This window comes from Gemmatimonadaceae bacterium (assembly GCA_020852815.1).
Taxonomy (GTDB): Bacteria; Gemmatimonadota; Gemmatimonadetes; order Gemmatimonadales; family Gemmatimonadaceae; genus SCN-70-22.
In genome coordinates this window covers 57,317-114,987 of the sequence record JADZAN010000015.1, presented here as the reverse complement: position 1 = coordinate 114,987, position 57,671 = coordinate 57,317, and the positions used below count along the sequence as shown (strand labels likewise).

At 68.5% G+C, this 57,671-nt stretch carries 41 protein-coding genes (2 of these 41 running past the window's edge); 19 read left to right on the top strand and 22 right to left on the bottom strand.

The window, feature by feature from the left end; all coding sequences use genetic code 11:
* The 4 genes from IT359_08575 to IT359_08560 form a co-directional block, all read left to right on the top strand.
* Positions 1–839, top strand: the 3' end of a protein-coding gene (locus tag IT359_08575) for a DUF885 domain-containing protein (GenBank protein ID MCC6929027.1). Its footprint begins 1,000 nt before the window's first position; only the last 839 of its 1,839 coding nucleotides appear in the window; the start codon falls outside the window, past its left edge; the stop codon is at positions 837–839.
* A 164-nt stretch (positions 840–1,003) separates the two neighbouring features.
* The gene (locus IT359_08570) at positions 1,004–1,771 is read left to right on the top strand and encodes a c-type cytochrome (protein ID MCC6929026.1); all 768 of its coding nucleotides are present in this window, start codon (positions 1,004–1,006) and stop codon (positions 1,769–1,771) included.
* A gap of 159 nt (positions 1,772–1,930) precedes the next feature.
* Positions 1,931–2,818, top strand: a complete 888-nt coding sequence (locus IT359_08565; protein MCC6929025.1) for a sugar phosphate isomerase/epimerase — start codon at positions 1,931–1,933, stop codon at positions 2,816–2,818.
* 3 nt (positions 2,819–2,821) lie between these two features.
* Positions 2,822–3,721: a TIM barrel protein gene (locus IT359_08560; GenBank protein ID MCC6929024.1), complete on the top strand. Its 900-nt coding sequence runs from the start codon at positions 2,822–2,824 to the stop codon at positions 3,719–3,721.
* Positions 3,722–3,882: 161 nt separating this feature from the next.
* On the opposite strand, the gene IT359_08555 is transcribed toward IT359_08560, so the two are convergent.
* From IT359_08555 to IT359_08540, 4 genes are all read right to left on the bottom strand, one after another.
* Entirely contained in the window at positions 3,883–5,265 is a 1,383-nt protein-coding gene (locus IT359_08555) for a Gfo/Idh/MocA family oxidoreductase (GenBank protein ID MCC6929023.1), read from the bottom strand.
* Between the two features lie 256 nt (positions 5,266–5,521).
* Positions 5,522–6,859 (bottom strand): hypothetical protein, encoded by a 1,338-nt coding sequence (locus IT359_08550; protein ID MCC6929022.1) that lies wholly within the window; start codon positions 6,857–6,859, stop codon positions 5,522–5,524.
* Between the two features lie 17 nt (positions 6,860–6,876).
* Positions 6,877–7,734 carry a nucleotidyltransferase family protein gene (locus tag IT359_08545; protein ID MCC6929021.1) on the bottom strand — a complete coding sequence of 286 codons (858 nt, stop codon included), beginning with the start codon at positions 7,732–7,734 and terminating at the stop codon, positions 6,877–6,879.
* A 16-nt stretch (positions 7,735–7,750) separates the two neighbouring features.
* Entirely contained in the window at positions 7,751–9,523 is a 1,773-nt protein-coding gene (locus tag IT359_08540) for a Na+:solute symporter (protein MCC6929020.1), read from the bottom strand.
* Positions 9,524–9,706: 183 nt separating this feature from the next.
* Here IT359_08540 and IT359_08535 point away from each other — a divergent pair, with 183 nt between their 5' ends.
* Positions 9,707–11,818, top strand: coding sequence for a family 20 glycosylhydrolase (locus IT359_08535; protein MCC6929019.1), 2,112 nt, complete (start codon positions 9,707–9,709; stop codon positions 11,816–11,818).
* A gap of 49 nt (positions 11,819–11,867) precedes the next feature.
* Here the strand turns inward: IT359_08535 and IT359_08530 are convergent, their stop codons facing one another.
* Both IT359_08530 and IT359_08525 read right to left on the bottom strand, forming a co-directional pair.
* Entirely contained in the window at positions 11,868–14,519 is a 2,652-nt protein-coding gene (locus IT359_08530) for an ABC transporter permease (GenBank protein ID MCC6929018.1), read from the bottom strand.
* The gene (locus IT359_08525) at positions 14,516–14,851 is read right to left on the bottom strand and encodes a PadR family transcriptional regulator (GenBank protein ID MCC6929017.1); all 336 of its coding nucleotides are present in this window, start codon (positions 14,849–14,851) and stop codon (positions 14,516–14,518) included. The genes IT359_08530 and IT359_08525 overlap by 4 nt, the downstream gene beginning before the upstream one ends.
* Positions 14,852–15,188: 337 nt before the next feature.
* On the opposite strand from IT359_08525, the gene IT359_08520 reads away from it, so the two are divergent.
* Genes IT359_08520 through IT359_08510 form a run of 3 tightly spaced genes read left to right on the top strand, consistent with a single transcriptional unit; the run spans position 15,189 to position 21,156 of the window.
* Positions 15,189–16,634, top strand: a complete 1,446-nt coding sequence (locus tag IT359_08520) for a TolC family protein (protein MCC6929016.1) — start codon at positions 15,189–15,191, stop codon at positions 16,632–16,634.
* Positions 16,635–16,644: 10 nt separating this feature from the next.
* On the top strand, positions 16,645–17,937 hold the full coding sequence (locus IT359_08515) for an efflux RND transporter periplasmic adaptor subunit (GenBank protein MCC6929015.1): 1,293 nt from the start codon (positions 16,645–16,647) through the stop codon (positions 17,935–17,937).
* 33 nt (positions 17,938–17,970) lie between these two features.
* Positions 17,971–21,156 carry an efflux RND transporter permease subunit gene (locus tag IT359_08510; GenBank protein ID MCC6929014.1) on the top strand — a complete coding sequence of 1,062 codons (3,186 nt, stop codon included), beginning with the start codon at positions 17,971–17,973 and terminating at the stop codon, positions 21,154–21,156.
* A 116-nt stretch (positions 21,157–21,272) separates the two neighbouring features.
* Here IT359_08510 and IT359_08505 read toward each other — a convergent pair whose 3' ends face one another.
* On the bottom strand, positions 21,273–22,103 hold the full coding sequence (locus tag IT359_08505) for a TonB-dependent receptor (protein ID MCC6929013.1): 831 nt from the start codon (positions 22,101–22,103) through the stop codon (positions 21,273–21,275).
* Positions 22,104–22,499: 396 nt separating this feature from the next.
* Here IT359_08505 and IT359_08500 point away from each other — a divergent pair, with 396 nt between their 5' ends.
* Both IT359_08500 and IT359_08495 read left to right on the top strand, forming a co-directional pair.
* Entirely contained in the window at positions 22,500–22,706 is a 207-nt protein-coding gene (locus IT359_08500; GenBank protein MCC6929012.1) for an efflux RND transporter permease subunit, read from the top strand.
* 220 nt (positions 22,707–22,926) lie between these two features.
* Positions 22,927–24,759 carry a gamma-glutamyltransferase gene (locus IT359_08495; GenBank protein ID MCC6929011.1) on the top strand — a complete coding sequence of 611 codons (1,833 nt, stop codon included), beginning with the start codon at positions 22,927–22,929 and terminating at the stop codon, positions 24,757–24,759.
* 93 nt (positions 24,760–24,852) lie between these two features.
* Here IT359_08495 and IT359_08490 read toward each other — a convergent pair whose 3' ends face one another.
* Both IT359_08490 and IT359_08485 read right to left on the bottom strand, forming a co-directional pair.
* Positions 24,853–25,875, bottom strand: coding sequence for a tetratricopeptide repeat protein (locus IT359_08490; protein ID MCC6929010.1), 1,023 nt, complete (start codon positions 25,873–25,875; stop codon positions 24,853–24,855).
* Between the two features lie 58 nt (positions 25,876–25,933).
* Positions 25,934–26,887 (bottom strand): SDR family NAD(P)-dependent oxidoreductase, encoded by a 954-nt coding sequence (locus tag IT359_08485; protein ID MCC6929009.1) that lies wholly within the window; start codon positions 26,885–26,887, stop codon positions 25,934–25,936.
* Between the two features lie 508 nt (positions 26,888–27,395).
* Here IT359_08485 and IT359_08480 point away from each other — a divergent pair.
* The gene (locus IT359_08480; GenBank protein MCC6929008.1) at positions 27,396–27,968 is read left to right on the top strand and encodes a hypothetical protein; all 573 of its coding nucleotides are present in this window, start codon (positions 27,396–27,398) and stop codon (positions 27,966–27,968) included.
* 216 nt (positions 27,969–28,184) lie between these two features.
* Positions 28,185–28,520, top strand: a complete 336-nt coding sequence (locus IT359_08475) for an antibiotic biosynthesis monooxygenase (protein ID MCC6929007.1) — start codon at positions 28,185–28,187, stop codon at positions 28,518–28,520.
* Positions 28,521–28,544: 24 nt separating this feature from the next.
* Here the strand turns inward: IT359_08475 and IT359_08470 are convergent, their stop codons facing one another.
* The 4 genes from IT359_08470 to IT359_08455 are packed head-to-tail and all read right to left on the bottom strand — an operon-like array spanning position 28,545 to position 32,769.
* Complete coding sequence (locus IT359_08470) at positions 28,545–29,558, bottom strand: ferritin-like protein (GenBank protein MCC6929006.1); 1,014 nt, start codon at positions 29,556–29,558, stop codon at positions 28,545–28,547.
* An 8-nt stretch (positions 29,559–29,566) separates the two neighbouring features.
* Positions 29,567–31,372 (bottom strand): GMC family oxidoreductase, encoded by a 1,806-nt coding sequence (locus IT359_08465; protein MCC6929005.1) that lies wholly within the window; start codon positions 31,370–31,372, stop codon positions 29,567–29,569.
* The gene (locus IT359_08460) at positions 31,369–31,851 is read right to left on the bottom strand and encodes a hypothetical protein (GenBank protein ID MCC6929004.1); all 483 of its coding nucleotides are present in this window, start codon (positions 31,849–31,851) and stop codon (positions 31,369–31,371) included. The genes IT359_08465 and IT359_08460 overlap by 4 nt, the downstream gene beginning before the upstream one ends.
* A gap of 15 nt (positions 31,852–31,866) precedes the next feature.
* Entirely contained in the window at positions 31,867–32,769 is a 903-nt protein-coding gene (locus IT359_08455; GenBank protein MCC6929003.1) for a hypothetical protein, read from the bottom strand.
* A gap of 195 nt (positions 32,770–32,964) precedes the next feature.
* Between IT359_08455 and IT359_08450 the strand changes: the two genes are divergently transcribed.
* Positions 32,965–35,316 (top strand): protein kinase, encoded by a 2,352-nt coding sequence (locus IT359_08450; GenBank protein MCC6929002.1) that lies wholly within the window; start codon positions 32,965–32,967, stop codon positions 35,314–35,316.
* Positions 35,317–35,370: 54 nt separating this feature from the next.
* Complete coding sequence (locus IT359_08445; protein ID MCC6929001.1) at positions 35,371–37,047, top strand: HD domain-containing protein; 1,677 nt, start codon at positions 35,371–35,373, stop codon at positions 37,045–37,047.
* An 84-nt stretch (positions 37,048–37,131) separates the two neighbouring features.
* Here the strand turns inward: IT359_08445 and IT359_08440 are convergent, their stop codons facing one another.
* Together IT359_08440 and IT359_08435 are read right to left on the bottom strand one after the other, a co-directional pair.
* A complete protein-coding gene (locus IT359_08440; GenBank protein MCC6929000.1) occupies positions 37,132–40,395 on the bottom strand; it encodes a glycosyl hydrolase in 3,264 nt (1,087 codons plus the stop codon).
* Between the two features lie 279 nt (positions 40,396–40,674).
* The gene (locus IT359_08435; GenBank protein MCC6928999.1) at positions 40,675–43,830 is read right to left on the bottom strand and encodes a DNA/RNA non-specific endonuclease; all 3,156 of its coding nucleotides are present in this window, start codon (positions 43,828–43,830) and stop codon (positions 40,675–40,677) included.
* Positions 43,831–44,035: 205 nt separating this feature from the next.
* Between IT359_08435 and IT359_08430 the strand changes: the two genes are divergently transcribed.
* The 3 genes from IT359_08430 (at position 44,036) to IT359_08420 (ending at position 49,715) form a co-directional block, all read left to right on the top strand.
* The gene (locus IT359_08430) at positions 44,036–47,161 is read left to right on the top strand and encodes a hypothetical protein (protein ID MCC6928998.1); all 3,126 of its coding nucleotides are present in this window, start codon (positions 44,036–44,038) and stop codon (positions 47,159–47,161) included.
* 194 nt (positions 47,162–47,355) lie between these two features.
* Positions 47,356–49,098, top strand: coding sequence for a DNA-3-methyladenine glycosylase 2 family protein (locus IT359_08425; GenBank protein ID MCC6928997.1), 1,743 nt, complete (start codon positions 47,356–47,358; stop codon positions 49,096–49,098).
* Between the two features lie 92 nt (positions 49,099–49,190).
* Positions 49,191–49,715, top strand: coding sequence for a methylated-DNA--[protein]-cysteine S-methyltransferase (locus IT359_08420; GenBank protein MCC6928996.1), 525 nt, complete (start codon positions 49,191–49,193; stop codon positions 49,713–49,715).
* Positions 49,716–49,745: 30 nt separating this feature from the next.
* Here IT359_08420 and IT359_08415 read toward each other — a convergent pair whose 3' ends face one another.
* Together IT359_08415 and IT359_08410 are read right to left on the bottom strand one after the other, a co-directional pair.
* On the bottom strand, positions 49,746–50,516 hold the full coding sequence (locus IT359_08415) for a copper homeostasis protein CutC (protein ID MCC6928995.1): 771 nt from the start codon (positions 50,514–50,516) through the stop codon (positions 49,746–49,748).
* A gap of 13 nt (positions 50,517–50,529) precedes the next feature.
* Positions 50,530–51,192 (bottom strand): lysoplasmalogenase, encoded by a 663-nt coding sequence (locus IT359_08410; protein MCC6928994.1) that lies wholly within the window; start codon positions 51,190–51,192, stop codon positions 50,530–50,532.
* Positions 51,193–51,421: 229 nt separating this feature from the next.
* On the opposite strand from IT359_08410, the gene IT359_08405 reads away from it, so the two are divergent.
* Together IT359_08405 and IT359_08400 are read left to right on the top strand one after the other, a co-directional pair.
* Positions 51,422–51,676, top strand: coding sequence for a hypothetical protein (locus tag IT359_08405; GenBank protein MCC6928993.1), 255 nt, complete (start codon positions 51,422–51,424; stop codon positions 51,674–51,676).
* A 19-nt stretch (positions 51,677–51,695) separates the two neighbouring features.
* Positions 51,696–52,337, top strand: coding sequence for an Ig-like domain-containing protein (locus IT359_08400; GenBank protein MCC6928992.1), 642 nt, complete (start codon positions 51,696–51,698; stop codon positions 52,335–52,337).
* A gap of 169 nt (positions 52,338–52,506) precedes the next feature.
* Here IT359_08400 and IT359_08395 read toward each other — a convergent pair whose 3' ends face one another.
* From IT359_08395 to IT359_08375, 5 genes are all read right to left on the bottom strand, one after another.
* A complete protein-coding gene (locus tag IT359_08395) occupies positions 52,507–53,820 on the bottom strand; it encodes a DUF1501 domain-containing protein (GenBank protein MCC6928991.1) in 1,314 nt (437 codons plus the stop codon).
* A 73-nt stretch (positions 53,821–53,893) separates the two neighbouring features.
* Positions 53,894–55,549 (bottom strand): DUF1800 domain-containing protein, encoded by a 1,656-nt coding sequence (locus IT359_08390; protein ID MCC6928990.1) that lies wholly within the window; start codon positions 55,547–55,549, stop codon positions 53,894–53,896.
* A 219-nt stretch (positions 55,550–55,768) separates the two neighbouring features.
* The gene (gspG, locus tag IT359_08385; protein ID MCC6928989.1) at positions 55,769–56,230 is read right to left on the bottom strand and encodes a type II secretion system major pseudopilin GspG; all 462 of its coding nucleotides are present in this window, start codon (positions 56,228–56,230) and stop codon (positions 55,769–55,771) included.
* A gap of 8 nt (positions 56,231–56,238) precedes the next feature.
* On the bottom strand, positions 56,239–57,453 hold the full coding sequence (locus tag IT359_08380) for a type II secretion system F family protein (GenBank protein ID MCC6928988.1): 1,215 nt from the start codon (positions 57,451–57,453) through the stop codon (positions 56,239–56,241).
* Positions 57,450–57,671, bottom strand: the 3' end of a protein-coding gene (locus tag IT359_08375; protein MCC6928987.1) for a type II/IV secretion system protein. It continues 1,404 nt past the right edge of the window; 222 of the gene's 1,626 nt are visible here — the last part of the coding sequence; the start codon falls outside the window, past its right edge — the gene reads right to left on this strand; its stop codon occupies positions 57,450–57,452. Before IT359_08375 ends, IT359_08380 begins: the two co-directional genes overlap by 4 nt.

Below are 57,671 nucleotides of genomic sequence, written 5' to 3'. Positions count from 1 at the left end.
TGCGCGACCATCCCCGGCGCGGCGAGCTGGTCGACGCAGCGCGGCGCGTCGTCGACGAGTTGCAGCAGTTCGTGACGACGCGTGATCTGGTGCGCCTCCCGACCGCCGACCGCGTGATGGTCGAGCCCTCCAAGCCGTTCGACATCGGGCTGGCGTCGATGCACGCCTCGCCGCCGCTGGAGACGACGCCGGTCAGGTCGATCTATTACGTCACCGATGCCAACCCATCGTGGCCGGCCGAGCGGCAGGACAAATGGCTCGAGCGCTTCAACTATCCGTCGCTCACCATCACGTCGGCGCACGAGGCGATGCCGGGACACTTCGTCCATGCGATGTTCATGCGGCAGACGCCGGGCAAGATCCGTCGCATCTGGATCGGGTTGAACCCGTTCCCGCAGCCATCGAGTGGTCAGGACGGATGGGCGCACTACGCCGAGCACCTGGTGGTGGAGCAGGGGTTCCGCGCCGACGATCCTCGTTATGCAATGGCGCAGCTGTCGGAGTCGATGACGCGCATCTGCCGCCTGATCGTGAGCGTCAATGTGCACGCCAACGGGTGGAGCATCGAACGGGGGGCGCGGTTCTTCGAGGAGAATGCGCACGTTCCCGGTCCGGCGGCCATGCAGGAGGCGTCGCGCGTGGCCTACGACCCCACCAACGGGGGCTACTTCCTGGGAAAGCGGGCGCTGCTGACGTTGCGCGAGGACGTGCGGGAGAGCGAGGGACGTGACTTCAACCTGCGCGACTTTCACGAGCGCGTGATGAAGGACGGGATCGCGCCCTGGTGGGCGCACCGCCAGCTGCTGCTCCCGGGAGACACGCGCCCGGTGATTCGCTAGAAGGGGTGGCCGCCGCGTCGACGGCCGCACCCTCACGGGGCGTAGTGTCACTCGCCGCGCCCTCACTGGCCGCAGCGGCGCGCTGGTGGTAGAATGACGCCCCTCCCCCCACGGCGTACGGCCCGCCGTTCATTTCAAGCGGCCATCAGTCGAGGAGTTCGGCCATGTTGCGATTCGTTCGTCGTTCGTTCGCCGTGCTGTGCGTCGCCGTTCCGGTGGTGGCCGTACCGGCGGCTGCCGGGGCGCAACCGCAGGAAGGGTTCAAGAACCTGCAGGTCCTTCCCAAGGACATTCCGCGCCCCGAGCTGCTCAACGTCATGCGGCGATTCACCTCGTCGTTAGGGTTGCGCTGCAATGACTGTCACGTGGTGAAGAACCCCGGACAGATGCCGGAGCAGCTCGACGCGGCCTCGGACGACAAGGAGCTGAAGAAGATCACGCGACAGATGCTCCAGATGACGATGGACATCAACCAGAAGTACCTGTCGCAGTCCGGGCGCACCTTCACGGCGCGCACGCGCGTGGGGTGCGAGACGTGCCATCGCGGCGCCTCAAGGCCGCGCACGCTGGCCGCCGAGGTGCTGGGCGCGCTGGAAGCGAAGGACGCGGACAGCGCCATCGTGCGCTACAAGGAGCTGCGCGAGAAGACGTACGGAAAGGCGCAGTTTGACTTCTCGGAAGATGGGCTCCCGCGCCTGGCCGAGGAGATGTCGCGTGCCCGCCGCGTCGACGACGCAATCAAGCTCCTCAACCTGAACCTCGAGTACTTCCCCAAGTCGGTGGTGACCTGGTCGCAGCTCGCGATCGGGTTGGCGCAGAAGGGGGACACGGTGGCCGCGCTGGCGGCAATCGACAAGGGACTGCAGGCGTCGCCGGACAACCCGCAGCTCAAGCGGACGCAGGCAATGCTCAAGGGGCAGCGCCCGCAGTAGCGGCGGGCGGCGCCCGCAGCAGCAGCCATTTCGCTGGACCTTGGCGACGTCCCGGGGTACGATTGACCCGGGGCGTCGCCTTTGTCATCTGGCGCCCGACTCCACCCTTCCCGTGCCACGTTCCATGCCTCTTTCCGTGCCCCTTTCCGTGCCCCTTTCGTGACGTCCCGTCGAGAAGTCCTCAAGCGCATCACCGCGGCCTCTGCCCTTGGCCTCGCCGCGTCTCCCATGCTCAACGACCTCGTGGCCCAGGCGTCGCTTGCGGCTGACGGTCGGCGTGCGCTGGTCGATGGCCTCCTCCCATCGGTCGCGGTGAAGCGCTGCGGCGTGCAGCTCTACACCATTCGCGGCGAGATGGAGAAGGGGGTCGAGGCAGCGCTGGCCAAGGTCGCGGGAATCGGCTACAAGGAGGTCGAGTTCGCCGGCTACTTCGGGCGCACCCCCAGGCAGATCGCCCAACTGCTCAAGACCAACGGCCTCACCTCGCCCGCGGTTCACATGCCGGTGAGCGACATCCTCAAGGATCCCAACGCGGCGCTCGATGCGCTGCAGACCATTGGGCACACGTACGCGATCATGCCGTACCTGGACGTGCGCGAGCGTGACACCATCGCCAAGTACCACAAGCTGGCCGACCAGCTCAACGAGGCTGGCGCGCTGACCCGCAAACGCGGAATCCAGATGGCGTATCACAACCACGACTTCGAGTTCCAGCTCACCGACGGCAAGGTCCCGTACGACGAGTTGCTGGCGCGCTGCGACAAGCAGCTCGTGCAGTTCGAGATGGACCTGTTCTGGACCAACAAGGCAGGGAAGGACCCGCTCGCCTACTTCGCGAAGTACCCCGGGCGCTTCGCCTGCGTGCACGTGAAAGACATGAAGGCCGATGGGTCGATGACCGAGGTGGGGAGCGGCAAGATCCCGTTTGCCTCGTACTTCGCGAAGGCCAGCGAGGCGGGGATCAAGCACTACTTCGTGGAGCACGACAACCCGGCCGATCCGTGGGCGTCGATCACGACGTCGTACAAGGCGCTGGCGGCGCTCTAGCCCATGTCGCAGAGTCGACGCGATGCCCTCAGGACACTCGGCGGCGCGGCGATCGCCGGGAGCGCGCTCGCGGCAGGCCCGCTTGCCGCAACGCCGCTGGTCGCCATGACCACCGATCCATTTCACGCGTTGCAGCCGCTGGCCGGCGGCGGACGCCTCAAGCAGAGCGTTTGCCAGTGGTGCTACAGCAGCATGCCGCTGGACGACCTGTGTGCGGCGGCCAAGCGCATCGGGTTGCGCTCGGTGGAGCTGTTGAGCGAGAAGGACTGGCCAGTGGTAAAGCAGCACGGCCTGACGTGCGCCATGGCCAACGGCCCCAGCACGATTCCCGTGGGCTTCAACCGTCCCGGCGAACACGATCGGCTGGTGGCAGAGAGCGAGCGGCTCCTCCCGCTGGTTGCAGCTGCCGGCCTCCCCAGCATGATCGTCTTCTCGGGGAACCGCGGCGGGATGTCGGACGGTGAAGGGTTGGCCAACTGCGTGGCCGGACTCAAGCGCATCACGCCGATGGCCGAGCGGCTGGGGGTGACGGTGTGCATGGAGCTGCTCAACTCCAAGGTCGACCACAAGGATTACATGTGCGACCGCACGCCGTGGGGCGCCGAACTCGTCAGGCAGGTGGGGAGCCCGCGCTTCAAGCTCCTGTACGACATCTACCACATGCAGATCATGGAGGGCGATGTCATCCGCACCATCCGTGACAACTTTGGCGCCATCGGCCACTTCCACACGGCGGGGGTCCCCGGGCGCAACGAGATCGATGCGAGCCAGGAGCTCTACTACCCGGCCATCATGCAAGCCATCGCCGACCTTGGGTACACGGGCTTCATTGGCCAGGAGTTCATCCCGAAGCGCGACCCAATGACGTCGCTCGCCGAGGGCGTGCGGACGTGTGACGTCTGACTCGAGCGTACCAAGCACTTGGGAGAGCGGAGGCTGCGGAAGAGAACTAGATCAACTGCTTTACCACGGAGGCACGGAGGAACGGAGGAGTGCGTTTGGTGCGCTGAAGGTCGCGCTCGGCACTTCCCCCTCCGTGCCTCCGTGGTGAAAGGCAGTTCAAATCACAGCGATGCGCGCGCCTCGCGCCACTTTCCGCGCGTGAAGTCGGGGAACTTCATCGGCGCGCTTCCCTTGGCGACTGACATCTCGCTCAATGGGCCCGGTGCGGACCACGCGGCCGCGTCGTAGACGTCGAAGTCGGGCGTAAGCCCCTCGCGCATGCATTGCACCAGGCGATAGGCCATCACGTAGTCCATGCCGCCGTGCCCGCCGCTGCGCGCCTGCTCGCCCAGCTCGCGCCACAGCGGGTGCTCGTACCTTGCCTTGTAGGCGTCGATCGTCGTCCAGCGATCTTCCTCGCCCGTTCCCTCGATGTAGATGCGCGGCGGGTAGTCCTCGAAGATGCCGTTGGTCCCCTGGATCGAGTTGATGCGCGAGTAGGGGCGCGGCGAGGCGACGTCGTGCTCGAGGCGGATCGTGCGCCCCTTGGCCGTCTTGACCAGCGAGGTATTGAGGTCGCCCGTCTTGTACTGCTCCTGCCATGTTGGCGAGCTGGCGGGCACGTGGTCCTTGCGCCACTTGGAGAGCCCTAACTCCGGCGTGCTCATCGACACGAGGTAGTCGAACGCGTCGCCACGGTTGATGCCGAGCATGAAGGCGACGGGGCCGAGTCCGTGCGTGGGATACAGGTTGCTGTTGCGCAGCGTGTGATGGCGCCGGCGCCAGAGTCCCTCGTCGCGGTTCTCGAAGAGTATCGCGCGCAGGTCGTGGTTGTACGCGGCGCCGGCGTGCTTCAACTCGCCAAAGGCGCCGCTCTTCACCATCTGGAGCACGAGCAACTCGTTGTAGCCGTAGTTGCAGTTCTCCATCATGAGGCAGTGCCGCCGCGTGCGCTCCGACGTGTCGACGAGCTTCCAGCAATCCTCGAGCGAATAGGCGGCGGGGACCTCGGTGGCGGCGTGCTTCCCGGCTTCCATCGCCGTCAGCACCACGGGGACGTGGAATTCCCACGGGGTGGCCGTGTAGACGATGTCGATGTCGTCGCGCTTCACGAGGTCGCGGAAGGCATCGGGTCCATTGCTGAAGCGCGCCGGCTCGTAGTCGTGCCCCCCCTTTCGCATCTGCTGCACCGCCATGTCGATCTTCGCGGGGACGGTGTCGCACAGCGCGGTGATGCGCACGTTGGGAACGCCGAGCAACTCGTGCAGCACCGACCGCCCCCGCAGCCCCGTCCCGACAATGGCGATGCGCACCGTCTCGCGCTTCTCGAACGGAACGCCCACCATGCTCGAGGCGCCCGTTGTGCTCCCGGTGACGAGGTCGACGGTTCCGTCAGCTGCAGCACTCGCCCCCTGTGCGAAGGTGGCGTTGCTGCCAAGCACGAGGCCGGCGGAGGCGAGGGCCGCGCCCTTGAGGAGGTCGCGGCGGGTCGGATGATCAGACATATGGGAGAAGACGAGAAGACGAGAAGCCTGCCCCAGCGAAAGCTGGGGACGGGAAGACGAGGTCGCGCGGCTACGAGAAAAAGATCAACTGCTTTACCACGGAGGCACGGAGGAGGACGTCTGGCGCGCCGACTGTCGCGTTCACCTCTTCCCCCTCCGTGCCTCCGTGGTGAAAAGCATTTGTGAGTCACGAACGGCGCACCAAAGCCAGCCCCCGCACGCCTAACATCGTGCCCCCGCCCCCCCGGCGCACTCCTCAGAACTGCTGCGCCCCGGGCCCGGCCGGTGACGCGAAGAAAACGGCACGCTCGGCAGCTGACGGGAACTCCGCGGCGTAGTGCTCGCTCCACGATACCATGAAGTCGCGCGCGTCGCCCACGGGAACCAATGCCCACACACTCCCGCCAAAGCCGGCGCCGAATGCCGAGGCCGCGGTCGCGCCGAGCTGGCGCGCCAGACGCGCCAACGCCACCGTCTCGGGGATCTGGTTCCCCAGCCAGCGCTCCGCCGCCTCCTGCGAGCGGTCCACCACGGAGCCGAGTTCGTGGACGCTCCCGCGTGCGAGGATCGCCGCGGCCTGCGGGATGAGTTCGAAGCTCTCGAGGAGGAACTGCTCCAGTCGGTTGCCTAACGCCGACGCGGGAAGCTCCGCCGTTCCCGACGCCTGCGCGACCGCGCGCAGCCGATTGGGCGCGTCGGCGCCGCTGCGCGCGGCGTCGGCGAGCGTGGCGTCGCTGCGCCCAGTGGTCGCGTTCCACTGCGCGAGCAGGTGCCGCACCAGCCGCGCGGCGCGGTTGTACGACTCGCGCGCCCCGGCGGTCTTCTCGGCCAGGACGCCGCTCGCCCCCACCACAAAGGTGTGCGTGGGCGGGAGCGTGTAGGCCGCCTCGCGCCTAACGGGGGCGAACGAGTACTGGACGATATGTCCCGCCTCGGCGCACATGATCGCCGTGTGATCCTGGCTTCCGCCAAATGTCCCCACCCCCGCGTCCCCCTCGAGCGTGCGGAACGACTCCCCGTTCTCCACCGTCCCCAGGTACGACGCCAGCTCCTCACGCGAGAAGATCGCGTTGCGGAACTCCTCGCTCGAGCGCAGGTCGTTGCTCTTGGCCAGGGCCACGAAGACGGCGATCATCAACGCGCTCGACGAACTCATTCCCGCCGCGATGGGCAGGTCCGAGGCGAACGCGAGGTCCACGCCCAGCCGTGCCGACGGAAAGTTGCGGGCCAGGCGGCGCGCCACGGTGGCAACGTAGTTGGACCAATCGCCCGGCTCAGCGCGCGTTTCGGGGTCGAGCGCGGTCTGGCAGCTGCTCCCCGTGGCAACGTCCACCGCGCGAATGGTGGCATCGTGGCGCAGCGCAACGCGCACGGCAAAGCCACGTTCGACCGTGCACAGGAGCGAACGGCCGCCCGCATAGTCCGTGTGCTTGCCAAGCATCTCGATGCGCCCGGGCACCCAGACGGAGTGGCGCTGGTTGGTGGCGCCGATGGCGTCGAGCGCGGCGTCGCACTGCGTGAGCATCGCCGCCTTGGCCGATGCCTGGTGCGGCGACATCCCCACGCGCAGCAGCTGGTCGCGATCGTGAGACATGGCCGTAAGCTACACCGCTACAGCGCGACCGTCACGCCGTCGAGTCGCGCCGCGACCGCGGGAATATCGCGGCGGCTGGAGAGGTCGAGGACGCCGGCCGCCATCGGGACGACGGTGAATCGCTCCCCCAGCTCATGCATCGCAATGCGCACCGCATCCTGCAGCTCGAGCTCTCCGCGCGGCGACGGTTGCACCTGCGCGCACGCCTCGAAGATCGCCGGCGAGAAGGACCACAGGTTCATGCTGACGAGCGCGTGCTGCGACATGCGCGCATACGTCGCCTCGTCCGGCTTCTCCACGATCTCGGTGAGGGCGCCGGTGGCATCGGTGGCGACCAAGGCAAACCGGCGAATGCGCTCCTCGGGAATGTTGCTCTCGGCGACCAGCGCCTCGCGTTCGAATCCGACGAGCCCTGAGCCAGCGATGGCGGCTAGGGCGCGATACGCCTCCACCGGGTAGTAGTTGTCGGAGTTGAGGACGAGGAACGTCGCGTCTGCGGCAAACTCTCGCGCCGCGGCGACGGCGTCTGCGGTGCCGCGCGGCTCGTGCTGTATGGCGAAGTGCACGCGCACGCGCGACATGGCGAGCGCGCCGTAGTAGTCGCGCACCGCCTGGTGCTCGGGGCCGATGATGAGGCAGACGTCGGTGATGCCGGCGTCGGCGAGCGCGCTGATGACGTAGTCGAGGAAGGGGCGAGCGATCGGGATCATCCCCTTCACGCCGGCGTCGGCCACTGCGGCCTGTTGGGCGTCGAGCGTGGCGCCCGGGTCGGCCTGTCGCATGCGCGTGCCCAGGCCGCGCGCGAGGATCACGGCGCGCGTGGTGGCAAGCGGCGTGATGGCGAGCGGTGTGGTGGCGCGGGGCGGAGGCGTCATGCGACGTCGGCGCCGCTCAATCTTCCGATCCGGCCCAGAGGCGCGGCATCAGGCGGAGCAGGAAGTAACCCGACACGAGGAAGGCGCCCAGCCACATCATCCCCGTCGCGGTGCGTCCGTACAGGAAGCTCCCGGTGCCAAAGAGCGCCGAGTAGACAAAGGTGATGCCGAGCATCCACCCAACGAGCGACAGCGTAAGCGAGTCGGGCGAGCGCGTGTCGCCGCTGGCGTGACGGATATCCGTCCACCCCGGCCCCGCGGGGCGCACCAGCTTGTAGAACGAGATGAGGCGCGCGCGGTCGGTCTGCGGCGCAAGGAAGGTCACCGTCATCCACACCGCCGTCGATGCGACGATGGTGATCACCAGCGAGACCTCGCTGCCCAGCGCCACACCGTTCTTGCGGGCGATGAAGAAGCCGACCGAGATGACGAACGAACTCACCATCGCCGCCACCTCGCTCCACGCATTGATGCGCCACCAGAACCAGCGCAGGATGTAGAGCAGCCCGGTGCCCGCGCCGATCGACAGGATCAGGTCGAAGCTCTCCTTGGCCGAGCTGAGCCCAAAGGTCAGAAGCGCCGCGCAGATCATGAGCCCCGCGGTGACGAGGCGACCCACGAGGACGTAGTGCTTCTCCGTCTCGCCTGGGCGCAGGAAGCGGCGATAGAAGTCGTGGACGAGGTACGACGTCCCCCAGTTGAGGTGCGTCTCGATGGTGGAGCGATAGGCGGCGAGCATCCCGGCCACCATCGCGCCAAGAAAGCCGGCGGGGAGGAACTTGAGCATCGCCGGGTACGCCATGTCGTGCCCGATGAGCGTGGGGTCCACGTACGGGTACGACGCGGCGATGTCGCTGAGCTGCGGGAAGATGAGCGTGGAGGCGAGTGCCACGATGATCCACGGCCACGGACGCAGCGCGTAGTGCATCACGTTGAAGAACATCGTCCCGATGACGGCGTCCTTCTCTGTCTTGGAGGCGAGCATGCGCTGGGCGATGTAGCTCCCGCCCCCCGGCTCGGCGCCGGGATACCAGACCGACCACCACTGGATGGTGATGGGGATGATCATGACCGAGAGCGCGACGTTCCAGTTGTTGCTGAAGTCGGGGAGGAGGTTGAGGCGCGACGGCGGGATCTTGGCCATGAGCCCGGCCAACCCCCCAACTTCGGGCTGCTGCAACGCGAAGTACGCCACCGCGAAGGTGGACGACATCGTGATGAGGAACTGGATGGAGTCGGTGACCAGTACCCCCCACAGCCCCGACACCGAGGCAAAGAAGATCGTGATGATCGAGGCATAGAGCAGCGTCTGCCACATCGGGAGCCCCAACACGATGTTGCCGATCTTGGCGGCGGCCAGGTTCACCGTTGCCATGATGACGCAGTTGAAGAAGAGGCCGAGGTAGAGGGCGCGGAAGCCGCGCACGAAGGTCGCGGCCTTGCCCGAGTAGCGCAGCTCGTAGAACTCGAGGTCGGTCATCACGCGCGAGCGGCGCCACAGCTTCGCGAAGAAGAAGACCGTCATCATCCCCGTCAGGAGAAACGACCACCACAGCCAGTTGTCGGCCACCCCGTTTTCGCGGACCATGTTGGTCACGAGGTTGGGGGTGTCGGTGCTGAAGGTCGTCGCGACCATCGAGATCCCGACCAGCCACCACGGAGCGGCGCGCCCGGAGGTGAAGAACTCCTCGGTGCTCGAACCGGCGCGCTTGTAGAAGAAGACCGCCGGGAGGAAGGAGATCACCACCGAGATGGCGACGATGATCCAGTCGAGAGTGACGAGGCGCATCTGGGTGGGGCAGAGGACGAGAAGCCCGCCCCAGCGAAGGCTGGGGACGAGAGGACGAGAGGACGAGAGGACGAGAAGACGAGATAATACCTGAGTAGGGGAGGGGAGGATACCTCGATGTTGCGGCGGCGGTGTGGGCGGGGGGCACTGGTTGGGGTGGGGTTGCACTGTCACATTCTGCCGATGCTGACTCGGTCGCTGGTTTCGTCGCTCACGCTGGGCGCCTTCGCCTCGTTGTGCCCGTTCACCACGGGAGAGCTCGCGGCACAGGGGGCGCGCGCGGCGGGCGGTGCGGGGCGGGGCGCAGCGGAGCAGGGCGCGCCATCTCAGGGAACGCCGCTCCTCCCCGTCCCCTCGACGCTGCGACTCGGCGAGGGGCGCTTCGCAATCGACAGCACCACGGCGATCGCCGTCACCGGGCACAGCGACGCGCGGCTCGAACGGGCCATCGCCCGCTTCCAGGCGCGCCTGGCGCGCCGCATCTCGCAGCCGGTGTCGCGCTCCATTTCCCGCACCGCGACGCCGCGCACCATCGCCATCGACGTGCGCGGAGCCGGGCTTCCGGTGCAGGGGGTGGACGAGGACGAGCGCTACACGCTGAGCGTGGCGCGCGACGGCGCCACGCTGCAGGCGGCGACGACGGTGGGCGCCTTGCGCGGGTTGGAGACGCTGTTGCAGCTGGTGGAATCGGACGCGGCGGGCTTCGGCATCCGCGCCGTCTCCATCGCCGATGAGCCGCGCTTCCCGTGGCGCGGCCTCAACCTCGACGTCTCGCGCCACTTCATGCCCATCGAGCAGGTGAAGAAGACGATCGACGGAATGGCGATGGTCAAGCTCAACGTCCTGCACTGGCACCTGAGCGACGACCAGGGGTTCCGCGTGGAGAGCAAGCGCTTTCCCAGGTTGCACGAGCTGGGGAGCGACGGGCTGTACTTCACGCAGGAAGAGGTGCGCGAGGTGGTGGCTTACGCGCGCGATCGCGGCATTCGCGTCGTCCCGGAGTTCGACATGCCGGGGCACACCACGGCGTGGTTCGTCGGCTACCCGCAGTACAGCGCCCAGCGTCCCCCCATCGCCATCCGCCGCGAGTGGGGTGGCGCCGACGCGATCTTCGATCCCACCAGGGAGGAGACCTACACCTTCATTGCGCGCTTCATCGACGAGATGGCGCCGCTCTTCCCCGACGCGTACTGGCACATCGGTGGCGACGAGGTCGAGGCCAAGCACTGGGACTCGAACGCCGACATCGTCGCCTGGCGCAAGCGGCACGGCTTCAAGGACAACGACGCGCTGCAGGCGCACTTCAACAAGCGCCTCACGGCGATCCTCACCAGGCACGGGAAGCGCATGATGGGGTGGGACGAGATCCTCCACCCCGACCTGCCGCCGCGCACGGTGGTCCAGTCCTGGCGCGGGACGCAGTACCTGGCAAACTCCGCGAAGCAGGGCTTCTCCGGCATCCTGTCGGCGCCGTGGTACCTGGACCACATCAAGCCGGCCAGCGAGTACTACGCCGCCGACCCGGTGCCGCAGTTCGACGAACTCACCCCCGCGCAGCAGAGGCTCATCCTTGGCGGCGAGGCGTGCATCTGGGCGGAGTACATCACGGCCGAGAGCGCCGACTCGCGCATCTGGCCGCGCCTGGGGGCCATCGCCGAGCGACTCTGGTCGCCGCGCACCGTCACCGACGTCGGCGACATGTATCGCCGGCTCGAACTCCTCACCGATCGGCTCGAGGGGGCCGGCTTCCGCGTGCGCTCGCACCCGGCGCGCATGCTCGCCACCATCGCCCCGGGCTTGGACACCACGCCCGTCGAGTCGCTCTTCACGGCGGTGCAGCCACCGGCGTTCGGGCAGACCACCAACGGGGCAATGCTCAACCAGCGCCACCCGCTCACGCGCCTCGTCGATGCCTCGCGCCCCGATCCCGCTGGTCGCTGGATGACCGAGCGGCTCGTCAGGCGCGTGGTGCTCGACGCGGGTGATGTTGCGGCGCGCGACTCGCTCCTCATCGCCTTCCAGCGCTGGTCGCAACTTCTGCCGCGCATCGAGGCGCTCGGCGCGCAATCGCCCACGCTGGCGCAGGCGGTCCCGGCGGCGCGCGCGCTCGCGCGCACGGCGGCCATCGGGGCCGAGGCGCTGGGCTTCATCGCGGCCGGCCGCCGCGCCCCTGCCGACTGGGCTAGTCGGTCGGCGGAGGAACTCAAGCGCTACGACGCGCCGGTGGAGGCGTTGCGCGTGGCCATCGTGGGCGACGTGCGCAAGCTGCTGGCGATCGCGGCACCGGCGCCCTGATCGCCAGTTGCACCGTCACTGCTCGCGCCGCGTCACTCCTCGCGCAGCATCACTCCTCGCGCAGCGTGACCGCCGGATCCACCAGCGAGGCGCGCCGCGCGGGGGCCCAGCTCGATGCCGCCGCGACGCCCAGCAAGGTGAGCGACACCAGCGCGAGCAGCGCCGGGTCCACCGGGTTCACGCCGTAGACGAGGGTGCCCAGCAGCCGTCCCGCGGCCACCGCGCCGGCGAGCCCCAGCACCACGCCGATGGCCGTCAGGCGCAATCCGTAGCCCACCACCATCTGGCGCACGCGCCCCACGTCGGCCCCCAGGGCCAGTCGCACGCCGATCTCGCGCCGGCGCTGGTTGACCAGGTAGGACAGGACGCCGTAGAGCCCCAGCGCGCCTAACGCCAACCCCAGCACGCCGAACGCCGCCATCAGCACCATCAGGAGCCGCGGCCTCGCCACCGCCTCGCCCAGCGCCTGGTCCAGCGTGAAGATGGAAGTGATCGTCTGCAAGCGGTCGACCGACCAGATCGCGTTGCGGATGGCGGGGCCGAGCGCCAGCGGTTCGCCACGCGTGCGCACCACGAGGTTCATGCGCACGCGCCCGTTCTGCGGCACGTGTATGTACACCGTGGGCTCCGCCGCCTCGGCCATCGAGCGCTGGCGGATGTCGCCCACCACGCCCACGATCTCGGCCGATGTCGACTCGCCAAACAGGAGCGACTTGCCCAGCGCCTCCTGCCCCGGGAACCAGCGACGCGCGAAGGCCTCGTTGACCACCATGACGAAGGGCGCGCCGCGCCGATCGGTCGGGGCGAACTCCCGCCCCGAGACGAGGCGCGTCCCTAACGTTCGGAAGATGTCGTCGCTCACGTGAAGGCTCGCCGCCGACGGTCCCTCCTCACCGGCGGGGATCGTCATGCCGGGAAGCCGAAAGCCGATGCGCTCGCCCACGCCTCGCAGCGGCGCATCCTTCATGGATGCGGCGCCGACCACGCCCGGAACGGCGCGCACCCGCTCCAGCACCTGTTGGTAGGTGATGGTGTAGTCCTGGTGGCGCTCGTCGCTGAGCGTGTAGTTGAGCACGACGGTGTGGTCCGGCCGGAAGCCAGGGTCCACGTGGAGGAGCGCCATGAAGGAGCGCGTCATCACCGCCCCGCCAGCTACAAGCATGAGCGCCAGCGCCACTTCGGCCACCACGAGGCCGCTGCGCAGGCGCGTGGCACCATCGCCGGCAATGCCGCGAGCGGCGTCGCGCAGCGCGCGCTGCGGCGCGCTGGCAGCCGATCGCCACGCGGGAACGAGGCCAAACAGAATCCCGGACAACACAGACAGTGCCAGTGCAAAGGCGAGCACGGTCCCGTCCAGCGACGACTCGCTGCCGCGCGGAAGCTCACGCGTCCCAAGCGCCTGCAGCGCACGCACGCTTAGCGCGGCCAGCGCCACGCCCGCCACCCCTCCAACCAGCGACAGCACCATGCTCTCCGTGAGGAGCTGCCGCACGATGCGCCCTCCCGACGCGCCCAGCGCGCGGCGCACGGCAAGCTCGCGCCCCCGCACGCTCCCACGCGCCAGTTGCAGCGACGCCACGTTCACGCAGGCGATGAGGAGCACGAGCATGACCGCGGCCGACAGGAGGAACAGTCCCGTGCGCACGTTCCCGGTCAGCGCTTCGTGCAGCGGGACGACGGTCGCCGACCCCAACGCCGCGTTCTCCGGATACTCGCGCGCCAGCCGCGCGGTGATCGCCTGCAGCTCCTGCTCCACCGCGGCGCGCGTGACGCCATCGCGCGCGCGGGCCACCACGTCGAGAATCCGCGTGGGGCGAATTCGCGGAATGGCTGCGTCGGGGATGGTGGAGTACGGGACAAAGACGTCGACGTCTGGGGCCGGATAGCTCAGCCCCGCAGGCATGACTCCCAATACTTCGTACGCTTCGCTCCCCAGCGTGAGCGACGTCCCCACCACGGCCGAGTCGCCCCCGAACTCCTTCTCCCAGAAGGCGTGCGACAACATGACCACCCGGTCTCGCCCGCCGCGGACTAGTTCATCCTCGCGAGGGACGCGTCCAACCGCTGGCGTCATCGCCAGCGTTCCGTAGAAGCCGGCGGTCGTGAAGACGGCCGACAGCCGTCGCGGCTCGCCACGACCCAGCATGTCGATCCCGCTCCCGCCGGCCGCATACCAGAAGCCCCCCATGTCGAGGATCGCGCGTCGCTGTGCGCGCCAGTCGTCGAGGTCGACCGCGGAGACGGCAGCCCTCGTCACGCCGTCGTTCGGGCCCGCCGACCACACCCGGTAGAGCGCCTCGGGACGCGGGAAGGGGAGCGGGCGCAGGAGCACCCCGTTCACGACGGAGAAGATCGCGATATTGGCGCCGATCCCCAGCGCGAGGGTCAGGACCGCGGTCGCCGTGAAGCCGGGGGCGCGACGCAAGGCGCGCAGGGCGTACCAGATGTCCTGGCGCAAGTCGCCGAAGTAGTCGCGCCGTCCGGTCATGTGCTCCGTCTGGTTGTCGAACCGGGTCAGGAAGCGGCGCGTCCCCCTGATGTCGCCGAACTCCTGCTCGGCCTGGCGCAGCGCCTCGTCGGGGGCGAAACCGCTGGCGACGAGCGCCTCGGCGCGCTCACGCAGGTGGAAGTCGAGTTCGTCCGCCACGTCCCGTTCGATGCGCCCGCGGGAACGGCTCGGCAGTCGAATGAAGCGTTTCATGAGGTCGGCTCCAGGACCCGGAAGACGGCGGCGGCATAGCGCCGCCACGACGACTCCTTCTGGGAGAGCGCCGCGCGCCCCGCCGGCGTCAGCCGGTAGTAGCGCGCCCGCCGATTGTTCTCCGACACCCCCCAGTCGGCCTCGACGAAGCCGAGTCGCTCCAGGCGGTGCAGCGCCTTGTAGAGCGGGGCATCCTCGATCGCAATCGTCCCCTCGGTCCGCTCGCGGATCCACCGGGTGATGGCGTAGCCGTGCATCGCCCCCCAGGCCAGCGTCCTGAGCACGAGGACGTCCAGCGTCCCCTGCAGGAGCTCGAGCGAGTTATCGTTCACCGGTTCTCCCATTACTTGGGAAGGGGAAGCTTGTTGTTCGGAGCCGATTCCGGCAATGGCGGGGGATGAACCGCGATTGGGTGAGGTCAGGACGGGGGCGGGGGCGGCGGCTTTGGGGCGACCGGAACGTCGTCGCAGTTTCTTAATGAGGGGGTGGTGTGCACGTCCAACGTCGGCCGTCCATCCGCGCGCGATGTGCGGTTGTCCCAACGCGTTTGCGCTGTGCGATTGCACGGCGACTACGTGTCGAGAGGGGCAATGTGCGATCTTGGAAGGCTCTGGGCGCACCCCCCAAACTTTCATGAACGGCGAAGCGACTCCGCGCGTACGTTGTCAGATGAATCACCGACTTTTCTATCCCTTCTTGCTGGCGACCGTTGTGGGCGCCGCGATACCGCGCGAACCACTTCGGGCGCAACAGTTGCGCGCGGACGCTGCGGCCGAACGCGACACGGTGCGGTTGAGCATCGTCGACGCCGTCACGCGTGCGTTGCGCGAGTCTGATGAAGCGCGCATTGCCGGTGCACAGGTAGAAGTGGCCGATGCACAGGTCACCACGGCGCGTGCGGCCGGACTTCCGCAGGCGCGGCTGGCGGCGAGCTACTCGCAGGTGCTGAGGAATGCGCGCGCCGACGCGGTGAACTCGCTCTTCCGGCAGAACTTCAACTACAACTCCAACATCAACGTCTCCCAGGTGCTCTTTCAGGGGGGACGCATCTTTGCTGGTGCGCGCGCCGCGAGCGATGTGCGCGGCGCCTCGCGCCTCACGGTGGCGGAGACACAGGCGCAACTCTCGGTCGACGTGCAGCGCGCGTACCTCAACGGGCTGCTGCAGCGCGAACTGGAGGCGATCCAGCAGCGCAATCTCGACCTGGCCAACGAGCGCATCGCGTTGGTGGAGAAGCTGCTGGCCGCGGGGCGGGCGTCGCGCTACGACGCGCTGCGGGCGCGTGTGGAGCGCACGAACCTGGAGCCGGCGCTGTTGCAGTCGCGCAATGCGCGCGAGCTGGCCGACATCGAGCTGCGCCGCATCCTGAACATCCCGGCGGCTCGGCCGCTCTCGCTCACGTCGGAGATCGACACGGCGGCGCTGCGTGCCGTGGTGCAGGGCATTGCGCGCGACAGCTCTCCCGATCCCACGCGTCCGTCGGAGCGAGCGGCGCAGCTGACGGTAAACGCGCGCAGCGAGGGGGTGCGCGTGGCGCGCGCCGACCTGCTGCCGACCGTCAGCGCCTTCTTTCAGACGGGGTATCTCGCTTTTCCGGCGGGGAATGGTTTCCCGACCATCTGGGGGCGCTCGTCGCATGCGTTCTGCGCCCCTGGTGCACCGGCGTCACAGTCGTGCCAGAACAACGGCTGGTTTGCCGACCGCAACTTCGGCTTCAACGTGTCGTGGCCGCTCTTTGACGGACTGCGTGCCAAGGGGGCCGTGGACCTGGCGCAGGCACAGGAGAAGATTGCCCGGTTGCAGCTGGCGCAGCAGCGCGAAATGGTGGGCGTGGAGAGAGCGCGCGCGCGTGCCGAGTACCAGCGCGCCGAGGCGGCGTTCGACGCGCAGCGCGAGAACGTGAGCCAGGCCGACGAGGCATTCCGCATCGCCAACCTCCGCTTCGAGCGCGGGCTGGCCACACAGCTCGAGGTGTCGGACGCGCAGTTCCTGCTGCTCACCGCGCGCACCAACGCCGCGCGCGCCACGATCGACTACTACCTGGCAGCGGCCGAACTGGCGCGCGCCCGCGGCGTGGACATTCCACTCCCGCCGACCCGACCGACGACTCGATAACGGACTTCCTGTGCGATACTCGACCTTCGCGGGCGCGTTAGGCGCGCTCGCCCTGTTGACCCTCACCGCGTGTGGCAAGGACGGCCAGGCCGGGACGCCCGGTGGCGCGGCCAAGAACGGTGGTGGCACTACCTCCGGCACGGGGCAGGGCGGTCCCGGCGGTGGTGGTCCCGGCGGTCCCGGCGGTCGCGGCCCGTCGGCCATGGTCCTCGGCCCGTCCGACGTGACCGATGCCAGGACGGTGACGATCGAGGCGAGCATCCTCATCAACGGCGACCTCAAGCCGATCGAGGAGATCGCGGTCCGCTCGCGCGTGGAGGGGAACGTGCAGCAGGTATACGTGCGCGAAGGGGATCGGGTGGGTGCGGGACAGCTGCTGGCGCGTTTCGAGAATGCGGTGCAGGAGGGCGATCGCGCGTCGGCAGCGGCCGACGTGGAATCGGCCAAGGCCGACGTGGCCAACGCGCAGTGGAACGCCGACCAGTCGGACGAGTTGTACAAGGCGGGGGCGATCCCCGAGCGTGACTTGCGCACGGCGCAGCAGGCGCTGGCGGCGAGCAAGGCGCGGCTGGCGGCGGCCGAGGCGAGGCTCAAGGCGTCGCTGCAGAACGCGAACGACACGCGCATCCTCTCGCCCACGACTGGTGTGGTGTCCACGCGCACCGTGGAGGCGGGGGAGCACGTGACGCGCGGCGCCACGATTTTCACGGTGGTGCGCAACGACGTGCTGGAGCTCGAGGCGTCGGTGCCGGCGCGGCAGGCCAACGAGTTGAAGGTGTCGCAGCCGGTGCGGTTCGCCGCCGCTGGCCGACAGCTGCAAGGAAAGGTGGCGCGCATCGCGCCCACCATCAATCCGCAGAACCGTTCCATCACCGTCTACATCCAGGTCCCCAATCGCGACGGGGCGATCAAGGGGAACTCGTTTGCGACGGGGCGCATCATCGGGCAGTCCATCCCCAACGCCCTCGCCATTCCCACGCCCGCCGTGCGGCAGTCGGCGCGCGACAACAAGCCCTTCGTGTACCGCATCGAGGGGGGAAAGGTGGAGCACGTCGAGGTCGAACTCGGGGTGGTGGACGAGACGCAGAACATGACGCAGGTCCTGAGCGGGCTCGCCGCCGGCGACCAGATCATCGTCGGCAACGTGGGTGCGCTGGGCCGCGGGATGCAGGTGCGCGTGATGGGGCCCAACGAAGGGCGCAATGGCCAGGGCGGCGCGGGTGCGCCGGCCGCTGCGGGAAGTGAAGGGAAGGCGCCCGCCGGGCGTGCCGCCGCGCGCGGCGATTCGGGCAAGGGACGTTAGGCATTCTCCGCACCAGAGTCTCGGGAGCCCCTCATGTTCCTCTCCGACGTATCCATCAAGCGCCCCGTGTTCGCCACCATGATGATGGTGGCGCTCATGGTCTTCGGCATCGTGGCGCTCCAGCGCCTGGCGGTCGACGAGTATCCCGACATCACGTACCCTGTGGTGATCGCCAACACCTCGTATCCGGGGGCCAGCCCCGAGGTCATGGAGCGCGACGTGTCGCGCCCCATCGAGGAGGCGCTCAACACGGTCAGCGGCATTCGCGAGATCACCTCGACCTCGTCGGAAGGGAACTCCAGCGTGCGCCTGATGTTGCAGCTGGGGTTCGACCCGCTGGAGGCGCAGCAGGAGGTCATCGCCAAGATCGCCCGCATCCGCCGCCAGCTCCCGCCAGACGTGGATGACCCGGTCATCATGCGCTTCGACCCGAACGATCGCCCGATCATGTCGGTGTCGATGCGGTCGGACGAGCGACCGCTGCGCGAGCTGACGGACCTGGCGGAGCAGACAATCAAGCCGCGCTTCGAGAGCGTCCCCGGCGTCGGTGGCGTGAACGTGAATGGCGGCGCCACGCGCCAGATTCGCGTGCAGCTCAACGCCGAGGCGCTGGTGGCCTACGGCATCTCACCGGCGCAGGTGTCGGCGGCGCTGGCGCGCGAGAACTCCGAAACGCCGGCGGGGCGCGTCTTCCGCGGCGAAACCGAGCGCATGGTGCGCGTGACGGGCAAGATCCGCGACCCGATGGCCTTCATGGACGTCGTGGTGGCGGTGCGCAACGGGACGCCGATCCGCGTGCGCGACGTGGCGAATGTCGTCGACGGCTTTGCCGACCGCCGATCCGCCAGCTTCATCTCCGACGGCGACCAGCTCGTCCCCTCGGTCTCGCTCGAGGTCCTCAAGGTCACGGGCTCCAACACCGTCGAAGTCTCCGACGGCGTGAACAAGGTCGTCGACGACATCCGCAAGACGCTGCCGTCGGACATCCAGCTCACGCTCGTCCGCGACGACTCGATCAAGATTCGCGAGTCGCTGGCCGACGTCGAGATCTCGATCATTCTCGGCGCCGTCCTCACCATCGCGATCATCTACCTCTTCCTCAACTCCTGGCGCTCCACCGTCATCACCGGGCTCACCCTCCCGGTGTCGATCATCTCGGCGTTCTTCGTGATGTGGATCTTCAACTTCACGCTGAACACGATGACGCTGCTGGCGCTCTCGCTGGCGATCGGGCTCCTCATCGACGACGCGATCGTGGTGCGCGAGAACATCGTGCGCCACCTGGAGATGGGGAAAGATCACTTCCGCGCCGCCAAGGAAGGGACCGACGAGATCGGGCTGGCGGTGCTCTCCACCACGCTGGCGGTCGTCGCGGTCTTCGTCCCCGTGGCGTTCATGGGTGGGCAGATCGGGATGATTTTCTTCCAGTTTGGCGTGACGGTGGCGTTCGCGGTGCTCGTCTCGCTCTTCGTCTCGTTCACGCTCGACCCGATGCTGTCGAGCGTTTGGCCCGACCCCGAGGTCGAGCACGGCGGGCATGCGGAAACTCGCAAGAAGACGCGCAACCCGCTGCGCAAGGTCGCCTTTGCCTTCGACGACTGGTTCGAGCGGATGGCGGAGCGGTACAAGAACGGCCTGGGGTGGGCGCTCAACCATCGCGGCCTGATGGTGGGGCTCGCCGTTGGCTCGATCGCCGCGGCCTTTGCCCTCTTCCCGCTCCTCGGCTTCACCTGGCTCCCCGACTACGACGCCGGCGAGTTCAACGTGTCGTATCGCCTGCCCCCGGGCTCTCGCCTCGACTACACGGTGAAGAAGGGGAGCGAGATCGTGCAGCTCCTCCGCCAGCAGAAAGAGGTGAGCTTTGTTTCGCTCTCGGCGGGGGGCGGCGGCGGGATGTCGCGCGGCTCCAACGGCGGACAGATCTTCGTGCGGCTGGAGCCCAAGGAGACGCGGACGCGCGACATGTTCGCCATCCAGAACGAGCTGCGCGCCAAGCTGGCGCAGGTTCCCGGCGTGCGCCCGCAGATCACCGGCTCGTCGTCGATCTTCGGCGGCTTCCGCCAGCCGATCCAGATCTACGTGCAGGGGCCGGAGCCTACACGCCTGAAGCTGGCGGCCGAGCAAGTGCTGCAGACGGTGCGTTCCGTTCCCGGCGTGGCCGAGCCGAACTCGTCGGATGAAGGAGAGATCCCGCAGCTCGACGTGCGCGTGGATCGGCAGCAGGCGTGGGCGGCAGGGCTCGCGATGCAGACGATCGGCGGGACGTTGCAGCCGCTCTTCCAGGGGCAGCGCGCCACGCGGTGGGAGGACCCCAACGGCTACTCGCACGACGTGATGGTGGTGTATCCCGACTCGTCGCGCGTCTCGGTGGAAGACGTCGCGCGCATCCCGGTGCTGAGCAACAACATCGACCCGCGCACGGGGATGCCGGCCACGATCCCGCTGTCGCAGGTGGCCGAGATCCGCCCCGGCGTGGGGCCGCAGCAGATCGAGCGCGGCTACCTCGAGCGCCGCGTCTCCATCTCGGCGGGCGTCCTTCCCGGCTTCAGCATGGGGAATGTGGCCGACGATGCGCGCAAGGCGCTGGATGGAATCGGGCTCCCCACCGGCTATCGCACCATCTTTGGCGGCGACGTCCAGAACCTCACCGAGACCAAGGGCTACGTCCTCGAGGCGTTGCTCCTGGCGGTGGTGTTCATCTACCTCATCATCGCCTCGATCTTCGGCTCCTTCATCCAGCCGCTGTCGATCATGCTGGCGCTCCCGCTGTCGTTCCTCGGCGTGGCGCTGGGGCTGCTCGTCACCGGCGGCTCACTCAACGTGATGTCGATGATCGGGATCATCATGCTCATGGGACTGGTGACCAAGAACGGGATCCTGCTCATCGACTTCGTCAACAAGGAGCGCGAGGCCGGGAAGGACCGCCGCACGGCGATCCTCAACTCGGCGCGCATCCGCGTGCGCCCGATCATCATGACGACGGCGGCGATGATCTTCGGCATGCTCCCGCTGGCGCTGGCGCTCGGTGAAGGAGCCGAGCAGCGGGCACCGATGGCGCACGCGGTCATCGGGGGACTCATCACCTCGACGTTGCTCACGCTGTTCATCGTCCCGGTCGTGTACACGTTGCTCGACGACCTGACGATGAAGATCCTCGGAAAGCGGGACATGAAGGTGCCGCTACCGATCGGCGCGGAGGCGGATGCTGCTGGGGACTGAAACCGAACGTACAGGCTATGGAAGCTGCTCCATCTGTCGAGACTCGAATTGCCAGTACGTGTTGCATCGGTGAGTGGCCTTCACGACGCGCGCTCAACTGCTCGACGGGGAAAGAACTAGCGTGCGCGAGTCCAGATGAGAAGAACGCCACACCCCCCCCCGCTTCGGTTGTACTCTGGCGGAACCTGAGATGGCCCAGTGTACACTTCGATCGAGCGAATCTGCGAAGGGGGAATTGAATTGACGTCGTACAACGGCACGACTTCGCGCGAGTTGCGGTTCGCAAGCACCGAAGAGTTGTAGACGAGTGCGCCGTCTACGTACACGTCCATGTAGCACGCCAAGGGCGCACCCGCTGCGATGTCCTGCCTGTCGAGAACGTCCTGCTTGCGTATCTGCGAGAATGCCCCTCGCCCGCTCCCGAGCGCTCGCCCCCCGCTCACCCACGCTTTCGAGCCGCCGACCTTTACGTCGACGCCAGCTACCGTCCGCAGAAGGTCGCCGGTGCGGTGATTTTCCCAGCGTGCGATTTCTGACTCATCTAGAAAGTGGCCGATTCCGCGGCGACGTCGTTCACTGAAGCCACTCAAATCCGGGGCCCGAGATTCGAAGGCAGTGCCCACGACCCTTCTCTCTGCGAGTACGGTGGTCGCGCGGAGAAGGGGGAAGTCCCGGGTGACGATGAGATCTGATTCCATCTCGATATCCGCGGTGTCGGGCGTGAATCCATCGGCGCGCACCACGATGCGCGCGACGCCACGCGCAACGCCACGCAACCGAAAGCGTCCGGCGCTGTCGCTCTGAACGCGCTGTCCGCTCACCAGGAGCACCACAGTCGCACCGGCGATAGGACTCGACGGATTGTCGGCTCTCACAACTCTGCCATCAAGCTCGCCGGACGCCTGAGCTCCGACGCCGTGTACTCGGCACAGAAGCAGGGCGGCCAAGAGTGACGATCGTAAGACCACGTGCAAGGCGCCCAACAGGCACATCGTAGATCAGCGCTGCGTGGGAGACTGAAAGTGCCGTCAACCGAAGGCACACCCTAGTACGATGATGTTTCTCTGTCAAGCAAGTCCTTCCATGTGTTGCGCGGGCCGAGGGGAAGCGATGCGCCATCAGCCTGTAGTCATCAAAGCGTGCGCAGCATTGCGGAGGTGGGCTCGCGGCAGGATGCTATCTCAAGTTGGGTCAGTCATGGCAGCAATGGAGAGCGTGGCAGGCGCATCTGCGACGGCTCCGGGAACGGGGGGCAAGTCGAAACAACCGGGAATGCCACGCGGGGCCGCGCCGGAACCTTCTGCGGGTGGCAGCGGCATGCCTGTACACACCGGGGCGGTGGCGTGCTCGAGGCGTTGCTCCTGGCGGTGGTGTTCATCTACCTCATCATCGCGTCGATCTTCGGCTCCTTCATCCAGCCGCTGTCGATCATGCTGGCACTCCCGCTGTCGTTCCTCGGCGTCGCGCTGGGGCTCCTGGTCACCGGCGGCTCGCTCAACGTGATGTCGATGATCGGGATCATCATGCTCGTGGGGCTGGTGACGACCTGACGATGAAGATCCTGGGAAAGAAGGAGATGAATGTCCCGCTCCCGATGGGGGCCGAGGCGGGGGTCGGCGACTGACGCTGGCTGCCTCGTTCGGTGGGTGACCCCCGAAGGGCGGCGAGTCCATGCGACTCGCCGCCCTTTCGCGTGGTCGGGGGTGGACGCCGGCGCTGATCGCGCCGAGCTTCACCGGGTCCGCATCAGCCCCCGCACCGCCTCGTCGCATGCGCTGTCACGTCGCACCGTCCGCTCCTCGCGTCAGCATCGTGCTCGCGGGACTCGCCCTTGCCGCCTGCGCTCGTTATGCACCGATGGACGAGACGCGTCCCCCCGACCTTGGGAAGCGCGCGGCCGGGACGCACGGCGCCGTCACCTCTGCGCATCCGCTGGCCAGCGACGCGGGACTGGCGATGCTCCGCGCGGGGGGCAATGCGGTCGATGCGGCCGTGGCGACGGCCTTCGCGATCGGCGTCGTTGAGCCGGAGATGTCGGGCGTTGGTGGTGGCGGGGCGCTGCTCTTCTGGCAGCAGGGCGTTCGGCGCGCCGAGTACATCGACTTCTATCCCTCGCAGCCGGTCGCGCGCTGGCGCGGCGTGCGCGCCGACTCCGGCGTGCCGCTGCGCGTCGTGGCGGTCCCGGGAAACGTGGCGGGGCTGCTCGCCGCGCATGCGCGCTTCGGCAAGCTGACGCGCGAGCAGGTCATGGGGCCGGCCATTCGCCTGGCCGCCGAGGGCTTCCCGCTCTATCCCGTCCTCGCCGAGTTCATCGCGCGCGACACCGTGCGCCTCAAGCGCGACACCATTGCGCGCGCGCTGTACTGGTCCAACGGGCGAGTGCTCGGCATTGGCGACACCTTGCGCAATGCGCAGTTAGCCGAGGTGTTGCGACGCATTGCACGCGAGGGGCGCGATGGATTCTACCGCGGGGCGACGGCGCAGGCGCTGGTCGCGCGCATGAATGCGGGCGGTCACTCCGTAACGATGGACGACGTGGCCAACTACGAGCCGCAGTGGAAGCGCCCCCTCTGCACCACCTACCGCGGGCGCGTCGTGCTCTCGGCGCCGCCGCCCATGGGAGGGTTGCAGTTCCTCCACACGCTCGAGCTGTTGGAGACGCGCGGACTGACCGCCACCGGGCTCCCCACGCGCAACGGGACGTCGTTCGACGTGATGGCGTCGGCGATGCGCGTCGGCGTGGTGGCCAACGCTGCCAACGACGACCCGCGATGGAAGGCGATCCCGGTGCGCGGGATCATCTCCGAGCCGTTCGCGCGACAGTGGGGCGATGTCGTGGGAGTGGGACGCGCCACCGACTCGCTGCGCGCGCGCGATGCCCGCGGGAGCGACGGTGTGGTGCCGGCGGCGTGCGGCGCGTTCTCTCCGTTTCCCGGCGAGGCGCAGGGGAGCGCGCCGGCGGGTGCGATGCCTAACGGCGATGCGGTAGGTGTCGAACGGCGCGACGCGGTGATGCGCGAGCTGGCCGCGCGCGACTTCGCGGTGCGCGACACCCTGTCCGGTGGCGAGACGACGCACATCTCCGTCGTCGACGGGGAAGGGAACGCAGTCGCGGTGACCGTCACCAACTCGTCAGGCTTTGGCGCGGGGGTGATGGCGAGCGGCTTCTGGCTCAACGATTCGGGGTGGTGGCCGCGCGACGCCAACGCGATCCCCGCCGAGTTGCCGGCCGCCTGGCGCACGCGCATCACCACCATCGCGCCCACGGTGCTGGTGAAGGATGGCAAGGTCGACCTCGTGGTGGGGTCGCCGGGGGGCGGGCGCATCCCCTTCGCACTCGCGCAGAGCGTGGCCTATGCGATCGACTTCGGGCTCGACCCCATGGAGGCGATCCGCATGCCGCGGATGTACCCCGCGGCTGGGCGGCGCGTGGAGGTGGAGGCGGGCTTTGACGCCAGCGTGCTGGCCGCGGCGCGCGCCATGGGCTACGAGCCGGTGAACCCGGCATTTGGATATGCGCGCGTCTACATGATTGCCCGCCGCGGCGGGGTGTGGGTCGCCGCGGCAGACCCACGCCACGACGGCGAGGCGCGCGCGTACTGAGCCCGCTAGGCACGCGGTGCACCTGGCGCGCCGTGCATGAACCTGCGCCTAACGCCCTGACACCTGACGCACCGGCGCCAAACGCTCCACCGCCTAACGCCCCACCGCCCGTCGCCGCGCCAGCTCCACCTCGGCGCCAATGACGCCGAAGCCGTTCCAGTGCGGGCCGTGCGCTACGCGCTCGAACAGTGCCCACGCCCTGGCGGAGTCGCCGCGCACCAGATAGTAGTGCGCCACGGCGTAGCCGCTGGTGGAGAAGCGCACCGAGTCGCTGCTTGCCGCCTGCAGCACGGCCTCGGGGGGCCGCACCCCCTTGTACATCAGGAGGTTCTCGTAGTACGAGCGGTTGGTGTTGATCGTCATCGCCTCGCGCACCGGCGCCAGGAGACGGTCGGCTTCGGCGCGCCGGCCGGCGCGCACCAGCGAACGCCACGCCCAGTCGGTCATGGAGGCGCGGTCGTCGTCGTTGGTGGCCATGCGCATGCAACTGCGATAGCCGGGGCGGAAAGCGCCGGATGCCTCGCGCGCCCTGAGCGCGGCGTTGTCGGCAAAAGCGATGCACCTGAGGTAGATCGCCGCGGCGCGATCGAAGTGCCCCAGCAGGAAGTGCGCGAGCCCCTGGTGGTAGACGATGTCGAAGTTGGTCGAGTCGAGGGTGGCGGCGCGGTCCAGGTCGCGCGCGCCATCCTCGAACTGGCGCACCGTGATGTAGCGATGCCCGCGGAATCGCAGGAAGCGCGCGTCGTTAGGCCAACGCTCGACGCCGCGACTGTAGAGGGCAATCGCTTCACGAAAGCGCCAGGCGGTGGCGCGCGCAGTGGCGGCGGCGAGGAGGAGCTCTGGATCGTTTGTGTTGGCGGCAAGCGCCGCGTCGGCAGCGTCGACGCTCGCCGTGGGCATCGCGGGGGCACGCAGGACCTGGCCGAGAAGTGAGACGGCTTCCGCGCCCGCGGGGAGTGTCGCCGTCACCGACGGTGCGGCGGGGGAGGCGCCCGGTGTGCGCGCGCCACACGCACCGACGAGGAGCGACGCGATCGCCGCGAGTGCTTGTCGGGCGGCGCGGGGTGCTCGCGTCATTGCGGCGCGGCGCACGTTGACCGTCGGAATGGGTCGCATTGGCGAGGCTTGGGGGGAGAAGGCAACGAAAATGGATGCTCCCCCCAACTTGCAGCGCCTAGCGACGCGGCGCGAGGAACTTCGTCGTGCGACGCTTGATGGACTCCTGCCATGCGAGACCGCGCTGCATCCAATCGATGGCAGGGTGCGACCCGGAGATGTGTCGGCGGAAGTGCGCCAGCCAATCGGGGCGGCTCCCGTCGCGATCGGTAAGCATGTAGTCGCGCGCTACCTCCCACGAGCTCAAGGTCTCACCGCTGCGATCGATCAACGACGCTTCGGCAGCGAGCGCCGCGACCGAGCGTCCCACGAGCGCCGGCGTTTCGGAGGCGATGAAGTGCTCGTCCGTCTTGACGCCGTCACGCCAGGTGGCCTCGGTCACGCCAAAGAGCTCCAGCATCGCCTCGGAGCGCAGGAAGCCAGGCGTGATCGCCACGCAGGCAATGCGGTCCTTGCGCAGCTCCATGCTCATGGAGAAGGCGAGGCGCATGATGCTGACCTTGATGAAGTCATACCAGAAGGCGCCGCGATAGCTGAGCGTGTCGCCGTCAGTGACCTCGACAATCGCGGAGCGCGTGCGTGTTCGCCGTCGCGCGCGCAGGAGAGGGATCGCCGCCTGCGCGGTGATGAGGTGCGAGTAGATCGCCTGGCGCGCGAGCGCCCATCCCGCGTCGAGGTCGGTCTCGGCGAGTGGCTTCCAGATCACGTCGGCGGCGCTGTCGCCCCCCCACACGTCGTTCACGAGGAGGTCGAGGGCGCCGTGCTCGTCGCGGACGCGCGCCATGAGCGCGTCGACGTCGGCGCGTACCGTGTGGTCGGTGCGAACGGCGATCCCCATCCCGCCGGCCGCGGTGACCAGCGCCGCCGTCTCGTCGATCGTCTCGGGGCGGTGCAGTGGCGACGGATTGCCGCGCGTCGAGCGCCCGCTGCAATAGACCGTGGCGCCAGCCTCGCCTAACGCGACCGCGATGCCGCGCCCGGCGCCGCGCGTGGCCCCAGCCACGATTGCCACGCGCCCCGCGAGCGCCCCCCTGCGTCTGGCCTGCCGCGTTGCCGATGGGGCCGCTCCCTGTCGTGCGCCGCGCTCGTGCTGCCGTCGGGCCTTCGCCGCCATGCGCTCCTTCCGAGCCGAGAGTGAACGACTGTAATGCGTCAGCGCCAAGCGGATCGCAACCCCGCACGCGATGCGTGCCGATGAAGCGCGAGCCTTCCCGAAAAGCGTTCGTGACCTCGGAATGCGATGGTCGTCTCGATACGCGTTGATGCGATGTCGAGGCGTCGCATACGAGGCGTAGATCACAAGAGTCAGCCGCCGAATCACACGGCGCGAGCAAGAACGTGACGCAGGCCACCGGCCGCGCACGCCTGACCAACTACGCTGTTCCCCCTGAACTCGGTGACCGTTCCCAGTCAGGCGCGCGTGATGCCCTAGACCGCTGATGGGAGGGGCGGGGAGGCAAGCACAACGGGACACCCAATTGGGGTGATCCAGGCCAAACCCTCGCATGTTGGAGAGAAGCATGATCCGGAAACACCTCGTTGGGGCCACGCAACTGCTGGCCCTCTGGGCGCTCGCCGCCTGTGCTGGAGATCCGGCCGCTCCCGGTACGCCGGCGTCGTCGCTGCAGTCGCATGCGCCCAACACCGCCGAAGTCGGCGTGCTCATGGCGACGACTCCGCTGGTGCGCGATGCCGCGCTGGCGCGGGACATCACCGTGGCGCGACGCATCGGGAGCGGCGGCGGCTCGATCCGCATTCCGCAGCTAGGCTTCACCCTCACCGTTCCCCGTGGGGCGGTGGCCCGCACGACACGCTTCACGGTGACGGCACTCAAGGGGAAGGCGGTGGCCTACGAGTTCAAGCCGCACGGCACCGTCTTTCTGCGTCCGCTCGTTGCGTCGCAGCACCTCGCCGGCATCGACGTTCCGTCGGGGAGCACGCTGCAGGGCGGCTACTTCCCAGACCGGTCGCTCGTGGATGCGAGTGGCGCGAGTGCGCTGGTCGCGGAGTTCATTCCGGGCTCGGTGAGCGAGGACAATCGGACGTTCAACTGGCCGATTCGACACTTCTCGGGGTATATCGTCGCCTGGTAGGGCGGAAGACGAGAAGACGAGAAGCCCGCCCCAGCGAAAGCTGGGGACGAGAAGCCTGTCCCAGCGAAGGCTGGGGCCTGCCCCAGCGAAGGCTGGGGTTGAGAAGGCGGCGCGGTTTGACGCGTCGCCTTCTGGCTTGTAGGGTATCGGGCGTCGCGGCAGGTGCGACGCCCGCCGCCAGCTCGTGCCCCCTCTCTCTCCCTACACTCGCCCTCGATGATCACATCCATCGCGCACTTCACCATGAAGGCCGGCAAGGAAGAACTGGCCCTGGCGCGGCTGGCGGCGGTTCGCGCGCAGGCGGAGCGCGAACAGCCTGGCGTGGTATTCTACCTCGTGCATCGCGTCCTCAGCCGAAAGACTGGGCGCCCCACGCGCAAGCTGATGTTCTACGAGTCGTATCTCGACAATGCCGCCTTGCAGCGTCACCTGGCCAGCAAGGAGTGGCAGGCGGTGGTGAAGGGTTGGTCGCAGTGCTTCGAGGGGACGCACAACGTTTCCTTCGTCTCCCTGGAGCGCATTGCCGGCTTCGTGCACCTGCAGGCGCCCTGACGCGAGGCGCCTCGCGGGCGCTCGCTACGACGCATCGTATTCGAAGGCAGGGCCGACGGTCTTCCCCTCGACGATGGGCGAGGGGATGCGCATCAGCGCCTGCGCCTGGTAGCGCATCTCGTACATGATCGGCACCGCCTCCTGCAGCGCCGCCGGTCGTCCCGTGAAGGCGAGTTGCAGCTGCTGGAGGAGTCGCGTGTACGTGCGGTTGAACGTCACCATGGCCTGGTGGATGGTGCGATGGCGCCGGTACTGCGATGTGCGCGGGTTGGGGGCCATGGGGGCAATCACGCTCCAGTCGACGGGGAGTTCATCGCCGGTGGGGCCGCTGGCGTCGGAGTCGGTGGCCACGTAGCGGCGCCCCTGCAGCAGCTCGTTGAAGCGATGGAAGTGCGCCAGCTCGTCGACGTCGTTGAAGGCGCCGTCGCCGTCGGTGATCCCGCCGTCGTAACCCTCGCCCTGCTCGGTGATCTCGTCCAGGGCACGCAGCGCGGTCTCGAGATTGTGCACCTCGATGCAGTCGCCCCCGCCGCCGTAGTACCAGCGTTCCGGCGGCACCTGCATCGCGCGCTTCCCGGAGAAGAGCTTCCGCTCGCCGTACTTCTTCGCGCAGAACCTGAGCCCATCCTCGACGGCGGCGTAGAACTGCCCGAGGGTGTTGTAGTGGTCTCCCTCCGGCGGCGCCGAGGCGGGGGCCGGGCTCTCGATGAGGAGGAAGGTCTGCAATGCCTCGCGCCCGAGCGGGAGAAGTTGCACCTGAAAGCGCTTGTTCGAGTGCGGAAGGTAGGCTGGGTACCGCGGGACGGCGGCGGCGGACGCGATCACGGGCTTGCCGCCCACGGCAACGAGGACGTTGGCCGCCAGCGTCATGTGCAGCATCTCCTCCATCACCACGCTGCGCACGATGGCCTGCGCCTCGTGGTTGGTCCCTTCGGGGATGGAATAGAGCGCACAGAGATACGGCGCGATCGTGGCGTGCTCGATCGCGATCGCGGTCTTCAGGTGGTCGACCAGGCTGTCGTAATCGGTGATTGGCATCGCCCGCCTCAACCGAGCTGGGTGAGCATGTGGTCAGCCGCCTTGAGCGCGATGGCCACGGCGGTGATGGTGGGGTTGGAGGCGCCAACGGTCGGCATGCTCCCGCATCCCACCACGTACAGGTTCTCGTGGTCCCAACTGCGGCAATTGGCGTCGGTCACCGAGTCGGTGCGGCTCACCCCCATGCGATGCGTCCCCATGTGGTGCCCCGAACCGTAGAACCCTAACGAGTACTCCTTGCCGTCGCGCCCCTTGTAGGTCATGTACCCCGGGGTGTTGTCCGGCGTGTGCGACGTCCTGATGTCGTGCGGGGCGATCCCCATGGCACGGAAGAGCGCATTCGATACCTCGTTGGCCCGCACCATCGCCTCGCGCGTGTAGTCCGACACGTTGTAGTGAATCACCGGGCGATAGCACCCCAGCGGATCCAGGAACTCGCGATCGATCGTGACGCGATTGCCCGCCTCCGGCAGCTGCTCCACCACGTAGCCCACGCGCAGCTGGCGGGTGATCTGGTGCTCCAGCGACTGTCGCAGCGCCTTGCCGAAGACGTTCTTCCCCACTGCGTCGTTCACGTTGCTCCCGGGGGGAAAGGTGGCAACGTCCCACCCCCAGTTCCCCAGGTCGATGCGGAAGGCGGCGAACTCGTTGCGGAACGGGCCGTCGCGAAACGACGGGATCTCCGACGTCTGCCCGGGGCCGCGGAACGCTCCCACCGGCGTGGGATTGAGCGCCCACGTGAGGAAGAACGGATGGTCCATCAGGTTGCGCCCCACCTGGTCGCTCGAGTTGGCAGCCCCCGACGCAAGCAGGAGCTTGGCGCCCTCCACCGCGTGCGCGGCCACCACGTACAACGTCCCGTATGCGGTGTACGTCTGCGACTGGTTGGACGACTCGCTGGCGTAGCGCTTGAACTCCACACCGCCAATGCGCCCGCTCTCGTCGATGAGGAGGCGCGTGGCCACGGCCTGCGTCACCAGCGTGTAGAAGTTCGCATCGAGCTCACCCAGCGTGCGGAGCGCGCTGTACTTGGCCTGCACGGGACAGATGGGGATGCAGCTGGCGTTACCCTCGCACCGCTGTCCCACGTGCGGCGCCCCCACCGCCCCCCGCGGACGATAGCCGGCGCGCGGAATGGAGTTGCGCGCCTGCGGAAGCGACGTCACCGTCATCCCGTACTCGCGCCCCGCCCACTGCACCTTGGCCCTCGCCGCCCCCCGGGCATACAACTGGTCCGAATAGCTCTGGGGAATGCGCTCCATCGGATAGTCGTAGTCCTCGGGAAACCACATCCCGAAGTGCTCCTGGTCCTCCTTGTTCGCCGACACGCCTAACGCCCACTCGGCGCGACAGTAGTACGGTTGCAGCTCGTCGTACGTCAGCGGCCAGTCGACCCCGACGCCGTACGCCGTCTTCATGCGAAAGTCGTTGGGCACCATGCGCGGACACGTCCCCAGCCAGTGCAGCGACGTCCCGCCGAGCGAGCGCAGGTACGTCGAGCCAAAGGCCAGCGGCCCCTTCTCCACCTGGTAACCGGAGAGAATGGGGACGTGCTTCTGCATGTTGTACACGTCCTGCGCGTACGTGCTGGGCGCGTTCGCGTTAGGCGGATACGGCGAGTTGGGCTCCTTGATGAGCGCCGAGCGAAAGGTGTCGACGTAGGACAGCCATCCGTCATACGACAGCCCGGAGGCGCGCCCCGCCTCGAGGAGGAGGACGCGCTTGCCGCGGTCGCTGAGCACCTTGGCGATGTTGAGCCCTACCGGCCCCGCCCCGATGATGACCGCGTCGTAACTCCCCTGTGGCATCGTCATCGCGTCACCGGCGGAAGCGACCACGAGCCGAACCCCGGCTGCTTGGCGCCCTGCGGGTGCGTGTGGATGGCCTTCCACACCAACCCCTCGGCGTAGGCGTCTGGCGACACCATGCACGTGACGTCGAGCGCGCTCGCGCCATGCGCATCGCGCCAGTCCCCCGGAAGCTGGTTCCACTGCCCCAGGTACCAGAGCACGATGAGGTTGCGCGCCACCGGGCCGAGCATGTCGTCGTCCAGCACGTTGAGTCGTATGAGTCGATCAAGCGTCGCCTGCTTGCCGTTCGACGCATCCATCGCCGCCTGCGAGACCGAGAGCAGGTCGCCCAGGCGCGTGTCGCCGATGATGCGGCGAATCCAGTCGATGTAGGTGTCGACCATCCCCGTCCCCCACAGCTCGGCGTCGTCAAAGCCGGTGAGGATCACGGAGAGCGCCACGAACTGTCGGCGCGTATCGGGTGGAGCCACCGTGCGCGGCATGTCGGCGCTCCCTGTCTAGAGGTCGGCCCAGTATGCGCGCGCCTCGGCGATGCAGGGCGCGCTGTTGAAGACCTGCACCGCGACCGCCTTGCGTTCGCCGATGAGCTTCTCCATGTCGTGACGCATCGGGTGCGGGCTCTGGCCTAGCGAGATCGTCACCGCGTTGCGGTTCGCCTTGGGGATGTGATACGTGTCGTGCATCCCGAAGTAGTTCCGGCGCGACCCCGCGACGCGCTTGGCGCTCCCCACGTAGCTCAGGTCGACCCACTCCGACATGTTGCCGGACGTTGGTGTGAGCCCGGTGAGCGACACATTCGCGCTGTAGATGCTCTTCGAGTTGTCGTCGTGGTCGTAACAGGTCCAGGCATAGGCGCCCTGCCCCGGGTTGTTGAGCGCGGGGACGTTGTACTTGTAGTCGACCTGGAACTTGTTCTCGAAGTAGAGCTGCTGCCCGGCGGCCACCGCGACGGCGCTGTCGCATGCCACCCAGACGCGATAGTTGCCAATGCGCTTGGTCTGGTCGCCGTTGGCCAGGTACTCCTGCAGCGTCATCGCCGGGACGTTAGGTGCCTGGTTGGCGGCGAAGGCGAGGATGTTGAGTTCGGTCTCGTTGAAGCCCGAGGCGCCGGGATTCCCGGGCTCCCCCTGGCCGTAGAGCGCGACCGCGTTGAAGAAGTTGATCCCCACGGCCCCCATCCCCTCGAACTGTGCTGGGAGCATCCCCAATGGCTTGAGGTACTTGAGCAGGACCGGGAGTTCGACCTGCCAGTAGACCCAGATCGAGCTGATCCCGGCGTAGTAGAAGGGGACCGAGGCGGGGATGTTGATGGTGCCGGTGGGCTTCGACGTGACCTTGAACGTCGGGATGCTGATGGTGGGCGGGAGGGGGGGGAGGGGGCTCGAGGTCGCGCGCGCCATGGGAAGCCTCGGGGAGGGGGGGGACGCCGACCGCCGCGGCGGGATACACAGCGCGGCGAGCACCCGTTCTACGGCCGTGCCCGCAACCTCGCAAGACGTGGCAATGCGAAACCGCCATCTGTCAACTTCTAGGCGCGGTGGCGATCGCGACCGTGGGGGCGCCGAAAGCGGTGCGCGGTGGTAGGTTCCCCTCCGATGTCCATGACCCATCCCGCCGACTTCCTTGGTGAACGGCTGAGCGCTGCGCTCGCCGGCACATACGAGATCGAACGCGAACTCGGCGGCGCCGGAATGAGTCGCGTCTTTGCCGCGCGCGAGATCGCGCTCGACCGCACGGTGGTCATCAAGGTCGTCACGGCCGAGGTCACCTCCGGGATCAGCGCCGAGCGCTTTCGTCGCGAAATCCAGGTGGCGGCCACGCTCCGCCATCCGCACATCGTCCCGCTGCTGAGCGCGGGCGAGGCGTCGGGCATCCTTTACTACACGATGCCGCTCATCAACGGAGAGTCGCTGGCGCACCGCATTGCCCTTGCCGCGCCGCTTCCCGTGGGCGAAGTCGTGCATCTGGCGGAGGAAGTGGCCGACGCGCTCGACCATGCGCATCGGCAGGGAGTGATTCACCGCGACATCAAGCCGGCCAACATCCTCCTCGAAGACGAACACGCGATCGTCGCCGACTTCGGCATCGCGCGGGCGGTGAGTAGGGCCGCCGAGCCCACGGCGAGTTCGCTCACCGCCACTGGGCTGGTGCTGGGGACGCCGCTCTACATGAGCCCCGAGCAGGGAGGCGGGGACGCGGTCGACGGTCGCTCCGACATCTACGCTCTTGGGTGCGTGATGTACCAGATGCTCTCCGGGCGTCCGCCGTTCGAGGGGAGCACGGCGCAGCAGATCATTCTGGCGCACTTCGTGAAGGAGCCGCCGCCGCTCGAGCGAGACGACATCCCCGACGCACTGCGACAGCTCATTCGCACGGCGATGGCGAAGGAGCCTGACGAGCGCTTCGCTTCGGCGGCGCTCCTGCGCAACGCGCTGCGCTCCCTCGACACGCGTCACCTGCCCATGTCGCCCCCCGCAGTGCAGACCACGCGTGACGCTCACTCGACGCCGAGCGCCACGTCGTCTCCCATGGTGGCGCACCCCGCGTCGAACGCGCCGACGTCGGGGCCCATCGATTCGGTGGCGGTGCTCCCGTTCGACTCGCCGGCCAGCGGGAGCGACGACGAGTACCTCGCCGACGGGATCACCGAGACCATCCTCAACAAGCTGACGCGAGTCTCGGGGCTGCGCGTCGTCCCGCGATCGGTGGTCTTTCGCTACAAGCGGCGCGACGTCGACATCCCGATTGTCGCCAATGAGCTGCGCGTTCGCGCGCTGGTGACAGGGCGCGTGCGCCAGCGCGGGCAAACACTGCACGTGAGTGCCGAGCTCACCGACGCGGTCAACGAGTCGCAGCTATGGGGGGACCGCATCTCGCGCTCGGCCGAGGACATCTTTGCCGTGCAGGAGGAGATTGCCGGCGAGATCGTGAAGTCGCTCCGGTTGCGGCTGTCGGCAGAGGAGCGGCAGGAGCTGGTGCGGCGTTACACCGAGGATTCGGTCGCGTATCGCGCCTACCTGCGCGGGCGGTACCAGTGGAACAAGCGCACGCGCGATGGCTTCCTCAAGGCGATTGCCCACTTCCAGGAGGCAATCGACCGCGACCCCGCGTACGCCCTTGCCTACGCGGGGCTGGGCGATTCGTACAACGTGCTCGGGTACTACAACTACCTCCCGCCGCGCGAGGCGTATCCGAGGGCCAAGGCGGCGGCAATGCGCGCGCTGGAGATCGACGAGTCGCTGGCGCAGGCACACGCATCGTTAGGGTACACGCGCCTGTTCCACGACTGGGACTGGGCGGGGGCCGAGGCGTCGTTCACGCGCGCCATCGCGCTCGACCCCACCTACGCCAGCGCACACCAGTGGTATGCGTGGTGCCTGCTGGTGATGCGCCGGATGGACGAGATGATCGAGGCAATGCGAACCGCGTTGCAGCTGGACCCGCTCTCGCTCATCATCAACGCGCACATGGGGTATGCCCTCTTCTGGGCCGGGCGCTTCGACGAGGCGCTCGAACAGCTGGCCCGTACGCAGGCACTCGACCCCAACTTCGCCCTCACCTACTGGCCACTGGGTGCAGTGCACATCTGGCAGGGGCGGCACCAAGAGGCGGTCGCCGACTTCCAGCGACTGGTCGACCTCACCGATGGCGCCACCGGGCTCGGCTACCTCGGGATAACCGCCGGCGTCGGCGGGCACCCCGAAGTGGCGCGTGAGGCGCTGCAACGCCTGGAGGCGCGTGCCCGTACGCAATACGTGTCACCGCTGGATCGCGCCATTTGTCACGTTGGCGTGGGTGACTACGAGGAGGCCTTTCGCTGGCTCACGCGCGCAGTGGACGATCGGGTGAGCGACCTCGTGCGTCTCTACTCCCTGCCGTGGCCGGCGGAGATACGCGCCGATCCGCGATTCGAGTCGGTGGCGCGTCAGGTCGGGATCGCGCGCTAGCCGCGCGTTGTGGGGAAACGAGGGCGTTCTCCCGTTCGTCCTACAAGCACCCGCATGTCGACAGATTCGCACCTCATTCCCGGCGCGCTTGGCGCCGACGCTCCCGCGTGCGCCGAAGCGCGGGAGATGGTCGTGCGCGCCGAGAAGGAAGAGCGTGCGGGGCACCGTGCAGTGGCGCGTTCGCTCTACGAACAGGCCATCCACTGTCGCGAGACCGGGCTCGATCCTGCCGTGGTGATCGACGCGCTGTGCGGGATTGCGCGCACCTGGCAGACGGACGGTGAATCGGACGCCGCGCTCGACGTGCTCGAGGTGGGGCAGTTCGTCGCCTCGGCCAGCGGGCCGGATGCCGCGCTGGGGCGCGCGCTCAACATCCGCGCGGTGATCTTCTGGCAGCGCGGCGACCTCGATGCCGCCGACCGCCTGTACCGCGAGGCGCACGCCTGCGGGGCGCGGGCGGGCGACATGCGGCTGACGGCGATGACGGCGCAGAACCGCGGCATCATCGCCAACGTGCGGGGCGACATCACCCGTGCCATGTCGCACTACCGTGAGTGCATTGCGGCATACCAGCGTTTGGGGATGTGGCGCGAGGTGAGCGGGGCGCTCAACAACCTCGGGATGCTGCACACCGACCTTGGCGAGTGGGACTCGGCGGCCGCCGCCTACCGTCAGGCGTCGCTCCTGGCCGAGCGCGAGGGGAACCGCGCGTCGCTCCTCGTCGTGCTGGGCAACCAGGCGGAGCTGGCCCTGGCGCAAGGGCGCATTGCCGACGCCGAGGAGGTCTGCCGCCGCGCGCTCCCCATGGCGCGGGAGATGGGGGATGCCCGCGCCGAGGCCGAGCTGCGCAAGCACCTGGGCGTCATTGCCCGCGAGCGCGACGATGCCGAGTCCGCCGAGCGCGAGTTCTCGTTAGGCTCGGCGCTGGCATCGCTGCGACAGGATGTGCTGCTGCAGGCCGAGCTGTCGCGCGAACATGCGGAACTCCTGTCGCGCCTGGGGCGCTACCGCGAGACGGTGCAGGCGCTCAACCGGGCGCACCAGCTGTTCGGGCAGCTGCGCGCGCGCCGCGCCCTGGCCGACCTCGACCGTCGGCAGACGCGCCTCGAGGTGGGCTTCCTCGATGTCGTGCGGGAATGGGGCGAGTCGATCGAATCGAAGGACGCCTACACGCAGGGACACTGCATGCGCGTCGCCGACCTGGCGTGCGCACTCGCCCGGCGCGCCGGCTTCGACGAGCGGCGCATGTTCTGGTTCCGCGTCGGGGCACTCCTGCACGACGTGGGGAAGATCGACATCCCCCCCGACATCCTCAACAAGCCGGGGCGCCTGACGGCGGAGGAATGGGCGCTGATGCGCTCGCACCCCGAGGCCGGCGTGGAGCTGCTCAAGGGGATCGACTTCCCCGAAGACGTGATCCCCATCATCCTGTCGCACCACGAGAAGTGGGACGGCACCGGATATCCCCACGGGCTGGCGCGCGAGGGGATCCCGGTAGTGGCGCGCATCCTCGGCCTGGCCGACGTGTACGATGCGCTTACCACGGCGCGCAGCTACAAGCCCGGGCTGCCGCACGCGCAGGCCATCGCGATCATCCGCGCCGACGCGGGCTCGCACTTCGATCCCGCGCTGGTGCCGCTGTTCGAGCATGTGCTGGACGAGCGCGAGTCGGCCGAGCGTGCCGCGAACGAGCGCGCCGCGAACGAGCGAGAGCCGGACGAAGCGCTCTGAGGCGCGCCCCGGGGCGTGTTGCCCGGGGCGCGGAGTCGGCGGCGTCGTGTCCGAGCGGCGCGTCGGGGACGATTGCGCGCCGCGTCAGGACACGGTCTTCACGTTCGAGGGCGGCACGAAGACCGGCGGCAGCCCCAGTTCCTGCAGCAGCGCGTTGAGCTTCTTGATCTCGCTGGCCTCGAGTTGCTGCAGGCGTTGCAACTGCACGTCAACCTTCCCTCCCAGCTCGTCGAGGATCTCGCCGTGCTGCTTGGTGGGTGCGGCGTCCTGCCCCAGCACCTGCGAGTTGAGCGACAGCATCATGTTGTAGAGCTTGATGGGGAAGTGCAGCGTCGCCTGGTCGTCGTGGTTGTACCAGTCGACCAGCTCGGTGCGTACCACCTCGAGCTGGTCGCGCACCGGCTTGGCCGCGTCCTTCACGCGTTGCGCGTACGCCTGGTCCGACGACTGCTTCACGCGCACGTCGATCTGGCCCTGCAGGTCCTCGATGCGCGCGAAGGCATCGGCGATGTCGTCGATGCGGCCGCGTACCTTCATCCCGAGATCAAAGGTGCGCTGCAGGTCGGCGGTGGTGGCCTGTATCCGCGGGTCGAGCTTGACGGTGAACGGGCGTGACAGCGTGTCCTTCCCTGCAATGAGGCGCACCGTGTATGTCCCGGGAACGACACTGGGGCCGGTTAGCGTCCCCATGTCGTTCACCACCGTCTTGATCTCCTTGGCGTTGGGATAGCGCAGGTTCCAGAAGAAGCGGTTGCTCCCCACGCGCGTGCTCACGATCGAGTCGGCGGCGAAGTAGGCGAGCGAGTCGGGGGCCGGCTTGGCGGTACTGTCCTTCTTCGTGGCGCTCGAGAATGTGCGCATCACCGCCCCGCGCGCGTCGACGAACTCGATGCTGAGCTTTTCCGTGGGAGCCTTTCCCACCCAGTAGTCGACCAGGACGCCGTCGTACGGATTCTCCCCGGACGACCCCCCGCGCCCCCCGCGGCCGCCGGCGTATCGCCAGGCGTCGCTCGGCTGGAACAGGTGCAACGCCTTGGCGGTCACCGAGTCGTGCAGCTGGCGGATGGCGCCGATGTCATCGAGCGACCAGAAGGAACGGCCATGCGTGGCGACCACCACGTCGTTGTCGTGCACGCGCAGGTCACGCACGCTCACGCGCGGCAGGTTCAGCTGCAACGTCTCCCACGCCGCGCCGTCGTTGAGCGAGACGTAGACACCGGTCTCCGTGGCGGCAAACAGGAGGCCGCGTCGCATGGGGTCCTCGCGAATGGAGCGCGCGTAGGCCCCCATCGGGATCCCGGCGTCGATGCGCGTCCAGCTCCTGCCGTAGTCGCTCGTCTTGTAGAAGTACGGACGGAAATCGTCGAGCTGGTAGCGCGTGGCCGAGAGGTAGGCGACCGCCGGGTCATGCGGCGAGGGCTCGATCCCGGTGATACGTGTGTGCTTCACCATCGCCTTGGGCGTGACTTCGCTCCACGAGGCACCGCCGTCACGCGACAGGTGCACGCGCCCGTCGTCGGAGCCGGCCCACAGGTTTCCCTTCGCCTTCGGCGACTCGGCGAAGGCGTAGATCGTCGCGTACCACTCCGTCCCCGTCATGTCCTTGTGGACGGGCCCTCCCGACGGGCCTAACGTGGCCGGGTCGGCGTACGTGAGGTCGGGCGAGATGCGTTCCCAGCTGCGCCCCTCGTTGGTCGACTTCCACACGTGCTGCGAGGTGGCGTAGAGGATGGTGGGGTCGTGCGGCGAGAGGAGGACGGGGAAGGTCCACTGGAAACGGTTGGGGACATCCTTCACCGCCCAGCCGTCGTAGTTGTTGAGCCAGACCGCGATGTCGCGCGACTCCTCGGTGCGCTTGTCGTGCCGCATCAGCATGCCCGTGTAGCAGCCGCCGTAGGTGATGTTGGGATTGCGCGGATCGACGGCGATGTGCGCGTTCTCGCACCCGGCCACCGGCCACCAGTCGCGCTCCGTGATGGCGCCATGGTCCGAGCGCGAGGCGATGGAAACGGTGCTGTTGTCCTGCTGCGCGCCGTAGAGGCGATACGGCCACTGGTTGTCGGTGATGACGTGGTAGAACTGCGATGTCGGCTGGTTCATGATCGACGACCAGCTCTTCCCGCCATCCTGCGACACGGTGGCGCCGCCGTCGTTGCCGTTGATGAGTCGGTTGGGGTCCTTGGGATCGACCCACATGATGTGCGTGTCGCCATGCGGGACGCGGACGCGCGTGAACGACTTGCCGCCGTCGATCGAGCGCCACACCTGCAGGTTCATCACGTAGACCGTGTTCTCGTTCGTGGGGTCGGCGGTGACCGCCGAGTAGTACCAGGGGCGCACCTGGAACTTCTGCTCGCCGTTGGTGCGCATCCAGGTGGCGCCGGCGTCGTCGGAGCGGAAGATCCCGCCCAGCGTGTCCTTGGCCTCCACCGAGGCAAAGAGTCGGCGCGGGTTGGCCGGCGACACCGCAATCCCGATCTTGCCTAACGGCGCCTTCGGCATTCCGGGGTTGGAGGAGAGGTCGGTCCAGGTGTCGCCGCCGTCGGTCGTCTTCCACAACCCGCTCTTGCCGCCGCCGGCCTCCATGCCCCAGGGCGAGCGCTGGAACTTCCACATCGCCGCGTAGATGATGCGCGGGTTGGACGGGTCCATCGACAGGTCGGTGGCGCCGGTGGAGTCGTCGAGGAAGAGGATCTTCTTCCACGACTTTCCGCCGTCCATCGTGCGAAAGACGCCGCGTTCCGCGTTGGGGCCAAAGGCGTGCCCGATCGCCGCGACATAGGCAACGTCGGGGTTGTTGGGATGCACGCGAATCGTCGTCACCTGGTGCGTCTCGACGAGCCCCAGATGCTGCCACGTCTCGCCGGCGTCGGTGGAGCGATAGACGCCGGTGCCGTAGGTGAGGTCCTCGCGCAGTTGCGACTCGCCAGTGCCCACGTAGATCACGTTCGGGTCGGACGGGGCGACGGTCACCGCCCCTACCGATGAAATGTCGGTCTTCCCGTCGGTGATGTTGTCCCACGACATCCCGGCGTTGGCCGTCTTCCACACGCCGCCGTTCACCGCGCCCATGTAGTAGACCAGCGGCTTGGTGGGGTCGCCGGCGACCGCGTCCACGCGCCCGCCGCGGAATGGGCCAATGAGCCGCCAGCGGAGCGACTTGAAGGCCTTGTTGGTGGCCGACGGGTCGGAGTAGATGGCGGGGTTGTAGGGCGGGGCGGCGGATGCGCTGGCGGATGCAGACGGCGTCGCGCGCGGTGCGCGCTGGGCCAACGCGACGGTCGGGGAGAGCGCGACACACATCGCCGCGCAGGCGACTAGGCGCGAGAACAGGGAGATGACGGACATCGGTTGGTCGACTGGATTCCGGTGCGCGACGTGCCGGGTACGCGCGCAGGTGAACCTTGAATGGCGAGGAGCGAGGACCGTCCTCCCCGGCGAACCGCCACATCGTGGCGGTCGGCGTATCCTCGGCAGCTACGCGATGCAACGCAAGAGCGAATCGCCGCCACCGGCGACGGTGTTTCGCACCACCTTGCGACACGACAATCCCCCCGCGGCGCGCGCCGCGAGGGGATGGTCGGTGCTTAAGACTCAGCGCCGGCTGCACAACCCGGCGCCCCACCGTCAGGGGAGCGACAACGACCGGATGAAGCGCGACATGAGCGTCCGCAGCGTGGCGGCGTCGCCCTTCGACAGCTCTCCCGATGCCTCGAGGCGGCGGATGGCCCTCTGCACGTTGTCGAGCTGGATAATGGCGGCCTGCCGCTGGCCGTTGTTGATCGTGTTGAGCGCGGCGCCCAGCATCGCGTTGAGTTGCTGGTAGCCGCCCTGGCTGATGCGCCCCATGGCGAGGTACAGCTGCAACGCCGCCTGCGTCCCCAGGATCCCGTCGGCCACCGAGAGCACGTTGACGACCATGGTGCGCGAGGCGTTGGCGTCATCATCGGCCACGCTCACGCGAACGGTGAAGGTCCCCACTGTGGCGTAGACCTGCGAGAGGGCAAACGTCTTCCCGGTGAGCGCGAGTGCGACTGGGCCGCCGCCAAGGCCGTAATCGACGGTCGCGCTCCACGGGTCGACGCCGGGATCGGTGAAGCTCCCGTTGGCGGTGTAGCGCTCGCCCGGATACAGCGCCACGCTCGCCAGCGCGGCGATGCTCGGCGCCACGTTGGCGATCGTCGCCGTTGTCGCGGTCGTGGTGCTGAGCCCGCGCGCATCGGTGACCGTGAGCTGCACGGTGTAGCTGCCGTCCTGTGCGTACGTGTGTGAGGCGCTGACGCCGGTGCCGAGGGTGCCATCGCCGAAGCTCCACGCGTAGGTGAGCGCATCGCCATCCGGGTCGGTCGAGGCGGCGCCGCTCATCGCGATGCCGCTCCCTTCCTTTGACGTGTAGGGGCCGTCGACGGCCGCAATGGGCGCCTTGGTCTTGCTCTCGACGGCGATCTCGACCTGGTCGGGGAGGAGGGCGAGGAGGTTGTATCCGCTCAGCGCCTCCACCGAGTCCACAGTCACCTCGTACGTCTGCCATGGGATGCTGCGAATGCCCGGGTCGTTCGGCATCACGACGGCGAGCACCGTGAGGTCGGATGGATCGTCGATCCCGGCCAGTCCCGTGTTGCGCGGCACGGTGACGGCAACTTTCCATGTGTAGGCCGGAATCGTGATCTTCCCCTCGCCCTTCACCGTTCCCTTGTTCCCGGAGGCGCCGGCGATGATGTAGACCTCGCGGTCGTTCACGCGTGCCTCGTCGCCGAGGAAGTTCTCGAGCGCGGCCCACGGCCCCTGGTTGTTGTCGGCGGCCTGCGGAATGATGTTCGAGAAGTAGAAGGTGCTGGCGTTGTCGAGCAGCCCCGTCGAGCGATCGAAGGAGCGCGCCAGGTGACCGCGGTCGATCCCGTAGCCGGCAAAGGTGCCGGCACCCGTGTAGTCGGCCGTGGTGTAGCGCGGCAGCGATGCGGGGAGCGCGGGGTCGAAGGTGAAGCAGTCGCAGCGATCCTGGCCACCGATGTGCGACGCGTCGAGGTCGTAGCTCACCCAGTTGGGAATGCCGCGCGCCGGATTGAAGGATGAGGTGAACTCCGCGCGCGACACGAGCAGGTCGTCGCTGGCGTCGCCGTCGAGCGGAACGCCGAACTCGGTGTTGTTCCCGTACTGCGCGGTCCCGCCGGCCGTGGCGACCTGCGTGTCGAGTGAGTACGTGGCGGTGGTGCCGTCAGCTGCCGTGGCGCGCACGATGAAGGTGCCGACGGAGAGGGCATGCACGACCCCGTTGGCGTCGACCGTGGCAATGGCGGGCGTTTCCGAGCTCCAGGTGAAGGTCGTGGGGAGTACGGTTCCCGCTCCGTCACGCAGGGTGGCGAAGAGCTGGTCCTCGAAGCCGACCGGGAGCGCTGGATCGGAGCTGGTGCGTCCGCTGAAGGTAATGCTGTTGGTGGGTGGCGGGGGCGTCTGTCCGTAGCAGGCGCCGAAAGTTGCCGCCGTCAGCTGCCAAAGGTTGGACGCCGGATGGAGCTGCAACGATTGCCCGATGGGAACGCCGACTTCGGCGGCGAGGATGTCGCGCGAGGCGATGCCGTTGGCCGCACCTGCCGTGCCGACAAAGCTCCCACCGTAGGAGAGGAACTCGACGAGCGAACCGGCTGCGTCGACCAGGGCGAAGCCGTCAGGGTTGCCGTTCTGGATGCCGTTGGACGGGTAGTTGACGACGACCACGCCACGCCCGGAACAGACGTTGGGAATCGTCCCGGAGAGCGACGCCGTGTTGTACACGCCGCCGCCATTCCCGTTGTAGAGCACGACGCTCCACCCCGTGAGATCGGTCCCGGCCGGCCCCTCCACCTCGATTGCCTCACCGACGTCCGTGCCGGCGTTGTCGTAGTGGATCTCGGAGAAGCGCACACTGGTCGGCGGCGGCGCGCCCTGCACGGTCACGGCGACGGTATCGGCCATGCCGCTGGCCTCGGTCGCAATCACCTGCGCGGTGCCAGGCGCAACGGCGGTCACGAGCCCACTCGCACTCACCGTGGCCACGGAGGTCGCACTGCTCGACCAGGTGAAGGTGGCCGTGGGGACGGTCGCGCCGCTGGAGTCGGTGGCCGTGGCGGTGAACTGCTGTGTGGCCGCGACCGCGAGCGATGCGCCGTTAGGCGAGATGGTCACGGCGGTCACCGTCGCCGGTGGCGGCGCGGTGCCGTTGTCGTTGCAGCTGCCGAAGGTGCTGGCGGCCGGTGCGCCCCAGGTGCCGTTCGGCTGGCGCTGCAGCGACTGTCCCAGCGGCTCGGTCCCCGCCTCGTTCACGCCGATATCGGTCGACGTCGCGCCGGCCGCCGCGCCGCTGGTCGCCGCGAAACTGCCTTCGTAGCTCAGGAACTCGACCAGCGCCCCCGTGTTGTCCACGAGCGCCATCCCGTCAGGGGCACCGTTCTGGATGCCGTTCACCGCGTAGGTCAGCACCACCACCCCGCGCCCGCTGCACGCGTCCACCACCACGCCACTCAGTGGCCTGGTGTCGTAGGCGGCGCCGCCATTCCCGTTGTAGAGCACCACGCTCCACCCGGTGAGGTCGGTGCCGGTCGGCGCCGAGACCTCGATGGCCTCGCCCGCATCGGTCCCGCCGTTGTCGTAGTGGATCTCGGAGATCCGCACGACTGGGTTCGCGCTGGCACCCGCGAGGAACGGGCGCTGGACGAGCAACGGGGCAAGCGGGACGTTGTCGGCGCAGGCGCCGAGGACGGTGGCCAGCACAGCAGACGCTGCTGCACGGCGGATGGAAAGGCGCATCAGTGGGGGGAGAGGAGTGGTTGCAGGAAAGAGCTTGGCTACCCAACGTCACTGGCGCAGATGATACGCGGAGACGACGCGCGCGCCAAGCAACAGTTCAGTTACGGGACAGTTGCCCGAGAGTCGCGCCTGACACGCGTGTCCGCCAAGCGCGTCTGCGCGCCGACGCCTCACCGAGCGCGACCGCAGCGCGCATATTCCGCACATGATGCGTATCGCCAAATCAGCTCCGCGGCTCCGCCTCGCGCCCGCGCCGCGCGCGTGGCTCCTGCTGGCCGCGACGATCATCGCCCTCGCACCGGCGCAGGCGCAAGTCATCTCCGTTCCCGCCACCGGCGCGGCACGCCAGGGTCCGCTGCGCTACGGGACCGGGAACTGGGAACCCGACTCGCTGGGGAACCATCGCGCCGTGGTACACGTCGAGAGCGGTGGTGAGGCGGTGTATGTGCGCATCCCGTGGCGACGGCGCGACGCCACGCCGGACAAGGTGGCCATCGTCGTCATCGACGCACGCACGCAGCTGCGCGTGCACAACGTGGCGCGCATGGAGATCAACCGCGAGTACGGCGACCTGGTCTTCCAGGCGCCGACCGTCCCGGGCGACTACCACTTCTACTATCTCCCCTATACCGGGACCTTCAAGTCCAACTATCCCAAGATCACCTATCGCACGCCGGACGACCGCCCCGACCAGGCGTGGCTGCAACGCAACGGGCTGATTCCGCAGGTGGCGCGGTCGCAGCGGTGGAAGGGGCTTCCGCAGGGGACGATGATCGGCTTCGACGCGATCAACGACTTCTCCCGTTTCACGCCGATGGAGTACATCGCCACGCGCAGCGAGCTGGATTCGCTGCGCGCGCGGTACCCATGGGCCGAGTACTTCGCCTTCGCGGAGGATCGCGCGCTCTCCATCCGGATGACCGACGACCTTCCCGCCGGGTGGATGCGCAACGCACCGTTTGCGCCCTTCATGGGGACGGCGGCGCGCGGGGAGTACTACACCTTCCAGGTGGGGGTGTGGGCGCACCGTGCGATGGTCGATTCGCTGCGATTCGAGGCATCGGCGTTCACGCGCAAGGGCGGCACGGAGGTCATCCCGGCGACGGCGCTCACTTGCTTCAATCTCGAGGGCGTGGACTGGTCCGGACGACGCTTCACCCGCCCAGTGCGCGTGCCGCGTGGCAAGGTGCAGGCGCTCTGGTTCGGCCTGCAGGTGCCGCCTAACGCGGTGCCCGGTGACTACGAGGGTGAGCTGTACCTGGGGACGAGCAACACGCGCGACCGCACCATCCGCGTCACGCTCCGCGTCACCGGCGAGAGCGTGGTCAATCGCGGCGACGACGAGCCGCAGCGCCTCACGCGCCTGCGCTGGCTCAACTCGCAGCTGGCGGCCGACGACGGCCTGGTCCCGCCGTATACGCCGATGACGGTGACCGGGACCGGCGCCACAGGAATTGCCATCGGCGTGCTGGGACGATCGCTGGTGCTGGGCGCCGACGGCTTTCCCACCGCCATACGCTCCACCTTCACCGACGGCAACCGCAGTGTAGGCGGCGCGCAGCGCGAGATCCTGGCGGCACCGTTGCGGCTGGCGGTGCTGGACGGCGCCGGCGCGCCCCTGGCATGGAACGGCCCGCCGGCCGCCATCGGCACGCGAGCCCCCGGCGCGGTGACCTGGGGCGCGACACGCACCTCGGGCGCGCTCTCCTTGCAGCTGCGGGCCCGGATGGAGTTCGAGGGGACGACGGAGTACGCCGTGACGTTGCGCGCCGCGCGCCGCACCCCCCTGGGCGACGTGCGCCTCGAGATCCCGATGCGCGCCGAGGCGGCGACCTACATGATGGGACTCGGGCAGAAGGGAGGGAGACGACCCGGCGACTTCCACTGGACATGGGACGTTGCCCGGAAGAACCAGGACGCGGCGTGGATCGGCGGCGTGAGTGCGGGGCTCCAGTTCACGCTCAAGGACGAGCACTACGTGCGGCCGCTCAACACGAACTTCTACCTCTCCAAGCCGCTCGTCCTCCCGCGCAGCTGGGGGAATGAGGGGAAGGGCGGGTGCGACATCACCGACGCAAAGGGAGCAATGCCGCCGCGCGTGAACGTGACGTGCTTCTCCGGCCCGCGCGTGCTCGAGGCGGGGGACTCGCTGCGCTTCGATTTCCGCCTGATGATCACCCCGTTCAAGCCGCTCGACGTCGCCGGCCAGTGGAAGACGCGCTACTTCCACGCCTTCGTCCCCGTCGACTCCATCGCCCGGCGCGCGGCCAACACGGTCAACGTGCACCACGCCAACCGCGTGAACCCCTGGATCAACTATCCCTTCCTCGAGCCGGCGCAGATGAAGGCCTACATCGACTCTGCGCACGCGAGGGGGATGAAGGTCAAGATCTACTACACCGTTCGCGAGCTCAGCAACCATGCGCCAGAACTGTTCGCGCTGCGATCGTTAGGCGATGAGGTCCTCTCCACCGGCCCGGGCGGCGGCTTTTCGTGGCTGCAGGAACACCTCGGCGCCGACTACCTCGCCGCCTGGCACGTGCCCGAGAACAAGGATGCGGCGGTGGTCAACAGCGGCGTCTCGCGCTGGCACAATTTCTACGTGGAAGGGCTCGACTGGCTGGTGAAGCACGTCGGGATCGACGGGCTGTACATCGACGACGTCGCCTTCGACCGCATCACGATGAAGCGCGTGCGAAAGGTCCTCGATCGCGGCAATCCCGGCGCGCTCATCGACCTGCATTCCGCCAACCAGTACAACCCGCGCGATGGCTTTGCATCGAGCGCCAACCTGTACCTCGAGCACTTCCCCTTCCTCAACCGCCTCTGGTTCGGCGAGTACTTCGACTACGACTCGGCGCCCGACTACTGGCTCGTCGAAGTTTCGGGGATTCCCTTCGGCCTGATGGGGGAGATGCTGGAGAAGGGGGGGAACCCGTGGCGCGGGATGACGATGGGGATGACGGCGCGACTCCCCTGGAGCGGCGACCCGGCCCCGCTGTGGAAGGTGTGGGATTCGTTCGGGATCCAGCAGTCGGCGATGATGGGATGGTGGTCGGGGCAGTCGCCCGTCGCCACCGGTGACTCGCTGGTGCTGGCGACCACCTGGCGCGCTCCCGGCAAGGCGATGGTGTCGTTAGGCTCGTGGCACGACCGCGACGTGAAGGTCACCCTGCGCATCGACTGGAAGGCGCTCGCGCTGGATCCCGCACGCACCCGACTGCGCGCCCCTGCCATCGACAACTTCCAGTCGAGTGCCACCTGGTCGCCCACCGACCCGATCACGGTGCCTGCCCGGAAGGGGCTGCTGGTGCTGCTGGAGCAGCGGTAGGGGGGTGGGGGAGGGGGAGGGGGAGGACCACACTCGGTGGCACATTTGAGGTCACATTTGGCACATTTGGGGTCAGAGTCACCGAGAATTTGGTTCGCTGACTCTGACCCCAAACGGCTCGGCGGGGCCTGCTCACCCAAGCTGGGTGTCCGAAAACGGCGAGCCGGCGGCGCACGGGGTGTTAGACTGCGGCCATGCGACTCGACCGCTCCTCCTGCTACCGCGCGCTCACGGCGCGCGACGCTCGATTCGACGGCGTCTTCTTCGTCGGGGTGACCTCGACGCGGATCTACTGCCGCCCGGTCTGCCGCGCCACGACGCCGCGTGAGCGCAACTGTCGCTTCTTCTCCAACGCGGCGGCGGCAGAGCGCGCGGGCTTCCGCCCCTGCCTCCGCTGCCGCCCCGAGCTCGCTCCGGGCAACGCGCCCGTCGACGCCGAGTCGGTGCTCGCCGATCGTGCCGCGCGCGGCATCGCCGCGGGCGCGCTCAACCGCGGCTCGGTCGAAGAGCTCGCCGCGTCACTCGGCGTCACCGGCCGTCACCTGCGGCGCGCGGTGGTGCAGCACCTCGGCGTCTCGCCGATCGACCTCGCGACCACGCACCGGCTGTTGCTTTCCAAACGCCTGCTGCAGGACACCGCGCTCCCGGTGGCCCAGGTGGCGTACGCGTCGGGGTTCGAGTCGTTGCGCCGCTTCAACGCCGCCTTCAAGGCACGCTATCGGCTGACGCCTGTCGCGCTGCGTCGTGAGGCGGTGCGGGTCAACGTCGACGGCGGCGAGCCCGCCGTTGCACCTGTCACCACCGCGGCCAACGGCGACCGCAGTGACGACGTCGTGCTCACCCTCGACTATCGGCAGCCGCTGCACTGGGAATCGCTCCTCGGCTTCCTCGAAGCGCGCGCGACGCCGAGGGCCGAGTGGGTAGACGAGGGGCGCTACGCGGCGACGGTGCGTGTCCCGGCAACGCTGGCCACGGGCGTAGCTGCGTCCAAGGCGACGCTCACCGGGCACGTGATCGTGGCCATGACCGGCGGGCCGTCGGCGCCACGCCGCGGCCGCATGCCTAACGGTGCCCCGGGCGAGGTCGTGGTGCGCATCTCGTCGTCGCTCGTTCCCGTCCTCATGCCGGTGCTGTCGCGCCTCCGCGACCTGCTCGACCTGGACGCCAATCCCGACGTCATCGCTCGGCACCTCGCGTGCGCCGGCGTCGTCGGTGAGGCCGCCGACCTGGCGGGGGTGCGCATTCCCGGGACGCTCGACGGCTTCGCGCTTGCCGTGCGAGCGATCCTCGGGCAGCAGGTGAGCGTACGCGGGGCCACGACGGTGATGGGTCGTCTCGTCGGCCGCTATGGCGAGCCGTATGACGGGGGACACCCGGCGTTGTCGCGCCTGATGCCCACGGCGGCGACGCTGGCCCGGCTGGGCACCGGCGACATTGCCTCGTTAGGGATGCCGGCGGCGCGCGCCGACGCAGTGCTGGGACTCGCCCGCGCCGTGGCGGCCGGCGACCTGCAACTTTCCCCTGGGGGCGACGCCGAGCGCACCATACGCGCCCTCACCGCGCTCCCAGGGATCGGCGACTGGACGGCGCACTACATCGCGATGCGTGCGCTGCGCTGGCCCGACGCCTTCCCGGCCAACGACCTGGTGTTGCGTCGTGCGGCGGGGAACCTCACGGCGCCCCGGCTGAGGCGCCTCGCCGAGCGTTGGCGTCCGTGGCGTGCGTACGCCGCCATGCATCTGTGGCGATCGGCCGCCAGCGGCTCGCCCGCGCCTGCGAGCGGCACCTCACCAACCGTAGCGCCAACCGTTCCGCCAGTCGCAACAACGACCAGCGGCTCCACCCCACCGCTCACCGCCGCCCCGCCCACCACCACCCCGCGCCCCGCCGCCCGCCCAGCTCCCGCGCCCCCCCGCCCCCCGCGCGCCGCCCCCTGACCGATGCACTTCCCGCGCCGAGCCCACGCCGAGCCCACGCCGAGCCCACGCCGAGCCCACACCGATCCCGTCCCGACGCCGGAGCCACCCCGATGACCGCCGATCACACCGTGTACTACACGCTCATGCCGTCCCCCATCGGCGAGTTGCTCCTGACGGGCGACGGGCGCCACCTGACGGGGTTGTACATGACGCCGCACACCCACGGCCCCGTGCGCGGGGAGGGCTGGGTGCGCCGTGACGACGACTTTGCCGACGCCCGGCGCCAGCTCGACGAGTACTTCGCCGGGACGCGCCTGAGTTTCGAGATCCCGCTTGCGCCTGACGGAACCGAGTTCCAGCGACGCGTCTGGATGGCGCTGCGCGACATTCCGTACGCCCAGACCGTCTCCTACGGCGACATCGCCCGCGGGATCGGGAATCCCAAGGGGGTGCGGGCCGTGGGGCTGGCCAACGGTCGCAACCCGATCTCGATCATCGTCCCCTGCCATCGCGTGATCGGGAGCAACGGCTCGCTCACCGGCTACGGCGGCGGGCTGGAACGCAAGCAGTGGCTCCTCGAGCACGAAGCACGCCATGGAGGCCTCGCTGCAACCCCGTTAGGCGGCGCCGCCTGACCGGCGTGCACGCGCCCGGCCGGCGCGCGCTCAGCCGGCTCCCCCCGCCGGCACCACCGCTCGCTCCACCGCTTGCACCACCGCGCCGATCTCGGAGCCGTCGGTGATGTCCCACGCATAGTCATCGGGGACAAAGGGGCGGGCGATGTGGACGCGCGCCGTGCGGTAGGCCATGCGACCGTCGGCACGCCGCGAACCGCGCAGGTGCAACTCGCGCACCCGCGTGGCCTTCACGATCCCGGCGGCGTTGGCGTGTCGCACGCCACCCCCCGCCATCACGGTGATCCGGCTCCCCCCGCGCCGCACCAGGCGGGCGATCATCTCCGTCCCGTCGGTCGCCGTCGCCGCCCCACCCGAGGTGAGGACGCGGTGCACGCCTAACGCCTGCAGCGCATCGAGCGACTCGTCGAGGTCGCGCGTGGCGTCGAAGGCGCGGTGGAAGGTGAAAGGGAGGGGGTGCGCGGCCTCGATCAAGGCGCTCGTCCCGTCCTCATCGATGGTTCCGTTGGGATTGAGCGCCCCGCTCACGATGCCGTGGATATCGCACGTCTTGGCGAACTCGATATCGCGCAACATCACCTCGATCTCCGCGGCGTCGTAGAGGAAATCGCCGCCGCGCGGACGCACGATGGCAAAGACCGGGATCCCGACGCAGCGCAGCACGGCGCGCATCATTCCGCCGCTGGGCGTCGTCCCCCCCTCGACCAGGTTGGCGCACAGTTCGAGGCGGCCGGCGCCGGAGTGCTCGGCGACAATCGCGCCCTGCACCGAATCGACGCAGGCTTCGACGAGGATGCTCATGGGTCACCCGATCCTAACGAGCGAGCTGCCCCGCACGAACGAGCGCCGACGTGGCGATCATCCATTGGGCCAGGTAGTACGTTCCGAGGACGAAGGCTCGCGATCCCGTGAAGTCGGCGCGAAAGCGCACCAGCGCCAACGCCGCATCCGATGCCACGAAGAGCACGGCGCCCACTGCCGCCCACCACGCCCCGTCGTGCGCATCGAGGCGCGAACGCTCGAGCGCCTGCCACGCCATTGTCAGGATGACGAGCATGTACACGAGCACGGGGAGGCGCAATGGACCCAGGAAGGGCCAGAGGAGCGACAGGAGGACGGCACCGATCGCGACGAGCGGGAGCGCCGTCGTCAGTTGTCGCGAGAATCCACCGTCGCGCGTGAAGGCGCCGATGTAGCACAGGTGCGCCACGAGAAACGAGACGAGCCCCGCAATGAATCGATCGCGCGGCAGCATGAGAAAGACGTCGCCGGCAAGCGAGAACAGGAGCCCCATGGCCACGAGCTGGGCGTAACGATCGCCGCCGTCGCGCGCCGCCGGGAAGGCGAGAGCGATGACGAGGATCGTCGCGAGCGGCTTGAACAGGTACACCTGCGCCGGCACCGGCGCGTACTCCGCGCGCAGGAGGAGGGCGACCGTGACGAGCAGCGCGACGGAGAGGAGCTGCCAGTGGCGCACGACGAGTCGAAAGGGCGATTCGGGGGGCGAGGGCCAGTGAGGCGCAGGGCTTCCAGCGCGCACACCGGCACGCTGTGGCGGCCACAAGCTTGCGCCGGGAGACGAAGGCCGCAACCGGGACGCTCCCGACCCTGCATGGCGCGATCGCGACGGCTATTTTCTCGCTCCCCCTCCGACACCTCCGCTCGCACGCCTCACGCGGCACCGCACCCCGTTCACATCACCTGTCGTGGCTGGAACCCGCTCGTCCGACCTGCAGTTCGACCTCTGGCCGCAGCGTATCTTCGTCGAGGAACTCGACCACAAGTCGATCGCTGGCGAGCGCACGCGGGTGCGAGGGATGTTCCGGGTTCGCTACGAGCGCGAGGGCGGGATCCACCAGGTCTTCCACGATCATCATGGCTGGTACTGCGCCGAGCATGGCCCGGCATGCCCAGCCGTGCGCGAAGTCACCGCGAGTCGGGAGGGATCGCCGCCAAGTTGAGCGACCTCTGGAGGAACCCATGACGTTGACCCGTTGCCTAGGGGCGCGCACCGCCGCCCTCGTCTCCTGCCTTGCGCTCGCGACGACCCCGTTGGTGCTGACGGGGTGTGGCGGCGGGGGCGATTCGCCATCCGGCCCCGATGGTGTGGCGTCGGTTGCGCTCAACGCGCCGAGCCTGACGATGCTGGTGGGACGCAGCGAGCAGCTGGCGGCCACGGCCAGGGATGCGCAGGGGAACACGATCGCCGGCGCCCCCGCCGCCAGCTGGAAGACGTCCAACTCCGCCGTCGCGACCGTCACCGCCACCGGTCTCGTGACGGCGGTGGGAAACGGGAGCGCCTCCATCACCGCCACCATCTCGGGGAAGGCCGCAAGCGCCGCGGTCACCGTGGCCCCCGCGCCGACGTCGGTGACGGTAAACATGCCGGGAACGAGCTTCACCCCGTTCCACGCAACGCTCAAGGTGGGGGGGACGGTGAGCTACGTGTTCCCGTCACTCGCCCACAACGTGATCTTCGACCGAATCGCCGGCGCCCCCGCCGACATCCCGGGACAGGTCGCCAGCCAGACGGTGAACCGCACCTTCAACACCGTGAGCCTCTACAAGTACGTCTGTTCGCTGCATCCCGGAATGGAGGGCGAAGTGGACGTCGTGCAGTAGAGAAGACGAGAAGCCTGCCCCAGCGAAGGCTGGGGACGAGAGGACGAGAAGACGAGGGGGCTGGCTCGGCGAAGGCTGGGGATGTGAAAGCGGGGGCGGCTCCTGATGGAGCGCCCCCGCTTAACTGCTTTGCGTGAGACTGCGCTTTCTCGGCGCCCTCGCCAGCCAGCTACTGCGTTACCCCCCTGAACGACGGCACGTAGCCCGGGAACACCGTGCCGAGGTTGGCGTTGCCGAGTCGGTTCTGGATGATCTCGCCAAGGATGTCGCGGTAGTCGACGGTGACCGGGAGGTCCTGCTTGTCGACGAGGTTGGCCTGGTCGAGCGACTTCCAGTTGTTGGTGAGGACGCGCCCGCCGCGAATGCCGCGCCCCATGGCGAACATCGCGGTGCCGCGCCCGTGGTCGGTGCCGCGCCCCCCGTTCTCGCGTACGTTGCGCCCGAACTCGGAGAGGACGACGACGGAGACGTTCTGCGCAAGCCCGGATGAGATGCAATCCTGCCAGAAGGCGCCTAACGCCTGCGACAGCTGCGTCATTGTCGTCGCCATCCCGCCGGTGAGCGGGTTCTGGTCGGTGTGCGTGTCCCAGCCGCCGATGTCGAGGTGGATCGCCTCCACGCCGATATCGGCCTTGATGAGCGCCGCCGAGGAGCGGAGGCCGCGCGCCAGACCGGTGTTGGGATACACCGCACCGTTAGCCGGTGCGTAGCCGGAGATGTTGAGCGAGCGGAGGAGGTTGATCGTGGCGATGGCGTTGAGCGCCGCGGACTTTGCCGGCTCGAGCGAGTCGGTGTACTCGGCCTGGAGCCACGAGGTGCGCTCGTTGCGCGTCGAGCTGCTCCCGGAGATGCCGTAGTTGGCGGGATCCGTCATCGGCACGGTGAGCGGGCCGCCCTTCAGCGTATCGACGAGGCCATCGGAGATGCCGATGCCGCGGAGCGCCGCGCCGTTCTTCATGGGCGAGGTGGTCGCGAGATGTCGCCCGAGCCATCCCGTGTTCACGCTCACGTCGTTGGCCTTTCCGACTTCCATGTAGTGCTGGGCGTCGAAGTGGGAGCGCGTGTTGTATGTGAGCCCGGCGCCGTGCACCACGAGGAGGTTCCCTGCCTGATAGGCTGGGACCAGGAAGCGCATCGCCTGCGGGAAGGCGAAGAAGTTGTCCAGGGCGATGCCGCGCGTGGCAGTCGAGGAGGAGTCCGGGCGCGGGATGGCGATGGTGGGGCGCCCCGTGTAGTAGAGCGGGTCGCCGAACGGCGCGCATAACGAGAGGCCGTCGGCGCCGCCGCGCAGGAAGACGGAGACGATGACATCACGCTCGCTGGCGAACGAATCGGCAAACGAGACCTTGGGGAGCCACTCGGGATAGGCCCAGGCATACAGTGCAGCTCCCGACATTCCGCCGGCGGTCCCGAGAAAATCACGCCGGCTGACGAGTTCGTTGTATTCGGTGCACGCGCAGTCGTCGTGCAGGTCGTGGCTCATGGTTGGCTCCGGGCGTCCTGGCGGTGGCGAGACGGTGACGTGACGATGCAGCGGGTCGCGTGGGCGTCCCGGGTCAGATCCACTGGAAGGTCGAGGAACTCAGCGCGAGCGAGAGCGTCTCGCGCACGCGCTGTACGGACGGCGTCGCCTGCACCTTGACGTAGGCGAGGAGCTGCGCCTTGAGGCGCTCCGGCATCTCGCCACCGAAGGCGGCCTTGTCGATGGCGGCGATGATGGCGTCGTGCGTATTGGTGCCGTTGAAGCGCGCAATGTCGAGCGTCATCTCGCCCGACGTGCCGAGGTTGGCGAGGGTGACGGCGTAGTTCCAGCGCTGTTGCACGCCTCCCGCCCAGTAGTCGGCGTGATCGGGATAGCCATCGGGCGGATCCCACATGAACATCGGCTGCCCGAGCGTCGTGAGGGCGCGGCGCGGCGCGGTCACCCCACTCACCACCGGATTCACCGCGCGCAGGGCGGAGAGGAGGAAGGTGTACGGCCGCTTGAGCTTGGGCGCCGCAGCTGCAACGTTCGCCGGCGTGAGCACGGCGCGCACCATCGACGGGATGTCGCCCTGCGTGCGCGTGTAGACCGCTGCCACCGCGGTGACTTGCGCCGCCGTGGGGTCGTACGCCAGCAGGAAGCGCAGCATCTTCTTCGCGATGAATTTCGCGGTGCTCGGGTGCTTCACCAGGAAGTCGAGCATCTGGTCGCCTTCGCTCTTGGCGGCGGCGCCGGCGCTCGACGGCATTGCCGGGAGCACCTGCCCCATGACCGTCTTCGCGCTGAAGTCGTGCCCCGAGGCGTCGAAGGCAAAGGTCCCACGCCCGTTGAGCGTCCACCCGGTGAGCACACGCGCCAGCTCGCGCACGTCGACCTGCGTGTAGCCGCCGTCGACGCCGAGCGTGTGGAGCTCCATGATCTCGCGCGCGTAGTTCTCGTTGAGCGTCCGCTGGCGGTTGCGGGTGTTGTCGAGGTACTCCAGCATGGCCGGCGAGTGCGCGCTCGCCTTGAGCAAGTCGGGGAACTTGCCTAACGCGTGGCGGCGGATGACTTCCTTGTCGTCCACCAGCTTGAGGTAGTTGACCTGCGAGAACGAGATGTTGAAGTGGTCGCTCCAGAACTCGACCATGCGCTCGTAGAGCTGGCGCTTGGAGAAGGCGGCCCGGTACAGCGTCGCCTCGGTCAGCTGGTTCTGCAGCATCCCCTGGTCGAGGTTGTACAGCTGGTCGACGGTCTGCCCGAGATAGGGATAGTTCTGGGCAACGAAGTTCTGGGCGACGGCGTCGTCGACCTTTGCGTACGCCAGGTGGTAGTTGAGATAGCCGACGAAGCCGAGCTTCCGCGCCAGCTTCAGCTCCTCCTCGGTGACGCCGTTGGTCACGCGGCGCACGAGGCGCGTGAGCGCGGAGTCCCACCCCTTCTGCGTGGGCGGCGTGTTCTTCCCGAACGGGTCGAAGGTGGGATTGGGCGGCTGCTGCAACAGTCGCTTGACCATCGTGCGCGTGGCCGATGGCTTGGTTCCCTGCTGCGCGGCGGCGGCACCGGTGCTCGCCATCGACGCGGCCGCCATCGACACTCCGAGCGCAAAGAAGCGACGCCGCGACGGGCGCTCGTCCTGCCTAACGCCTGCGCCGTCTGCCGACTCGGCGGCCGCGTCCAGCGCGTCGGCCCATTCGCCCGTCGGCTGCTCCAGGTTTCCGTCTTCCCGCTCCGTCACGGTGTGGCGCATACAGCTCCCCTGCTCCCCGTGTTGATGGCGCGCACATCGCGCACCGAGGTGGATCGTGGTTCGACGATCAGTATCCGCCTGACGTTACCGCGTCGTGCAACCCGCCAACGCTACGGCTGAGCTGCAATATCAGTCCGTGCGGCGGCGCACAATGCCGACGGACGCCACCGTGCCAAACTGCCAGCGCCCGCCGCGCCGTGCGTCACGGCGTGACGGCCGTCACTGGCCGATGAGGTCGGCATCCTCGCCCGCGCCCCCCTCCTTCCCATCCTTCCCCAGCGTCATGAGATCGAACCCGTTCGCGTTGCGCACGCCAGGCGAGCGGTAGGCGTAGGGACGATCCCACGGATCGAGCGGGACATCCTTGCGAAGGTACGGCCCCTTCCAGTTGGCGGGGATGGGTTCGCGCGTCGGCTTCACGCGCAACGCGGTCAGCCCCTGCTCGCTCGACGGATACGCGCCGTTGTCGAGCCGGTAGCTGTCGAGCGCCGTCGCGAGCAGCGCCATCTGCGTGCGCGCCGTGGTCGTTTTGGCCTCGCCCACGCGCCCGAAGATCTGCGGCGCCACCAGCCCGGCCAGGAGCGCGAGCACGATGATCACGACGAGGAGCTCGAGCAGCGTGAAGCCGCGCGAGCCGCGCGAGCCGCGCGGACGTCGATGGTGGCGCGAGCGAGTGCGCATGCGAATGATCATAACGCGGAGGCGTTGATCGAGTAGATCGCCTGGAGCATGGCGAGGGCGACGAATCCCACCATGGCGCCGAAGGCGACGATGAGGAGCGGTTCGATGAGCGCGACGAGCGAGCGGAGCGTGCGCTGCGATTCGGCGTCGAAGGTGTCGGCCACGCGCAGCGCCATGACGTCGAGCGAGCCGCTCTCCTCTCCAACGGCGAAGAGCTGCGTGGCGAGCGGTGGGAGTGCCGGCCCCAGCGACCCGGCCACCGGTTCGCCGCGCGCCACGGCGCGCTCCGAGCGTTCCAGTGCCGCGCCCAGTGCGAGGTTGTCGACCGCCTCGCGCCCCACGCGCAACGCGGTCAGCAGCGGGGCCCCGCCCTGCAGCAGCGTCCCGAAGGTGCGTGAGAAGCGCGCCGTGGCCACCGCGCGTTCGAGTGTCCCCACCACAGGCAACGCGAGGCGTGCAGCGTGCCATCGTTCGCGGTTGGCGGCGGCCGCGAGCCAGGCGCGCCCTCCCACCAACACCACGGCGCCTAACGCCAGCCACGCCCACCACCAGCGCACGGCGGCGGCGCTGGTGGCCATGAGGAGGCGTGTGGAGAGCGGGAGTGTCCCGCCGGTGTCGTTGAGGATCGCGACGAAGCGCGGGACGACGAAGGTGAGGAGGACGACGATGCCCACGCCGGCCACGACGCCCATCAGGGCGGGGTAGAGGAGCGTGGCACGCAGTTGCGCGCGCAGGTCGCGCGCGCGTTCCACGTGATCGGCGTATCGTGCCAGTGATTGGTCGAGCGTCCCGCTCTCCTCGCCGGCGCGCACCACGGCGGGGGCGAGCGACCCGAAGACGTCCTGGTGCGCGCGCAGCGCGTTGGCCAGCGTCTCGCCGCGCTGCACGTCGTTGCGCACGGCGCTGAGGGCGCTCCCCACTTCGGTGCTCAGCGCGTGGTCGGCGGCGAACCGCAGCGCGCGGTCGAGGGTGGCGCCACCGGCAAGCATGGAGGCCAGGGTGCGCGCGGCGGTGGCCAGCGCGGCATCACGGCGCCGACGGTCGAGCCAGTGCGGCAGCGTCGCCGAGCCGCTTCCGTCAGATGCAATGGGCGCGACATCGACGGGGACGAGCGTCTGTCGCCGCAGCTCGTCCATCGCGCCCCGCGGCGTGTCGGCCTGCACCACCCCCTCGACCACCTCCCCGGCGGGGGTGGCGGCGCGATAGCGGAAAGAGAGGCTCACGCGTCGCCCTCCGCGGTGGCGCGATGGCCGGGCAGTTCACGGCGGACAAACGATGGCATGCCGTCGTGCGTCGGGGCGTCCTCGAGGCTCAGGACCCGGCGCACCTCCTCGGGGGTCGTCACGCCGGCGTGCACCAGCATGGCCGCCGATTCGCGCAGCGACGGGGCGCAGAAGCTCCGGCCGGCGGGGCGCATCTCGTCGATGGTCCCATGGCTGGC

Excerpts from the sequence above, each read along its gene's own strand:
- IT359_08395 (MCC6928991.1), bottom strand. The coding sequence starts at position 53,820 with ATGAGCCACGACCTGCACGACGACTGCGCGTGCACCGAATACAACGAA.
- gspG (MCC6928989.1), bottom strand. The coding sequence starts at position 56,230 with ATGCGCACTCGCTCGCGCCACCATCGACGTCCGCGCGGCTCGCGCGGC.
- IT359_08550 (MCC6929022.1), bottom strand. The coding sequence starts at position 6,859 with ATGTCTCACGATCGCGACCAGCTGCTGCGCGTGGGGATGTCGCCGCAC.
- IT359_08555 (MCC6929023.1), bottom strand. The coding sequence starts at position 5,265 with ATGTCTGATCATCCGACCCGCCGCGACCTCCTCAAGGGCGCGGCCCTC.
- IT359_08520 (MCC6929016.1), top strand. The coding sequence starts at position 15,189 with ATGAATCACCGACTTTTCTATCCCTTCTTGCTGGCGACCGTTGTGGGC.
- IT359_08535 (MCC6929019.1), top strand. The coding sequence starts at position 9,707 with ATGCTGACTCGGTCGCTGGTTTCGTCGCTCACGCTGGGCGCCTTCGCC.
- IT359_08465 (MCC6929005.1), bottom strand. The coding sequence starts at position 31,372 with ATGACGATGCCACAGGGGAGTTACGACGCGGTCATCATCGGGGCGGGG.
- IT359_08530 (MCC6929018.1), bottom strand. The coding sequence starts at position 14,519 with ATGAAACGCTTCATTCGACTGCCGAGCCGTTCCCGCGGGCGCATCGAA.
- IT359_08435 (MCC6928999.1), bottom strand. The coding sequence starts at position 43,830 with ATGCGCCTTTCCATCCGCCGTGCAGCAGCGTCTGCTGTGCTGGCCACC.
- IT359_08400 (MCC6928992.1), top strand. The coding sequence starts at position 51,696 with ATGACGTTGACCCGTTGCCTAGGGGCGCGCACCGCCGCCCTCGTCTCC.
- IT359_08425 (MCC6928997.1), top strand. The coding sequence starts at position 47,356 with ATGCGACTCGACCGCTCCTCCTGCTACCGCGCGCTCACGGCGCGCGAC.
- IT359_08495 (MCC6929011.1), top strand. The coding sequence starts at position 22,927 with ATGCGCTGTCACGTCGCACCGTCCGCTCCTCGCGTCAGCATCGTGCTC.
- IT359_08545 (MCC6929021.1), bottom strand. The coding sequence starts at position 7,734 with ATGACGCCTCCGCCCCGCGCCACCACACCGCTCGCCATCACGCCGCTT.
- IT359_08460 (MCC6929004.1), bottom strand. The coding sequence starts at position 31,851 with ATGCCGCGCACGGTGGCTCCACCCGATACGCGCCGACAGTTCGTGGCG.
- IT359_08490 (MCC6929010.1), bottom strand. The coding sequence starts at position 25,875 with ATGCGACCCATTCCGACGGTCAACGTGCGCCGCGCCGCAATGACGCGA.
- IT359_08415 (MCC6928995.1), bottom strand. The coding sequence starts at position 50,516 with ATGAGCATCCTCGTCGAAGCCTGCGTCGATTCGGTGCAGGGCGCGATT.
- IT359_08540 (MCC6929020.1), bottom strand. The coding sequence starts at position 9,523 with ATGCGCCTCGTCACTCTCGACTGGATCATCGTCGCCATCTCGGTGGTG.
- IT359_08445 (MCC6929001.1), top strand. The coding sequence starts at position 35,371 with ATGTCGACAGATTCGCACCTCATTCCCGGCGCGCTTGGCGCCGACGCT.
- IT359_08475 (MCC6929007.1), top strand. The coding sequence starts at position 28,185 with ATGATCACATCCATCGCGCACTTCACCATGAAGGCCGGCAAGGAAGAA.
- IT359_08430 (MCC6928998.1), top strand. The coding sequence starts at position 44,036 with ATGATGCGTATCGCCAAATCAGCTCCGCGGCTCCGCCTCGCGCCCGCG.
- IT359_08390 (MCC6928990.1), bottom strand. The coding sequence starts at position 55,549 with ATGCGCCACACCGTGACGGAGCGGGAAGACGGAAACCTGGAGCAGCCG.
- IT359_08450 (MCC6929002.1), top strand. The coding sequence starts at position 32,965 with ATGTCCATGACCCATCCCGCCGACTTCCTTGGTGAACGGCTGAGCGCT.
- IT359_08470 (MCC6929006.1), bottom strand. The coding sequence starts at position 29,558 with ATGCCAATCACCGATTACGACAGCCTGGTCGACCACCTGAAGACCGCG.
- IT359_08480 (MCC6929008.1), top strand. The coding sequence starts at position 27,396 with ATGATCCGGAAACACCTCGTTGGGGCCACGCAACTGCTGGCCCTCTGG.
- IT359_08440 (MCC6929000.1), bottom strand. The coding sequence starts at position 40,395 with ATGTCCGTCATCTCCCTGTTCTCGCGCCTAGTCGCCTGCGCGGCGATG.
- IT359_08560 (MCC6929024.1), top strand. The coding sequence starts at position 2,822 with ATGTCGCAGAGTCGACGCGATGCCCTCAGGACACTCGGCGGCGCGGCG.
- IT359_08570 (MCC6929026.1), top strand. The coding sequence starts at position 1,004 with ATGTTGCGATTCGTTCGTCGTTCGTTCGCCGTGCTGTGCGTCGCCGTT.
- IT359_08455 (MCC6929003.1), bottom strand. The coding sequence starts at position 32,769 with ATGGCGCGCGCGACCTCGAGCCCCCTCCCCCCCCTCCCGCCCACCATC.
- IT359_08510 (MCC6929014.1), top strand. The coding sequence starts at position 17,971 with ATGTTCCTCTCCGACGTATCCATCAAGCGCCCCGTGTTCGCCACCATG.
- IT359_08420 (MCC6928996.1), top strand. The coding sequence starts at position 49,191 with ATGACCGCCGATCACACCGTGTACTACACGCTCATGCCGTCCCCCATC.